This is a genomic window from Pseudomonas sp. NFACC24-1 (genome assembly GCF_900115235.1).
In the GTDB taxonomy this organism is placed as follows: Bacteria; Pseudomonadota; Gammaproteobacteria; order Pseudomonadales; family Pseudomonadaceae; genus Aquipseudomonas; species Aquipseudomonas fluorescens_AA.
On record NZ_FOVS01000030.1, the window covers coordinates 1 to 56,163 of the forward strand.

The following is a 56,163-nucleotide window of genomic DNA, read 5'->3' on the forward strand; positions in this document are numbered from 1 at the left end:
TATCCAGAAGCTTGGGCGTGGTGCCCGAGGAGATCAGTGCATGGAAGCCCGAGACCGCGCCGCAGGCAATGGTGATGAACAGGAACGGGAACAGCCCGCCCTTCCACACCGGCCCGGTGCCGTCGGTGAACTGGGTCAGCGCCGGCATTTTCAGCTCGGGCATGGTGACCAGGATGCCGATCGCCAGGGCGACGATGGTGCCGATCTTGAGGAAGGTCGACAGGTAGTCCCGCGGCGCCAGGATCAGCCACACCGGCAGCACCGCCGCGACGAAACCGTAGCCGATCAGCATCCAGGTGATCTGGATCCCGGTGAAGGTGAAAGCCTTGGCCCAGACCGGGTCGGCGGCGATTTGCCCGCCCAGCCAGATCGAACCCAGCAGCAACAGCACGCCGATGAGCGAGATCTCACCGATGCGGCCCGGGCGGATGTAGCGCATGTAAATGCCCATGAACATCGCGATCGGGATGGTTGCCATTACCGTGAAGATGCCCCACGGGCTCTCGGCCAGGGCCTTGACCACGATCAGCGCCAGCACCGCGAGGATGATGATCATGATCAGGAAGCAGCCGAACAGCGCGATGGTGCCGGGGATGCGGCCCATTTCCTCGCGCACCATGTCGCCCAGGGAGCGACCGTTGCGGCGGGTGGACAGGAACAGGACCATGAAGTCCTGCACCGCACCAGCCAGCACCACGCCGGCGATCAGCCAGAGCGTGCCGGGCAGGTAGCCCATCTGCGCCGCCAGCACCGGCCCGACCAGCGGCCCCGCACCGGCAATGGCCGCGAAGTGGTGGCCGAAGAGGATGTGCTTGTTGGTCGGGACGTAGTCCAGGCCATCGTTGTTGAGCACGGCGGGAGTGGCCCGGCGCGCATCGAGTTGCATCACGTTGTTGGCGATGAAGAGGCTGTAGTAGCGGTAGGCGACCAGGTAGATGGCCACGGCGGCGACGACGATCCACAAGGCGTTGATCGCCTCGCCTCGGCGCAAGGCCACGACGCCCAGGGCGCACGCGCCTACGACGGCCAGCAGGAGCCAGGGCAGATGGCGCAGCAGGCTATTATTGTTTTTCATTTTTATATTCCAGCCAGGGTGGACAAGAAAGATAGCCATTGGAGTTTAGCGCTAACCCGGGCAAAGGCCATACTCGACATTCGTCTGTCTGTTGCCGAACGGTGACGATGCCCCGTCAGTTGGGTCTATAGTCAATGAATCTTCAGAGGGATGCGTCATGAGCGAACGTCGCCGCTTCGTACGAGTTGATTTCCATGCCAGGACCGAGCTGAGCCAAGGCCCCTATATCTGGTCGGTGGAACTGCTGGACCTGTCCCTCAAGGGATTGCTGATCAAGAAACCCGAACCCTGGCTTGGCGACCCCGAACATTCCTTCATGGCCGATATCCATTTGAGTCCCGATGCCGAGATCAAAATGAAAATTCGCCTGGCCCATGATGACCATGGTCACCTAGGCTTCGTCTGCAAGCATATCGACCTGGCATCCATCGCACACCTGCGCCGATTGATAGAGCTGAACCTGGGCGACCATGACGAGCTGGAGCGGGAATTGGCGGCGTTGATCCATATCTGAATCAACGCCGATCCCTTGTGGCGAGGGGATTTATCCCCACTGGGCTGCGCAGCAGTCCCCAAACAAGCGACGACAATCGACCTGACACACCGAGTTGTTAGGTTTTAGGGCTGCTGCGCAGCCCAACGGGGATAAATCCCCTCGCCACAGATAAATCCATTCTCCACAAAGGGCCTTGTCAGCCTTTAGGGTTATTCGAACAGCGCATCCAACGCCTGTTCCAGACGGGTCACTGCGATAATCTGCAACCCCGGCGGCGCTTCCTTCGGCGCGTTGCCCTTGGGCACGATGGCGCGTTTGAAACCGTGCTTGGCCGCTTCCTTGAGCCGCTCCTGCCCGCTGGGCACCGGTCGCACTTCCCCCGACAACCCCACTTCGCCAAACACCAGCAAATCATGGGGCAGCGGCCGGTTGCGCAGACTGGACATGACCGCCGCCATCAACGCCAGGTCGGACGCGGTCTCCAGTACCTTGACCCCGCCCACGACGTTGAGGAACACGTCCTGGTCGTGAGTCGGAATCCCGCCGTGTCGATGCAACACTGCCAGCAGCATGGCCAGCCGATTCTGATCCAGGCCCAGGGTGACCCGCCGTGGGTTCGCCAAGTGGCTGTCATCCACCAGCGCCTGCACTTCCACCAACATCGGCCGGGTCCCTTCCCACGTCGCCATGACCACACTGCCCGGGACTTCTTCCTGGGCACGCGTCAGAAAGATCGCCGAAGGGTTCGAGACTTCTTTCAGGCCCCTGTCGGTCATGCCGAACACGCCCAATTCATTGACGGCACCAAAGCGGTTCTTCACCGCCCGGAGCAAACGCAGGCGGCCATCGGACTCGCCTTCGAAGTACAACACGGTATCGACCATGTGCTCCAACACCCGCGGTCCCGCCAACGCACCTTCCTTGGTGACGTGGCCCACCAGGAAAATCGCCGTGCCGCTCTGCTTGGCGTAGCGCACCAGCAACGCCGCGCTTTCACGCACCTGGGACACGCCGCCCGGGGCCGACTGCAGCTGTTCGGTGAAAATGGTCTGGATCGAGTCGATCACCATCACCTTGGGCTTTTCCACGCGCGCCGTGGCGATGATGGTTTCGATGCAGGTCTCGGTCATGACCCGCAACTGGTCCTGGGGCAAGCCCAGGCGCCGGGCGCGCATGGCGACCTGTTGCTGGGACTCTTCGCCAGTGACGTACAGCGCCGGCATGCGGGTGGCGAGGTTGCACAAGGTTTGCAGCAGGATGGTGGATTTGCCGATGCCCGGGTCTCCACCGATCAGCACCACCGAACCGTCCACCAGGCCGCCGCCCAGCACCCGGTCCAGTTCACCGGACGCGGTGGAAAATCGCGGGATTTCTTCAACGCTGACTTCGGCCAGGGTCTTGATCTGCGCCTGCTGACCGGCCCAGCCCGTGCGCCCGGTGGGGGCCGCCGCGCCGCCGCTTTCCACCATGGTTTCGGTCAGGGTGTTCCAGGCCCCGCATTCGCTGCATTGGCCGGCCCATTTGGGAAAGGTCGAGCCGCACTCGGTGCAGCCGTACATGCGCTTTGCCTTGGCCATCTGAACTCCGGGGTAAAAACCGCGATGATAGCCCAGGCAGCGGCTAGCGCGGGGCCGGCATTCTGATTTCGCCCTTGGACAGATCCATTGCGGTATTACCCAATGGGTCCTGGGCCTGCAGATCCGCCCCCTTGGCCTTCAAGGCGTCGAGCAACTCGCCACGCTTGAACAGCCCGGCATACATCGCGGCGGTCTGTCCGGCACCGTTGCGTTGGTCCGGGCTGCAATCGGTGGACAGCAAGCGACGGGCAATCTGCACTTCGCCCTTGAAAATGGCCCCCATCAGCGCCGTATTGCCGCGTTTGTCCTGGGCACAGGCATCGGCCCCCGCGGCCAGCAACCGCTCCACCGCCGGACCGTGGCCGTGATAAGCCGCCAGAATCAGCGCGGTGTAGCCCTTCTCATCCCGGGTATCCAGCGAATAACCGGCCTCGATAAACGTATCGAGCATCGGCACATCGCCGCGGCGAGCGGCGTCGAAATAATAGTTTTGCAGCTGTTCCTGGACCGCAGCCGGCTCAGTGGGCACTGGCTGATCGGCCAGTACGCTCAGTGACCAGGTCGCAAGCATCGACAAAAAGAATTTACCCATCATGACGTCTCCCCATGACTCAAGGCTGTGGGAGCGAGCTTGCTCGCGATGCAGACGCTGCGGTGCACAGCCAGACCGAGTCGCCTGCATCGCGAGCAAGCTCGCTCCCACAGGTGGATCAGTCGCTCAGTTTTTCCGCCAGAGCCTTGACCCGGGCCAAGTCACCTTTGGCGACACGGGCCACCCCAGTGCCGTATTCAGGATCGGCCTTGTAGAGGAACGACAGGATGATGTGCTTGCTCTCGTCATCAGTGGTCGCCAAAGAGCCACCAAAGCTTTCGATCAGGTCATCACGTTCTTTCTTGCTGAACGAACGATACAAATCACCGGCCTGCTTGAAGTTCTGCTCGCGCTGGATTTTCGCTTGCTGGGTGCTGCCACTCAGCGCGGCCTGGCTGTAGCGTGCCGCCTGCGGTTCTTCACGAGGCATCAGGCGACTCGGCTGGTAGTTCACGCCAGTGCTGGTGCTGCCTGGGTTCATCGCACCGTCCTGGTTACCATTGTTCACCGGCACCTTGGGGGCATTGATCGGCAATTGCAGGGCATTGGCGCCTAGGCGGTACATCTGCGTATCGGCATAGGAAAACACCCGTCCCTGGAGCAAACGGTCCTCGGAAGGCTCGATGCCTGGCACCAGATTCGCTGGCGCCATCGCCACCTGCTCGGTTTCCTGGAAAACATTCGCCGGATTGCGGTTCAAGACCATTTGCCCGACCTTGCGCTCAGGCACGCCGGGCCAGATCTTGGTCGCATCCAATGGGTCGAAGTCGAACTTGGCAAGGTCTTGTGGATTGAGCACCTGGACGTACAAGTCCCACTTCGGGAAGTCGCCCTTATTAATATGGCTCACCAGGTCATTGGTCATATGGCTGTAATCTTGACCCTGAACTTTCACAACTTCTTTCGGATCGAGATTTTTCAAGCCCTGCAAACTTTTCCAATGAAACTTCACGTAGTGAATTTCACCCTTGGCGTTAATCAGCTTGTAGGCATGTACACCGTTGCCGTCCATTTCGCGGTAACTGGCCGGTGTACCGGAGTTGGAATACAACTCGGTCAGGGTACGGGTCGACTCCGGAACATGGGAGAAGAAATCGAAACGGCGCGAATCATCGTCCAGGTTGGTCCGCGGGTCGGGTTTGAACGCGTGGACCATGTCCGGAAACTTGATGGCATCGCGAATGAAGAAAGTCGGGAAGTTGTTGCCCACCAAGTCCCAGTTACCGTCGGCGGTGTAGAACTTCGTGGCGAAGCCACGGGGGTCGCGCAGGGTTTCCGGCGAATGATTACCGTGCACCACGGCCGAAAAACGCACGAACACCGGGGTGACCTGGCCTGCGGCGAAGACCTTGGCCTTGGTCAGGTCGCTGAGATCGTCGGACACCGTGAATGTGCCATGGGCACCGGTACCACGGGCATGTACCACGCGCTCGGGGATGCGTTCACGATCGAAGCGCTGGAGCTTCTGGATCAACTGCACGTCTTGCAGCAGGGTCGGACCGTTGGGACCTGCCGTCTGCGAATTCTGGTTATCGCCGACCGCCGCACCGTTGTCCCGGGTCAGGGTGGCTGCGTTGACAGACAAGGATAGAAGGCTCGCGGTCAGCACAAAAAGAGCGCGGCGATGGGAATAAGCCCCGTGGCCGAGGGAAGTGTTCATAGGCATGTTCCTCTGATGTTATAGAGCGCATCCATGTGCGCCATCCAGAGGCTAGTGCCGGGAAAAGAAAAACCTAAATAGAAATGCCGTACCGTGCCGATAGAAAAAACGTTATAGGGCCCCCGACAGAAACCGCGTATCGCGCGCGATTGATGGCACTTTGTAAACTTTTCATCCGAGCCCCGGTCGATAACTGAAGCTTTGTAAGCAGGCGTTTCGAGCAGGACTCGTTGGGCTGATTTACACTGCCACTCATCTTTCATCCGTTACAAGGAATAACTCATGGGCGTGCTAAGCGAGTTCAAGGCCTTCGCGGTCAAAGGCAATGTCGTCGACATGGCCGTCGGGATCATCATCGGTGCCGCTTTCGGCAAAATCGTTTCGTCATTCGTGGGCGACGTGGTCATGCCGCCAATCGGCCTGCTGATCGGGGGCGTGGACTTCAGTGACCTGGCCATCACCCTCAAGGCCGCCCAGGGTGATGCGCCTGCCGTGGTACTGGCCTACGGTAAATTCATCCAGAGCACCATCGACTTCATCATCGTGGCGTTCGCCATTTTCATGGGCGTCAAGGCCATCAACCGCCTCAAGCGTGAAGAAGCCGTAGCCCCCAGCGCCCCTCCGGTTCCGACCAAGGAAGAGCTGCTGCTGAGTGAGATTCGCGACCTGCTCAAGGCTCAGAACGAGCGGCCCTGAGCCTACCAGTAGTTTTCCACCGCCACCTGGCCCGGACGACGGGTCAGGCTCAGTTGCAGGCCCCTGGCCTTGAGCAACTTGCGCGTGTCGTCGATCATTTGCGGGTTGCCACACAGCATCACCCGCGAATGCTCCGGTGTCAGCGCTACACCGGCCGCGTGCTCCAGGTCGCCGTTGTCGATCAACGTGGTGATGCGCCCATTGAGCGCCCCCGGATGCTGCTCACGGGTGACAGTCGCAATGAAACGAAACTTGTGAGCGTACTCGGCCAGGTAGTCGCGCTGGGGCAGCTCCTTGATCAGGTCCTGATACGCCAATTCCCGCGCCTCACGCACGCTGTACACCAGGATGATCCGCTCGAATTTTTCCCAGGCCTCGAAATCCTGGAGGATCGAAAGAAACGGCGCCACGCCCGTCCCCGTGGACAGCAACCACAAATCCCGGCCATCGACGAAGCGGTCCAGCGTCAGGTAGCCAAAGGCCTGGCGATCCACCAACAGTTCGTCACCCGGCTGCAAGCGGCTGAGTTCGCTGGTGAACTCGCCATCGGGCACCACGATGGAAAAGAATTCGAGGAACTCGTCGAAGGGCGACGACACCATGGAGTACGCCCGCCAGACGGTGGTGCCGTCCGCCTTGGCGACGCCCAGCCGGGCGAACTGACCCGCCCGGAAGCGAAAGCCGCGATCCCGGGTCGTGCGTAACGTAAACAAATGAGACGTCACTGGCTGGACATCGAGCAAGGTTTGGCGGGTGAACTTCTCTGCACTGTCGGTCATGAGCCACTCCCAGGGGACAAGACGTGCAGTGTCCCGCAAAGTGAGCGTCTTCACCACCGACGGCAGGTAATGGCACTTTAGTCATAGTCGTCGCCTTCGTTCTCTAAATCCTTCACCAAACTTGTACAAAGTTACAGGGACGTAAACCCAACCAAACAAAAGTTTATTTACCTAAACACTTATAAACGTAAGAAAATTAAAAAAAACCCACTACAAATTAGGAATAGTCCTACACTAAAAATTCGCATCATGGATTGGATCCGCATGGACGAATCAAACCCAGGAGAGAGCGATGGACAGGTGGAAGGACTTGTTACTGAGGAAGTTATCCTGTGAAAAAGACCTGCAGACGGCCTATCGTCTGGTACTGAATTTCTTTAACAATCAGGGATTTGAATATTGCGCATTTGCAGCCTATCTCGGAAGCCCCGACAAACACACCAGCAAGGTGAACCTGAATAACTACCCTTATGGATGGGACCGGCTTTATGAACAAAACGGTTATGCGTCTAGCGATCCATTAGTAGCACATTGCAATCAATCACCGCTCCCGATCCTGTGGGATGAGACTGTTTTCGCTCAGGCCCCCAAGTTATGGCGAGAACTTAATCGACAGGGACTCAAGTACGGCTGGACCCAGGCCGTTCATGACGACCAAGGGACACAGTGCAGTCTGTTCAGTCTTGCACGAACCCATTGTCCCATTGATATCGAGGAACACTATGGCAATCTCGGCTACGCCATCTTCGCCAGTCAAAAGCTGCATGCACTCGCCAGTAAAAAACTGTCTGACGCCATCGTAGTCAAGCAGAACTATCACTTGTCGCCGAGAGAAATCGAAGTACTGAGGTGGTCAGCCGAAGGCAAGACGGCTTCGGAAGTGGGCAGGATTCTCTGCCTTTCCGAACGAACCGTGAATTTCCATGTGTGCAGTTGCATGCGAAAACTGAACGTCAGCAATAAAATTTCAGCGGTGGCCAAGGCTGCCCAGATCCATGTGATCTGACCCGTGGCACGGCACTGCCGAGCTGAAAAACCCGCGAGTAATGTGCAACAAAAAAACGTACCATTTACGGTCCCTCTTGAATGATGCCGCTTTTTACGCGCGGCGCAGTTCATTCAGGCGGTCCCGCACAGACACCTACCTCCAGGCAGCGGGACATTCGTTGATTTCCAGAGTCCCCAGCCATGCCCCTGCTCGACAGTCCTTTCGCCCAACTCGATCTGATCCGCCAACCCGAACAGCAGAACGAACCGCTGCAAGCCTTCGATGCGGCCGATGAATACCTGCTCGCGTATCTGGCCGAACAACAACCGGCCGCGCAGACTCGGGTCCTGGTGCTCAATGACGGCTTCGGCGCCCTGGCTGCCAGCCTGGCCGGCAACGCCCTGGTGACCAGCAGCGGTGATTCTTTCCTGGCACTGCAGGCACTGGAGAAAAACCTGGTGCGCAATGGCCGGCCCTTCGATGCCGTACCAACATTGCCCGCCAGCGAAGCGTTGGCCGGCCCGTTCGATCGCGTCCTGATCAAAGTACCGAAAACCCTGGCCCTGCTGGAGGAACAACTGATTCGCCTGCAAGGCCAACTGGCGCCGGGCGCCCAGGTGATTGCCGGGGCCATGATCAAGCACCTGCCCCGGGCCGCCGGCGATTTGCTGGAGCGTTACATCGGCCCGGTGCAGGCCTCCCTGGCAGTGAAAAAAGCGCGGCTGTTGATCGCCACACCGCCCAGCGCCTCTTCCCCCAACAGTACGCCGGTCGTGTCACCCTACCCCACGCGCTACTGGCTGGACGAGCCGAAGATCGAACTGCTCAACCATGCCAACGTGTTCTGCCGCGAAGGCCTGGACATCGGCACGCGCGCGTTCCTGCCACATCTGCCGAAAAACCTCGGCACGGCCCGGGTCGCGGACCTGGGCTGCGGCAACGGTGTACTGGCCATCGCCAGTGCCCTGCAAAACCCCGAGGCCCGCTACACCCTGGTGGATGAGTCGTACATGGCCGTGCAATCGGCCGCCGAGAACTGGCGTGCGGCCCTCGGTGAACGTGAAGTGACGATCCGGCCCGGCGATGGCCTGGCCGGGCAAGAAGCGCAGTCACTGGACGTGGTGTTGTGCAACCCGCCCTTCCACCAGCAGCAAGTGGTGGGCGACTTCCTCGCCTGGCGGATGTTTCAGCAGGCTCGCGAAGCGTTGGTGGTGGGCGGCGCCCTGTACATCGTCGGCAACCGGCACCTGGGCTACCACAGCAAACTGGCGCGGTTGTTCCGAGGCGTCGAGCAAGTGGCCGCCACGCCGAAGTTCGTCATTCTCAAGGCTCGCAAATAGACCGTCCGCTGCGGGAACGAAGCTCGCTCCCGCAGGGAAATCAGTGGGTGGTCAGCCCCGCGGCATTCATGAACATCCGCATCAGGCTGGCGACGACGAACAACGCCAGCACACTGCCAGCCCAGATCAACGCCAGCCAGCCGAGCCGCTGCCAGAGAGGCTTGCGCTCGGCGGCCTCGATGTCTTTCAAGTCAGGTTTGGCCATGCTCGACGCCCTCAATGGTAGCCGTCGTCGTGGGTCACCTTGCCGCGGAACACGTAGTAGCTCCAGAAGGTGTACACGAGGATCAACGGAATGATGAACAGCGTGCCCACCAGCATGAAGCCTTGGCTCTGGGGCGGTGACGAGGCGTCCCAGATCGAGATGGACGGCGGCACGATGTTCGGCCACAGGCTGATGCCCAAGCCGCTGTAGCCGAGGAATATCAGCACCAGGGTCAGGATGAAGGGCGTGTAGTTGGCATTGCGGGCCACCGCGCGGAACAAACCGTACATGGTCACCAGCACCAGGATCGGCACCGGCAGGAACCAGAACAGGTTCGGCAATGTGAACCAGCGGGCCGCGATGTCCGCGTGGGCCAGCGGCGTCCAGATGCTGACGATACCGATCACGGCCAGCACCACGAACGCCAGCGGCCGGGCCAGGTCATGCATCTGCTCTTGCAACTTGCCTTCGGTCTTCATGATCAGCCAGGTGCAACCGAGCAACGCGTAGGCCGCGATCAACGCCAAGCCACAGAACACCGTGAATGGCGTGAACCAGTCCAGGGAACCGCCGGCGAACTGGCGATTGACCACTTCAAAGCCGTCGATGAACGCCCCCAGCGCCACGCCCTGGAAGAAAGTGGCCGTCAGCGAACCGCCAATGAACGCCTTGTCCCAGAGGTGGCGCTTCTCAGCCTTGGCCTTGAAGCGGAACTCGAAGGCCACGCCACGGAAGATCAGGCCGATGAGCATCAGGATCAACGGCAGGTACAGCGCCGAAAGCACCACCGAGTAGGCCAGCGGAAACGCCCCGAACAGCCCGGCACCGCCCAGCACCAGCCAGGTTTCGTTACCGTCCCAGACCGGTGCCACGGTGTTCATCATGACGTCACGGTCGCGCTCGCCCTTGACGAAGGGGAAGAGGATGCCAATCCCCAAGTCGAAACCGTCCATGATCACGTACATCATGATGCCGAAGATGATGACCACGGCCCAGATCAGCGGAAGATCAATACCCATGACTCAATTCCCCTTGTTCGAGCGGTCGTTGTGGTCCACATCGTCGCCGTCGTCGGCGGCCGACAATGGCCGGGCCGGCGTACGTTTCTGGCCTGGGCCACCATCGCTCGGCTCGGCTTCGTGGGCCTCCGGCCCCTTGCGCACCAGGCGCATCATGTAGCTCAAACCTGCGCCGAACAGCGCGAAATACACCACGACGAACAGCACCAGGGTGATGCTCATCTGCGCGAAGCTGTGGCCGGACGAAGCATCGGCCGTGCGCATCAAGCCATAGACCACCCAGGGCTGGCGGCCGATCTCCGTGGTAAACCAGCCGGCCAGGATCGCCACCAGGCCGGACGGTCCCATCCACAGCACCATGTAGAGGAACGGTCGGGATTGATAGATCCGATCCTTGCGCCGCAGCCACAGGCTGCACAACCCAGTGAAAATCATCAGCAACCCGAGGCCGACCATGACCCGGAACGACCAGAACACAATGGTCGAGTTCGGTCGGTCCTCAGGCGGGAACTCCTTGAGGGCCGGCACCTGCTTGTCCAGGCTGTGGGTCAGGATCAGGCTGCCCAGGTAAGGGATTTCCACGGCGTACTTGGTTTTTTCCGCTTGCATGTCGGGCCAGCCGAACAGGATCAGCGGGGTCGGTTCATTGCCGACGTTTTCCCAGTGGCCCTCGATAGCGGCGATTTTCGCCGGTTGGTGCTTGAGGGTGTTCAGGCCATGGAAGTCGCCGATGACCGCTTGTATCGGCGCCACCAGCAAGGCCATCCACATCGCCATCGACAGCATCCGACGGATGGCCGGGTTATCGCGGCCGCGCAGCAAATGCCAGGCCGCCGACGAGCCGACGAAGAACGCCGTGGCGACAAACGCCGCGGTGGACATATGCAGCAATCGATAAGGAAACGAGGGGTTGAACACCACCGCCACCCAATCCACCGGGATCACCCGGCCGTCGATGATTTCGTAGCCCTGGGGGGTCTGCATCCAGCTGTTGGAAGACAGGATCCAGAAGGTCGAGATCAGGGTGCCGATCGCCACCATAACCGTGGAAAAGAAATGCAGGCCGCGACCGACGCGGTTCCAGCCAAACAACATCACCCCCAGGAAACCCGCTTCGAGGAAGAACGCCGTGAGCACCTCGTAGGTCAGCAAGGGGCCGGTCACCGCACCGGCGAAGTCCGAAAAGCGGCTCCAGTTGGTCCCGAACTGATAGGCCATGACCAACCCGGACACCACCCCCATGCCGAAGTTGACGGCAAAGATTTTCGACCAGAAGTGGTACAGGTCGCGGTAGGTGTCATCGCGGGTCTTGAGCCACAGCCCCTCGAGCACCGCCAGGTAACTCGCCAGGCCGATGGTGATGGCCGGGAACAGGATGTGGAACGAGATCGTGAACGCGAACTGGATTCGGGCGAGATCAAGCGCCTCCAAACCGAACATAAGTCTTCCTCTGTCAGGTAAAACCGGCTGCGGGCGGGCTGGCACCAACCCCCAGGGATATGGAGTGCGATGCTTTTCAAATCGTTCTTTTTATAACCGTCACAACGCAGGACTCTGGCCGGATGGCCGCCAGCCCAACGCCCCGAAGGGTATTGATCTGGATCAAGCAATGCTCAAAGAGTAGTCGCAATATTGCCGATGGACGGCGTGGTCTTTTGTCGCGTGACAGGTTGTCTCAGGAGTTGACGCCAATGGATTTTTTTGTGGCGAGGGGATTTATCCCCGCTGGGCTGCGAAGCAGACCCACCCATTTCAGCCAGAATCCAATTGGCGAGCGCTACGCACTCGAACGGGGATAAATCCCCTCGCCACAACAAATCCCCTCTTCACAGGAATCGCGCGTCGCGCCAAACAGATGCTTGGCTAACTATTTTTTTCAGCGGGCGTAATTTCCAGTTACACCTCGGCGATAATCTCATGGCCTTCCTCACCGGACCCGTCATAGATGCCCAGCCAAGCGCCGCTGCTGCTCCGTCACCATCGTCCCTTCATCGCCTTCTGGCTGGCCCGGATATTCACCGCCAGCGGCTTCCAGATGCTCACCGTGGCCATCGGCTGGAACCTCTATCAACTGACCGGCAACGTCCTGGACCTGGGCCTGGTGGGGTTGGTGGAGTTTGCCCCGCGCGTGCTGTTCATGCTCCACACCGGGCATGTGGCGGACCGCTATGACCGGCGCAAGGTCGCGGCCATTTGCCAGTCATTGCAGGCCATGATTGCCCTGGCGCTGGCGGTTGGCAGCGCCACCGACAACGTCACGCGGGAGATGATCTTCATCCTCGCCTTCCTGCTGGGCGCCGCTCGCTCCTTCGAAATGCCGACCACCCAGGCGTTGCTGCCAAGCATCGTGCCGGCGGGCCTGTTTCCCCGCGCCGTGGCCGCCGCGCAATCGGCCCAGCAATCAGCCACCATCGTCGCTCCGGCACTCGGCGGCTTGCTCTACGCCTTCGGCAGCGTCTGGGTCTATGGGCCGACGGTGCTGCTCTACATCATCGCCTGCTGCCTGATGCTGAACCTGCCCGCCCGGCAGACGCCACTGAACAAAGGCAAAGCGACTCTGGATTCTTTGCTGGCCGGGATTCGCTTCATTCGCAGCCGCCCGGACATTCTCGGGGCGATCTCCCTGGACCTGTTCGCGGTGTTGCTCGGCGGCGCGACGGCGCTGCTGCCAGTGTTCGCCAAGGACATCCTGCTCACCGGCCCTTGGGGCTTGGGCCTGTTGCGTTCGGCACCGGCGGTCGGGGCCTTGCTGATGTCGTTGTGGCTGGCGCGGTTTGCCGTAGAACGCAAGGTCGGCCGGGTGATGTTCACTGCGGTGGGCGTGTTCGGCGTCGCCACCATTGCCTTCGGCCTCTCCACCTCGTTCTGGTTTTCCCTCGCAGTGCTGGTGGTGCTGGGCGCGGCAGACATGATCAGCATGGTGATCCGGGCCTCGTTCGTGCAACTGGAAACCCCGGATGAAATGCGCGGCCGGGTCAGCGCGGTGAACGGGCTGTTCATCGGCGCGTCGAACCAGCTGGGCGAGTTCGAATCCGGCCTCACCGCCCACTGGTTCGGCACGGTGCCGGCGGTGGTCATGGGCGGTGTCGGCACGCTGTTGGTGACCGGGACCTGGATCAAGCTGTTCCCGACCCTGGCCAACCGCGATCGGATGCACGAACCGGCGGACGAAGCGAAAGCCTAGTGGCCTGTGGGGCTAACTCGTGCAGGCCACTAGAGCAACTTGTCGAGGGTGATGGGGAAGTCCCGCACCCGCTTGCCGGTGGCGTGGTAAATCGCATTGGCCACCGCCGCGGCCACCCCGACGACGCCGATTTCGCCGACGCCCTTGGACCCGAGCGCATTGACGATCGCGTCCTGTTCCTCGACGAAAATCACCTCGATGTCACCAATGTCGGCGCTGACCGGCACGTGATACTCCGCCAGGTTGTGGTTCATGTGACGCCCCAGGGCGTGATCGGTCAGGGTTTCTTCGTGCAGGGCCATGCCAACGCCCCACACCACGCCACCGAGAATCTGGCTACGGGCGGTTTTCGGGTTGACGACCCGGCCGGCGGCGATGGCGCTGACCACTCGGTTGACCCTCACCGTTCCCAAGTCCTCATCCACCCACACTTCGACAAACACCGCCGAGTGAGTGGCCGTGGCGTAGGCCTGGCGTTTTGCATCCGGCTCGGCGGTGACCTGGGCCTGCAACGGCGTCTCGCCACTTTTTTGCGCCAACTCCGCTAACGCCACGCTCGCTTCGCCCAGCCGCAGTTGGCCATCGGCAAACGTCACTTGCTCAAGGGTCGCACCACCGAAGGCCGGACAGGCCTGGCGGGCCACGGCCAGGAGTTTTTCCTTCAGCGCTTCACAGGCCTGCTGCACGGCGCTGCCCACCGACGAGACGGTGAACGAACCGCCCTGCAGCGGCGCAGTGGGCAGCGACGAATCCCCCAGGACAAACGTGACGTCCTCAAGGGAAACGCCTGACGCCTCGGCGGCGATCTGGGTCATGACCGTGTAGGTCCCCGTGCCGATGTCCGTGGTGGCGCTGCTGACGGTCAGCTTGCCGCTCGTGTCCAACGAGGCTCGGGCGCTAGCCTTCTGCTGCATGGCTTCCCACACGCCGCCAGCCATGCCCCAGCCGACCAGTTGCCGGCCTTCACGCATGCTGCGTGGTTCCGGGTTGCGCTTGTCCCAGCCGAAACGACGGGCGCCTTGGGCATAACACTCACGCAGTTCCTTGCTGGAATACGGCTTGCCTTCGTTCTCGTTGCGTTCGGCGTAGTTGATCAAGCGCAACTGGATCGGATCGATCGCCAGGGCACAGGCCAGTTCATCCATGGCGCATTCCAGGCCGATCAGCCCGAGGGCGGCACCGGGCGCGCGCATGTCCAAGGGCGTGTAGACGTCCAGCGGCACCAACTTATAGGTCAACGCCACGTTGTCGCAGTGATAAAGCATGCCGCTCCACTCCACCACGTGTTCGGTGAAGTCCTCGAAGCGCGAGGTCTGGCCGATAGCGGTGTGCGCCACAGCCAGCAAGCGACCGTTGGCCGCCGCCCCCAGTTGCACCCGCTGGAGGGTTCGCGGCCGATAGCCAAAGGTGAACATCTGCTGGCGCGTCAGGCTGACCCGCACCGAGCGCTTGAGGGCCAGTGCCGCCATCACGGCCAACGGCAATTGATACTGCGGGCGCAGTCCGGAACCGAAGGCGCCGCCGACAAACGCGGCAAACACCCGCACCTGTTCTTTCTCCAGGCCGAAGACCTTTTGCACATAGGCTTGGCAGTTCTGCGTGCCTTGGGTCTTGTCGTGGATGTGCAGGCTGCCATCAGGTTGATACAGCACGGTGGAGGCGTGTGGCTCCATCGGGTTGTGGTGTTCGACCGGCGTGCAGTAGGACACATCCACGCTGAGCGCGGAGCTGGCGTACTCGCCCTGAAAATTCCCACGGGGCTTGGGCAGTTCGGCCGGTGCCGGATGGGCGTCGTTTTGCAAGGTGATCAGATCGGTCTGATGCGCCTCGGCGTCGTATTCGATTTCAACCAGCGAACCGGCATACCGGGCCAGCTCAAGGTTTTCCGCCACCACCAGGGCCAGCGGCTGGCCGCTATAGAGCACCTGGTCGTTGTACAACGGCCGGAACGGCGAGCCGTCTGCCGCATCGGCATCCTGGTAGGGCTCGTCGTAGCTGGCAATCCTCGGCCGGTTGGTATGGTCGATGACCGCGACTACGCCGGGCAGTGCCAGGGCTCGGGACGCATCGATGCGCACTACGCGACCACGGGCGACCGTACCGGAGACAACGCTGCCGTGCAGCAAGCCGTCCTCGGGGTATTCAGCGGCGTAACGGGCCTGGCCCGTCACTTTGAGCAGGCCGTCGACCCGGTCGAGGGGTTGCCCTATGGATTTGCTCGGAGCGTTCATCAGGCGTGTCCTCCCTGGGGTGCGCAACCCAATGCGGCGTCACTCAAGGCACGGACAATCGCCCGGCGCGCCAGTCTGACTTTGAAGCCGTTGTGCTCCAGCGGCTCGGCGTTTTGCAGCAGCGCGTCGGCCGCGGCGCTGAAGGTTTCGCGGCTGACGGTCTGCCCGGTCAGCCAGCTCTCTACAGCCCGGTCGCGCCAGGGTTTGTGCGCCACGCCCCCTAGGGCCAGGCGTGCCTGGCGGATCACCGGACCGTCCAGCTCCAGCGCCGCCGCCACTGAAACCAGCGCAAAGGCGTAGGAGGCGCGATCACGGATCTTCAGGTAGTGGCTATGGTCGGCAAAACCGGCGGCAGGCAATTCGATAGCGGTGATCAGCTCATCGTCGGCCAGTTGGTTATCCCGCTCCGGCGCATCGCCGGGCAGGCGATGGAAGTCGGCGAACTCGATGGTCCGCGCCCCACCCCGGCCCAGGACATGGACCACCGCTTCCAGGGCCGCCAAGGCCACGCACATGTCGGAGGGATGGGTGGCAACGCATTGATCGCTGGCACCGAAAATCGCGTGGATCCGGTTCAAACCGTTCCGGGCCGGGCAACCGCTGCCGGGTCGGCGTTTGTTGCACGGTACGCTCGCATCGTAGAAGTAATAGCAGCGGGTGCGTTGCAGCAAGTTGCCACCAGTGCTGGCCATGTTGCGCAGTTGCGGCGAGGCACCCGCCAGGATGGCTTGGGCCAGGAGTGGATAACGGCGCTCGATCCACGGGTGCCAGGCCAGGTCGGCATTGCTCACCAGCGCACCGATCATCACGCCGCCGGAAGGGGTTTCACTGAGGTCCGCCAGGGGCAACCCGGTGATGTCGATCAGGTGCTCGGGACGGGTGATGTTTTCCTTCATCAGGTCCAGCAGGTTGGTGCCGCCGGCGATGAAGCGGGAAACCGGGCTCGACAGATCGACGGCGGCCTGCACGGTGTCGGGCTTGCTGTATTGGAAGGGATTCATTGATCACCTCCCTGCTGGCAAAGTGGCAGAGCTTCTTCGATGGCATCGCGAATGTTGGTGTAGGCGCCGCAGCGGCACAGGTTGCCGCTCATCAGCTCGCTGATCTGCCCAGGGGTCTTCGCCCGCCCCTCGTTGGCCAAGCCCACCGCCGAGCAGATCTGCCCCGGCGTGCAATAACCGCACTGGAACGCGTCGTGCTTGATGAATGCTTGCTGCATGGGATGCAACTGGTCGTCGCTGGCCAGGCCCTCGACAGTGATCAGTTCGGCGCCGTCACACATGACGGCCAGCGTAAGACAAGCGTTGATCCGCTTGCCGTCGCGCAGCACCGTGCAGGCACCGCATTGGCCGTGGTCGCAGCCTTTCTTGCTGCCCACCAGGTCCAGTTGCTCGCGCAGCAGGTCCAGCAAGGTGGTCCAGGGCAACACCTGCAGTTCATGCACCTGGCCATTGAGAGTCAGACGGATCGGATGACGGACGAAGGACGCCTGCGTCGCTTCGGACAGGGTCGCGCTCATGGAACACCTCACGGTTGGTCGTACTCGCGGCGTTTTGGAAAACCGCCGTCATAAGGGGTACGACTTCAGGGTGGGGGTGAGCGTTCAAGGCAATTTCGACTCACTGGAAGAGCCTTGTAAACCGCAGGATGCACAGATTCGCCGGGCATGTGCGGTATATAAATACCGCATCGAGTGTAATGTATCGCCTTACACTCGTTTCCATGATTAAATCCTTCCAGCACAAAGGCCTCAGGATCTTCTATGAAACGGGTTCGACCCGTGGCATCCGGGCTGACCATGAGAAGCGCCTGGCCCGCATGCTCCAATTCATGGACAGGGCACAGGTCCCAAACGACTTGGATATCCCCGGCTGGCGACTGCATCCACTCAGGGGTGAACGGGTCCAATACTGGTCTCTGAGCGTTTCGGGAAACTGGCGAATCATTTTTCGCTTCATCGGGTCCGACATCGAACTGGTCGATTATCTGGACTACCACTGACAGGAGGCTGGAACATGCCCATGCACAATCCGCCACACCCTGGCCAAACGCTGTTGATGGATGTATTGCCCGAACTGGGTATCACCGTCACCGAACTGGCGCGGCACTTGGGTTTCGCACGGCCTCACCTCTCTCGGGTGTTACATGGCCATGCGCCTGTCAGTCCTGATCTGGCCGTACGCCTGGAGCGCGCCGGGATTGGCAAGGCGAGGGTCTGGCTGGGCGTCCAGACGGACTATGATTTGTGGCAAGCCGAGCAGCGCGAACAGCCCTTGATCGAACCCTTTCCACTGCACGCTTGATATCCGTCAGGCCAGCAACTCTGCCGCCACCACGCTCCTCACGCCCTTGCCACAGAGTTGCTCCACCAGCGTCAAGGCGAACGCCAGGGCAGCGGCCGAGCCTTGGGCGGTGATGCAGTTGCCGTCCACCACCACAGGCTGATCGACGAAGCTGCAACCGGACAACTGCTGGCTCACTGCGGGCAAGCAGGTCATGCGACGCTGGCGCAGGACACCAGACGCCTGTAGCGCCAGGGCCGGGGCTTCGGCGATGGCGGCGAAGAAACGCCCGGTAGCGGCCTGGTCCTTGAGCCGTTGTTGCAGCGGCTGATGAGCCGCCAGGTGCTGGGCGCCGATGATGCCGCCTGGCAGGACGACCAGGTCGAAATCCTGCGCGAGCACGTCCACCAGCATGCCATCGGCCGTCAGGCGCGTGCCGCGGGCGCAGGTGAGCATGCGCCTCCCTTCGATGCTCGCCACCACGGTTTCGATCTGCGCTCGACGCAGCACGTCGATCAAGGTGACCGTCTGCAAGTCGTCGACACCCTCGGCGACGGCTATCAGGGCTCGGGGGATCTTGGTTCCAGGCATCATGGGCGCTCTCCGCTGGGTGATGCTTATAGTGTAGGAGCTGCCGAAGGCTGCGATCTTTTGATATGCGCTTGAGATTCAAGCGTCGGGGGGAAAGATCGCAGCCTCGCTTCGCTCGACAGCTCCTACACAGTGCCTACAGGGGCCAGCGATTATTTGATGTACAGCTGGGTCGACATCCGGTTGCCCGGTGCGTTGATCGACTGGTTGCTGAAGCTGAAGGTGCCCTCTTGCTTGCCCTTCAGGTCGAAGATGTACAAATAGCCGACGACCTTGGTCCGCACGGAGCAGTCATTGAGATTGCCATTGCTGTACGCGCACACCGGCGAGCGGGTGCCGTCGACTTCAAAGCCGTCCAGGGTGACATGGGGTTGACGGCCATAGCCGACCTCCAGCACATAGACCTTGATCGTCGGGCCGTGATCGCAACGCGTCTGCGCCTGCCCCGGAACGATGTCCTCGAAGCCGCAGGCCGGCGACTCGACCTTGAGCACCTTGACCTCACTCAAGGGTGGCGCCGACGCGGCATGGGCGGCCTGGCCTGGCAACCACAGGCCCAGCGCGCAGCCCACGGCAGCTAGCAGCTTTTTATTCATCTTAAGCATAGAGACCTCCCGGAACCGCGCGCAGTATGGCCCACTTGGCGCGTTGGCAAAACATCGACGACGATCGCAGCCACAACGCTACGCTGCTGGTATGATGCGCGGCTTTTTCCGACCCGCAGAAAATTCCCGGGCGCCGCTGGCGACCTGTGCTTTGCTGTTGAGGTCGATACATTCACGGCGCCGGGCGCGCCACGGGGAGCAGACATGCTGGAAAGGCTGTTTCAACTCAAGGCACACAACACCAACGTGCGGACCGAGATCCTGGCGGGCGTCACGACCTTCCTGGCCATGGCCTACATCCTGTTCGTCAACCCGAGCATCCTTGGCGAAACCGGCATGGACAAAGGCGCGGTGTTCGTCGCCACCTGCCTGGCGGCGGCCATTGGCTCCACGGTCATGGGCCTGATCGCCAACTACCCGATCGCCCTCGCCCCGGGCATGGGCCTGAATGCCTTCTTCACCTACACCGTGGTCCTGCACATGGGCCATACCTGGCAAGTAGCGCTGGGCGCGGTGTTCATCTCCGCGGTGCTGTTCTTCCTGCTGTCGATCTTTCGCATCCGCGAGTGGATCATCAACAGCATCCCGCTGCCTCTGCGCTCGGCCATCGCCGCGGGCATCGGCCTGTTCCTGGCGCTGATCGCCCTGAACAATGCCGGCATCGTGGTGAAAAACCCGGCGACCATGGTCGGCCTCGGCGACTTGAAGCAACCGGCGCCGATCCTCGCGACCCTCGGTTTCGTCCTGATCGTCGCCCTCGAAGCGCTGAAAGTGCGCGGCGCGGTGCTGATCGGCATCCTGGCGGTCACCCTTGTCTCGATCCTGATGGGTTTCACCCCGTTCGGCGGCGTCATCTCCGCGCCACCGTCCCTGGCCCCGACCTTCCTGCAACTGGATATCAAGGGCGCCCTGGACATCGGCCTGGTGAGCGTGATCTTCGCCTTCCTGTTCGTCGACCTGTTCGACAACTCCGGCACCCTGATCGGCGTGGCCAAGCGCGCCGGGCTGATGGGCAAGGACGGCCACATGCCGAAGATGGGCCGTGCGCTGATCGCCGACAGCACCGCCGCCATGGCCGGTTCGCTGCTGGGCACCTCTACCACCACCAGTTACATCGAATCGGCAGCGGGCGTCAGCGCCGGCGGGCGCACCGGCCTGACCGCCATCGTGGTGGCGATCCTGTTCCTGCTGGCGCTGTTCTTCTCGCCACTGGCCGCCAGCGTCCCGCCTTTCGCCACTGCGCCGGCCTTGCTGTTCGTCGCCGTGCTGATGACCTCGGGCCTGGCGGAGATCGACTGGGATGACATCACCGTCGCCGCCCCGGTGGTGATCACCGCCCTGGCGATGCCATTCACTTATTCCATCGCCAACGGCATCGCTTTCGGCTTCATCGCCTGGACCGCCATCAAACTGGTGTCTGGCCGTGGCCGTGAGCTGAACCCGGCGCTGGTCATTCTGTCGATCCTGTTCGTGATCAAGTTGGGTTGGTTCAACGCATGACTTTTGATTCCCAGGCCTACGCCGCTCAGTTGCAGGACAAGGTCACCCGCTTGCGTGACCTGCTGGCTCCGTTCGAGGCACCGGAACCTGCGGTGTTCGATTCGCCCCTGAAAAACTTTCGCCTGCGGGCCGAGTTCCGCCTGTGGCGCGAGGCCGGTGAACGGCATTACGCGATGTTCTCCCAGGACGACAAGCGCACGCCGATCCTCATCGAGGAATTTCCCATCGCCAGCCTGCGCATCAACCAGTTGATGCCGCAACTCAAGGCCGCCTGGCAAGCCAGCGCGCCCCTGAGCCATAAGCTGTTCCAGGTGGAGTTCCTGACCACCCTGGCGGGCGACGCGATGATCACCCTGTGTTATCACCGCCCGCTGGACGAACACTGGCACGCTGCGGCCTCGAAACTGGCAACCGACCTGGGCGTGAGCATCATTGGCCGCTCCAAGGGCAAGCGGGAAGTGATCGGCCATGACTATGTGGTGGAGCAACTCGAAGTGGGCGGCCGCACTTTCAGCTATCGCCAGCCCGAAGGCGCCTTCACCCAGCCCAACGGCACGGTGAACCAGAAGATGCTCAACTGGGCATTCGAAGCCTTGGGCGAGCGCAACGACGATCTGCTGGAGTTGTACTGCGGCAACGGCAACTTCACCCTGCCCCTGGCCACCCGCGTGCGCAAGGTCCTGGCGACCGAAATCAGCAAGACCTCGGTGAACGCCGCGCTGAGCAATCTCAGCGAAAACGCTGTGGATAACGTCACGCTGGTGCGCCTCTCTGCCGAAGAGCTGACCGAAGCCCTGAACGAAGTCCGGCCGTTCCGCCGCCTGCAGGGCATCGACCTGAAAAGCTACGAATTCGGCAGCGTCTTCGTCGACCCGCCTCGCGCCGGCATGGACCCGGATACCTGCGAGCTGACCCGGCGCTTCGACAACATCCTGTACATCTCCTGCAACCCAGACACCCTCGCCGCGAACATCGCGCAACTGAACGACACCCACCGCATCGCGCGTTGCGCGTTGTTCGATCAATTTCCTTGGACCCATCACATGGAATCCGGGGTGTTGTTGACTCGGCGGTAAGCCCTTCCTTTTGAGGTGAAGGATTACCCTGTGGCGAGGGGATTTATCCCCGCGGGGCTGCGAAGCAGCCCCAAGCTCTTCAATCCTGCAAAAAGCTTGCGAGCGCTGCGCACTCGAGCGGGGATAAATCCCCTCGCCACAATGCCCCCCTTTAACCTCGGCAAGCCCCATTGTTCGATCATCGAACACTTATTGCCCGACGTCATCGGCTTTATTTGACCAAATTAACCATCTAGTACAATTTATCTCCACCGGCTGAACCCCCGCCGACACCAACAATAAAAATGTGGAGAAATTGCGATGCCTCCGATCGTTCTGGTGCTCAACGGCCCGAACCTGAACCTGCTCGGCACCCGCGAGCCGGCAACCTACGGCCATGAAACCCTGGCCGACATCTCGGCACTGTGTGGCCACGCCGCTGAAGAATTCGGCTTGGCGGTGGAGTTTCGCCAGACCAACCAGGAAAGCGAACTGCTGGACTGGATTCACGGCGCCCGGGGCCGGTGCGCCGGAATCGTCATCAACCCGGCGGCCTGGACCCACACCTCCGTGGCGATCCGCGACGCCCTGGTGGCCAGCGAAGTACCGGTCATCGAAGTCCACCTGTCCAACGTCCACGCCCGCGAAACATTCCGCCATCACTCCTTCGTCTCATCCGTCGCCATTGGCGTGATGTGCGGGTTTGGCAGCCATGGTTATCGCCTGGCCCTTGAACATTTCAGTCAGCGGTTGAAGGATTGATGTCCATGTCGAATATCACTGTGCTGGCCGGCCTGATCGGTGCGGGCATCCAGGCGTCCCGCACGCCTGCGCTACATGAGCAGGAAGGCGATGCCCAAGGCATGCGCTACCTCTATCGGCTGATCGACCTCGACGCGCTGAAACTCGACAGCGGCGCCCTGGCTGACTTGCTGGTGGCCGCCGAACGCATGGACTTCACCGGCCTGAACATCACCTTCCCCTGCAAGCAGGCGATCATCCCGCTGCTGGATGAGTTGTCGCCCGAGGCCCGCGGCATCGGCGCGGTCAATACGGTGGTGCTCAAGGATGGCAAGCGTATCGGCCACAACACCGACTGCCTGGGGTTCGCCGAAGGTTTTCGCCGTGGCCTGGGGGATGTGGCGCGCCAGCGCGTGGTCCAGATGGGTGCCGGGGGCGCTGGCGCGGCGGTGGCCCACGCGTTGCTGCTGGAGGGCGTGGAAACCCTGAGCATTTTTGACGTCGAGGTCAGCCGTGCCGAGGCACTGGTCAACAACTTGAACCAACACTTCGGCCCAGGCCGCGCTCGCGCCGGGCATGACCTGCCCAGCGCCATGGCCGAGGCCGACGGCCTGGTGAACACCACCCCCATGGGCATGGCGAAACTACCGGGCATGCCGGTGCCCGTCGAGCTGTTGCGGGGCGCCTTGTGGGTCGCGGAAATCGTCTACTTCCCTCTGGAAACCGAACTGCTGCGCAACGCCCGCGCCATCGGCTGCCGCACCCTGGATGGCGGCAATATGGCAGTGTTCCAGGCGGTGAAGGCGTTCGAACTGTTCAGTGGCGTGGCGCCGGATGCGCAGCGGATGCTGGCGCATTTTCAAAGCATGAATCACTAAAACCTGATGATTATCCCTGTGGGAGCGAGCTCGCTCGCGATGACGGTGTCTCAGTCACAATCGGTGTTGGCTGATCGACCGCTATCGCGAGCAAGCTCGCTCCCACACAAGCCCGCTCCCACATTCGGTTCGGTGTCAGGGCTGCAAGTAGCGCAACACCGACTCACAAACCATCTGCCGATGCCGCTGCTTGACCGCTTCATCCGACAGGTCGATCTGAAAGATTTCACCGAACGTCTGGCGGTTGGACACCCGGTAGAAACAGAACGAGCTGATCAGCAGGTGTATATCCAGCGGCTCGAGGCCGGCACGGAACACGCCCTCTTCGGCGCCGCGACGCAGGATCACCCCCAGGGAATCGAGGATAGTGTTGGTCATCGCCTTGATCGCGCCTGACTGCTTCACGTACTCGGCGTTGTGGATATTCTCGATGCAGACGATGCGTACGAAATCCACGTTGCGGTCGTGGTGGTCGAAGGTGAATTCCACCAGGCGCCGGATCGCGTCGATCGGGGCCAGTTCCGCCAGGTGCAAGCGGCTCTCGGTGGTGCGGATATCCCCGTAGAGTTTTTCCAGCACCTCGACGTACAACTGCTCCTTGCTGCCGAAGTAGTAGTAGATCATGCGCTTGGAAGTGTGGATGCGCTCGGCGATGGCATCGACCCGGGCGCCGGCCAGGCCTTGCTGGACGAACTCGACGATGGCTTCCTGAAGAATGTTTTCCCGGGTCTTTTCCGGGTTGTTCTTGCGACTCTTGCGCGGCGTGGCGACGGGTTCGTCGAGCGCTGCGGAAAGCTCTGGATTCATAGTCATTGCGGGGCTCACGGCCATCACTGCACAAGCTGGCGATTATGGGCCGCACCGTGCACTGAAGGAAGCCACGACACTGCCCATTACCGCCGCGTTTACGATTTCTCTACAACTTGGCGTGCCGCAAGCCACCGCTGCGGGACTTGGCCATGGCCGCCAGACGCACCGCGACGTTGGCGGCGCCATAACCGGCGTAACCGTTCTTGCGCTGGATGATCTCAAAGAAAAACCGCCCCTCGAACGGCTCGGTGTAAACGTGGAACAGCTCGCCACCCTGGGCGTCGCGATCGTACAGCACGTTGAAATAGGCCAGTTCGCTAAGGAACTCGTCGTCGAAATCGAAACGCGCCGCCAGGTCGTCGTAGTAATTGAGCGGGATGTCCAGCAACGGCACGCCCGCCTCTTTGGCACGACTGACCTGGGCGAAGATGTCGTCGCAATCGAAGGCGATGTGATGCACGCCGGAGCCGCGATAACTCGACAGCGCGTGGGAGATCGCGGTGTTGCGGTTCTCGGAAATGTTCAGCGGCAAGCGGATCGAACTGCAGCGGCTGCGCAGCGCACGGCTTTTCACCAGGCCATAGGGGTCGGGCAAGACGACTTCGTCGTCGGCCTCGAAATCCAGCAGGCTCTTGTAGAACAGCACCCAACTGTCGAGGCTGTCGGCCGGCAGCGCCATAGCCATGTGGTCGATACGCTTGAGCCCGGCCCCGATGACAGCCCCCGGCTGCAGGTTGAAATCGGTGCCGTAGACGTCGGCTTCCTGGTCCACCAGGTAGATCAGGCTGCCGTCCGGTGCACGCACCGCCGCCAGCTCCAGCTCATTGGGCCCCACCAGTCCGCGATAGGGCTGGCCCTTGTAGGCAATGGCCCGCGCCAAGGCGCTGGCACTGTTTTTCACGCGCACGGCGGTGGCGCACAACGAAGGCCCGTGGGCTTCGAAAAAACTGTGGGCGAAGGAGTACGGTTCGCTGTTGAGGATCAGGTTGATATCACCCTGGCGCAGCAGACTGACATTCTTCGAACGATGCTGGCCGGCCTTGACGAATCCCAGCCGCTCCAGCCAATGGGAGAGCTTGGCACCGAGGCTATCGTCCACGGCGAACTCGAGGAATTCGATGCCGTCATATTCGCTGGCCGGCGGGGTGGCGAACAGGATGTCGGCATTGCCAACGACGCTCGCCTCTTCGGCCAGGCGTTGGCGGGTCTTTTCTTCCAGGTACAGCAGCGAGCGCAGGCCGTCGGCGGCATTGGCCCGTGGCGGCGCGGCGCGGAAGCCGTCGTTGAAGATCTCCAGCGACAGCGGCCCGGTATAACCACTCTTGATGATCGGCGCCAGGAACCCAGGCAAGTCGAATTCGCCCTGCCCCGGGAAACAACGGAAATGCCGGCTCCACTCCAGGACATCCATGGCCAGGATCGGCGCATCGGCCATCTGCACGAAGAAGATCTTGTCGCCCGGGATCTCGGCGATCGCCCTCGGGTCGCCCTTGAGGGACAAGGTATGGAAGCTGTCTAGCAATACGCCAAGGCTGGGGTGATCGGCCTGACGCACGATGTTCCAGACCTGTTGATAAGTATTCACGTGGCGGCCCCAGGCCAGCGCTTCGTAACCGATACGCAAGCCCCGCGCACCGGCCCGTTCGGCCAGCAGGCGCAGGTCATCGATCAGGATCTGTTCATCGCCGACGCTGTCGGCCGAGGCGTTGCTGCACACCAGCACCAGGTCGGTGCCCAGTTCCTGCATCAAGTCGAACTTGCGCTCGGCCCGCTCCAGGTTGCGCGACAGACGATCGCGACGGCAGCCTTCGAAGTCACGAAACGGTTGGAACAAGGTGATGGCGATGCCCAGGTCGGCGCACATCTGCCTGATTTCCCGCGGGCTGCCATCGTAATAGAGAAGGTCGTTCTCGAAGATTTCCACCCCGTCAAAACCGGCGGCGGCAATGGCTTCGAGTTTTTCCGGCAAGGTACCGCTCAAGGATACGGTGGCAATGGAACGCTGCATGACTTCGGCTCCCGGGACAGGCATCGGCTACAAAAGGTGCGCCGCTTTTGAAAGAGTCAGCCGATTATTGAGCTGCCGGTTTCTTTCAGCAATTTAATATGTACCATCCGGTTAGTTTTTTGGGCGATTATCGAACAAAATGCCGATTGCCGAATTGACGATTTTTTGCTCACTGCGCACCATCGCTCCCCACATCGACGCAAGCCCTGATCGCCGACGTCGATGGACAGACCCAGACCGACCATAAGAATTTCAAAAACGGGTACACGCTATGATTCCTTCCCAAAGTTCCCGCCTGGCCCCTGGCCTGGGGGCCTCCACCGGCAGCGTCGGTGACAAGATCCGCGGCGCCATGGCCGTGGGCAAGACCCGTTGGGGCATGCTCGCCCTGGTGTTTTTCGCCACCACCCTGAACTACATCGACCGCGCCGCCCTGGGCGTCATGCAGCCGATCCTGGCCAAGGAAATGAGCTGGACGGCGATGGATTACGCCAACATCAACTTCTGGTTCCAGGTCGGTTATGCCGTCGGCTTCGTGCTACAGGGTCGGTTGATCGACCGGATCGGCGTCAAGCGCGTGTTCTTCTGCGCCGTGCTGCTCTGGAGCCTGGCGACCGGCGCCCATGGCCTGGCGACGTCGGCGGTGGGCTTCATGGTCTGCCGCTTCATCCTCGGCCTCACCGAAGCCGCCAACTACCCGGCCTGCGTGAAGACCACCCGACTGTGGTTCCCGGCGGGCGAACGGGCCGTGGCCACCGGTATTTTCAACGCCGGGACCAACGTTGGCGCGATGTTCACCCCGATGCTGCTGCCGCTGGTCCTGCACGTGTGGGGCTGGCAGGCCGCGTTCCTGTGCATGGCCGCCCTGGGTGGGATCTGGCTGCTGTTCTGGGGCCTGAAATACTTCAACCCCGAAGACCACCCCAGCGTCAAACAGTCGGAGCTGGACTACATCCAGGCCCAGGACGAACCGGACCAGGTCCGCGTACCGTTCTCACGCATCCTGCGCATGCGCGGTACCTGGGCGTTCGCCCTGGCCTACTCGATCACCGCGCCGGTGTTCTGGTTCTATCTCTATTGGTTGCCGCCGTTCCTGAACCAGCAATACAACCTGGGCATCAACGTGACCCAGATGGGCATCCCGCTGATCATCATCTACCTCACCGCCGACTTCGGCAGCGTGGGCGGCGGGATCCTGTCTTCGTTCCTGATCGGTCGCGGCCTCAATCCGATCAAGGCGCGCCTGGTGTCCATGCTGCTGTTCGCCTGCTGCATCATCGGCGTGATCATGGCCGCCGGCGCAAGCAACCTGTGGATGGCGGTGTTCGCCATTTCCCTGGCCATCGGCGCGCACCAGGCCTGGACCGCCAACATCTGGAGCCTGGTGATGGACTACACGCCCAAGCACATGATGAGTACGGTGTTCGGCTTCGGCGGCATGTGCGCGGCCATCGGCGGGATGTTCATGACCCAGTTGGTGGGCCACATCCTCACGATCACCAACAACAACTACACCGTGCTGTTCACCCTGATTCCAGCGATGTACTTCATTGCCCTGACCTGGCTGTACTTCATGGCGCCGCGCAAGGTGCCGACGCTGGAAAGCTGATGAGTTATTGAGGTTGGAACCCAACTTTGTGGCGAGGGGATTTATCCCCGCTGGGCTGCGCAGCAGACCTGAAATCAGGCAACTCGGTGTGTCAGGCCAATCGAGCTGATTGTTTTGGGGCTGCTGCGCAGCCCAACGGTGATAAATCCCCTCACCATAGGGTCCACCATGTCCCGGACCAAACAGGTCTATTTACTTACGCCGCTGTTGCCACGCCGCCGCCAACCCACTCAAGCAAATCAGGGCGATGCCCACCACGGTGGTCAGCGTCGGCGTATGGCTGAAGAACAACCAGCCCAGCAGGCCGGCAAACACGATCTGGCAATACCCGAACGGCGCGAGCAGCGCCGGGGCGGCAAAGCGGAAGGCCTGGGTCAGCATCAGGTGCGCGGTCATCCCGCAGGCCCCCAGCGCCAACATCATCATTCCGTGCATCAGGCTCGGCACTTGCCAGAAGAACGGCACCAGCGCGCTCATCACCAACGTGTTGCACAGACCGGCGAAGAAATTGCTGGTGGTCGGGCTGTCGATCTCGCTGAGCTTGCGCGTGAGCAGTTGGTAGAAACAGAAAAACAACGCCGAACAGAAAGGCAACAACACCGCCGGGGTGAACAGATCGCCACCGGGATGGACGATGATCAACACCCCGATAAAACCGAAGATCACCGCGATCCATTGACCGCGCGTCACGTGTTCGCCCAGCAACGGCACCGACAACGCAGTCACCAGCACGGGCGCGAGGAAGTTGACCGCCGTCGCCTCTGCCAGTGGGATGAACATCAATGCAGTGGTGAAAAACAGACTGGTGCCCAGCAGGCACAACGCCCGGGCCAACTGCCACAACGGGCGCTTGGTACGTAGCACCCGCAGCCCCGAGCGCGGCAGGAAGATACCTGCCATCAACAAGGTGTGCACCACGTAACGTGCCCATACCACCATGATGATCGGATAAAAACCCGACAGGTATTTGGACAACGCGTCATGACTGGAGAACAGGAACGTTGCGACCAGAATAAGCACGATGCCCTTGAAAGCCTGATTGACGCCGGAGAGCGGTGTGCTGACGGTCATGAGGGAAACCTGCGTTGCTTGATGTAGGGGCCGTGACGCACGTTGCAGTTGTTGGGCCAGCGAGCATGCCGATAAGTTCTGAATCCGAAGTGTAATGAAAATTCCGGCGCCAGGCAGGATTGGCTCACCGCTGAACCAAAACCCGTGTCCGTTGCCTGACAGCTCAAGCGTGGCGCGCACCTTGGGCGCCTAAAAGCTAGACTCACTGCCACAGCAGTCATTTCCAGCAGAGTCATTCAGAGGACTTCCCACATGTTATGGAAAAAAGGTCGCCGCAGTGACAACGTGGTGGACGCCCGTGGTGAAGGTGGGGGCGGTGGCGGAATGCGTTTCGGTGGCGGCAAGGGATTGAGCCTGACCGCCATTCTCCTGATCGTCGGCATTGGCTGGATCACTGGCCAAGACCCGATGCAGATTCTCGGGCAACTGGCCGGGCAGATGGACCAGTCCGCGCCTGCCACTTCACAAACCCGCCAGGCGCCACCGGCCAACGATGAACAGGCCGAATTCGTGCGCTCGATCCTCGGCGATACCGAAGACACCTGGGGCCAGGTTTTCCAACAGGCCGGACGCCAGTACCAGCAACCCAAACTGGTGTTGTTCAGCGGTCGAGTCAACTCGGCCTGCGGCCTGGCCTCCTCGGCGACAGGTCCGTTCTATTGCCCGGCGGACCGCCAGGTCTACCTGGACATGAGCTTCTTCAAGGAAATGTCCCAACGTTTCGCCGCCGCTGGCGATTTCGCCCAGGCCTACGTCATTGCCCACGAAGTCGGCCACCACGTGCAGACGCTGCTGGGAGTATCGGCGAAGATCCAGGAAGCCCGCCAGCAAGGCCGGCAGATGGAAGGCGACGGCGGCTTGTTGGTGCGCCAGGAATTGCAGGCCGATTGCCTGGCAGGCGTCTGGGCCAACCATGCGCAAAAACGCCTGAACTGGCTGGAGCCGGGGGACATCGAGGAGGCCTTGACCGCCGCCAACGCCATCGGCGACGACCGCTTGCAGCAACAAGGCCAGGGCCGCGTAGTGCCGGACTCCTTCACCCACGGCACTTCGGCGCAGCGGGTGCGCTGGTTCAAGACCGGCTTCGCCCAGGGCCAGGTCAGCCAGTGCGACACGTTCGCGGCGAAAAACCTGTAGATGAAGTGGCGCGCGTTGATCGGGCTGGTGCTGTGCTGCACCGTTGCCCAGGCCGAGGAACACGGCGTCAACGTGGTCGCCCAAGGGCGCCTGCAACTCAAGGGCGGCGCCATGACCGTCGCCGTCAGCCCGCCCCCGGCGTCCATCCAGCGCGTGCTGATCATCCTCCATGGTCGGCTGCGCAATGCCGAGACCTACCTGCACAGCGCCGAAAAAGCCGCCGAGCAGGCGGGTCAATTGGCCACGACCCTGATCATCGCCCCGCAGTTTCTCAACGAGCAGGACGTGGCCCGGCATCAATTGCCCAACGACCTTTTGCGCTGGCACGGCAACGACTGGATGGCCGGTGGTTTATCCACAGGGCCGAATCCGGTCAGTTCCTTCCAAGTGCTCGATGACATCGTTGCGCGGGTCAGTGACCGGCAGCAGTTTCCGGAAGTGAAGGAGATCGTCATCGCCGGCCATTCCGGCGGCGCCCAGGTGGTGCAGCGCTATGCCCTGCTCGCCCAAGGCCAATACCGGATCAAACCGCGGTTTGTCATCGCCAACCCGTCGTCCTATGCCTATTTCGATGCCCAACGGCCCATGGCCTTCGACCCGGCCAGTTGCCCAGGTTTCAATCGCTGGAAATACGGCCTGCAGGACCTGCCCGCCTATGCCGCCGGGCAGACGCCCACTCAGCTGGAAGCAAACTACGTTCAGCACGACATCGTCTATCTACTGGGGCAACAGGACATCGACCCGGAGCATCCGGCGCTGGACAAGGGCTGTGAAGCGCAAACCCAGGGCGCGTACCGGTTACTGCGCGGGCATTTCTTTTTCGACTACCTGACCCGGCGTCATCCAGTGGGATTGAACCAGCGGCTGATCGAGGTGCCGGGGGTTGGGCACGATGGGAGCGGGATGTTCAATTCGCCGGAGGGGCTGAAGGCGTTGTTCGGGCAGTAAGCTTTGTGTCGACTAGGAAGGCCCTTTCGCGAGCAAGCCCGCTCCCACAATAGATTTGTGTCGAACACAGATTCTGTAATCGACAACCCTCCTGTGGGAGCGGGCTTGCTCGCGAAGGCGGCGGGTCAGTCACCACCCATCTCAAGCCAAAAGCATCCGCCGCAACTCGACACAATCGCGTGCATGCCAATCCGTCAGCTCCGGCCATGGATTATCCGGCAGGTTCACCAACACCGTCCGCGCACCCGCTGCCCGGCCACAGTCCAGATCGAAGCGGTAGTCACCCACCATCACCAGCGTGTCCGGCGCCACGTTCCAGGCCTCGGCCAGTTTCAACAGGCCACCAGGATGTGGCTTGGGCGGTGCCTCGTCGCGGCCCAGGACATCCTCCACGGCGAAACAGTCCGCCAGGCCAATGGCCTCCAGGGTCACGTGGGCCAGTTCGCGGGCGTTGCGGGTCAGGATCCCCAGGCGATAGCCGCGCCCGGCCAGTTCTCGCACCAGCTCGACCGCCCCCGGCGCAGGCTTGGAGCCCAGCGCCAGGTCCCGTTCGTGTTCCAGCAACCAGGCATGCTTGGCCGCCGCTTCCTCGGCGGGCAACCCTGCCAGATGAGTGAGGATGTCATCTTCGGGCGGAATCGCCAGGGCCACGCGGATTGCCGCGAAGTCATGCACGGCAATGGTCAGCGTGCCATCCATGTCGAACACCCAGTGACGAACCTCGGACAGGCTCATGCCCAGTCCTTGCGGTGGCGAATCAAGCCTTCCTGGGTGACCGAGGCCACCAATTGCCCGGCGCGGTTGAACACGCTGCCCCGGGAGAATCCACGGGAATTGCCGGCCCACGGGCTATCCATGGCGTAGAGCAACCAGTCATCGGCGCGCAGGTCGGCATGGAACCACAAGGCGTGATCGAGGCTGGCGACCTGCATATCCTTGTGCCACACCGATTTGCCATGGGGCAGCAGCGAAGTGGTCAGCAGGCCGAAGTCCGAGGCGTAGGCCAGCAGGTATTTGTGCAAGGCCGGCGAGTCCGCCAGGGCGCCATCGGCACGGAACCACACGTATTTCACCGGGTCGGCCGGTTGCGGGTTGTAAGGGTCTTTTTCGGTGACCGGGCGCACCTCGATCGGCTTGGGGCATAGCAGTTTTTCGCGCATGTGCTCGGGCAGCAGGTGCGCGCGCTGCTGGGTCAGTTCCAGCTCGGACGGCAGGTTTTCCGGGCCGACGACTTGCGGCATGGTGCTCTGGTGTTCAAAGCCCTGTTCGTCGTACTGGAACGACGCACTGCAGGTGAAAATCGGGTTGCCCTTCTGGATCGCCGTCACCCGGCGGGTGCTGAAGCTGCCCCCGTCGCGCACCCGGTCCACCTGATAGACCACCGGCAGCGCGGCATCGCCCGGACGCAGGAAATAACCGTGCATCGAATGCACATGGCGCGCCTCTTCCACGGTCTGGCTGGCCGCCGACAACGACTGGCCCAGCACCTGGCCGCCGAACAACTGGCGAAACCCCAGATCCTGGCTGCGACCGCGAAACAGGTTCTCTTCGATCGGTTCCAGGGTCAGCAGGTCGACCAGATCTTCCAACACGTGGCTCATTCAGACTTTCCTCACACAGCGCAATGACCGCGCAGTCTACGCTGCGGCGGTGGATCGATGGTTGGCCCGGGCCATTTGGACGGGCATTGTAAACGTCCGTGTCGGCTAACCGTGAAGGGTCTGCAACCACTGCTCACGATTGATGCGATAGAGCACATGGTGACGCAATGGATGACCGACGGCGAGTGTCGGGTGCTCGAAATCATCCTCCGGGTCGTGCTGCATGCCAATGGCCTGCATGACCTTTTGCGAGGGCAGGTTATCGACGGCGGTGAACGCCACCACTTCGTCCAGCGTCAACTGGTCGAAGGCACAACGCAGGGCGGTCCACGCCGCTTCGCTGGCATACCCCAGGCCCCAATGCTCCCGGGCCAGGCGCCAGCCGATTTCGATGGCCGGCGTGAACGGCGCGTCGAACCCGACCACACCGAGCCCGGTAAAGCCAATGAAGGCCCCGGTGTCCTTGCGTTCCAGCGCCCACAAGCCAAAACCGTGCTCGGCGAAATGCCCCCGCACGCGGCCGATCAGGGCGGCGCTTTCCAGACGGCTCAGGCGCGCCGGGAAATAACGCATCACCTGCGGGTCGGCGCACATGGCGGCAAATTCCGGCAAGTCATCATCGCGCCACTGCCGCAAAAGCAGCCGTGCGCTTTCCAGTTCCAGTATCGGCTCCATTTTCATTCCTCTTCCATGCCCCTGAGTCTACATCGCTGGTAGGATCCGTCACTCAATCACCGCTGAAAACACCATGCCGCTGCCGCTGATCTATCACGAAGACTACAGCCCCGAATTCCCGGCGGAACACCGTTTCCCCATGGACAAGTTTCGCCTGCTGCGCGATCACCTGGTGGACAGCGGCCTGACTCGCGACGCGGACCTGTTGCGCCCATCGCTGTGTCCGCCGGACATCCTCGCCCTGGCCCACGACCGTGCCTATATCGAACGCTACATGGGCGGCGAGTTGTCCCGCGAAGACCAACGGCGACTTGGCCTGCCCTGGAGCGAGGCCCTGGCCCGCCGAACGGTGCGCGCCGTGGGCGGTTCGCTGCTGGCGGCCGAACAGGCCCTCGAACACGGACTGGCCTGTCACTTGGCCGGCGGCACCCATCACGCCCACTACGACCACCCGGCCGGGTTCTGCATTTTCAACGACCTGGCGGTGATCAGCCGTTATTTCCTGGCCAGCGGTCGGGTTTCGCGGGTGCTGATTTTCGATTGCGATGTGCATCAGGGCGACGGCACCGCCCGAATACTCCATGACACCCCGGACGCCGTGACAGTTTCCTTGCACTGCGAAAAGAATTTTCCCGCACGCAAGGCGCACAGCGATTGGGACATTCCCCTGCCGATGGGCATGGAGGACGCCGCCTACCTGAAGGTGGTGGACGACGCCCTCAACTACCTGCTGCCGCTCTACCAACCGGACCTGGTCCTGTATGACGCCGGTGTCGATGTGCACAAGGACGATGCCCTCGGCTATCTGAAACTGACCGACGAAGGCCTCGCCGCCCGGGACGAGAGCGTCATGCGCCATTGCCTGGGCCGCGACATCCCGGTGGTCGGCGTGATCGGCGGTGGCTACAGCAAGGATCGTCAGGCCCTGGCTCGCCGCCACGGGATCCTGCACCACAGCGCACAAAGGGTCTGGACGTCATCAGGTTGTCACTGAAACCTGGGCTTTACCCACAATGCCTGTGGAGCGGCCTGTGGATAACCTGAGCGAAACGGCCTACAGGCTATGTTGCCTATAGCTTGCGAACGCTTGGCTATTTTTTGATCACACCTCTCAAGAACACCGCATACAAGTGTGGGAGCGGGCTTGCTCGCGAAAGCGGTGTATCAGCTACATGGATATCCGACTGTCACACCGCCTTCGCGAGCAAGCCCGCTCCCACAGAGATCTGTGCTGATAGAATGCGCGGCTTATTCCCCAGCCTCACCAATTGCCATGACCCAAGCCACCCAATCCTACACACCAAACATCGCCATCATCGGCGGCGGCCCCGCTGGCCTGATGGCGGCCGAGGTGTTGAGCCAGGCCGGCCTGCGAGTCGACCTGTACGACGGCATGCCATCGGTGGGCAGGAAATTCCTGCTGGCCGGCGTGGGCGGCATGAACATCACCCACTCCGAAGCCTTCCCGGCTTTCCTGTCCCGCTACGCCGAACGCGCGCCAAACCTCGCGGCGCTGTTGCGGGCATTCGGGGCAGATGAGTTATGCACATGGATCCACGGGCTGGGCATCGACACCTTTGTCGGCAGCTCCGGGCGGGTATTTCCCACCGACATGAAGGCCGCCCCGCTGTTGCGCGCCTGGCTCAAGCGCCTGCGCGATGCTGGCGTGGTGATCCACACGCGTCATCGCTGGCTCGGCTGGACCCCGGATGGCAGCTTGCGCATTGCCTCCCCGGAAGGCGACAAAATCCTGCACCCCAAGGCCACCTTGCTGGCGTTGGGCGGCGGCAGTTGGTCGCGCCTGGGCTCCGACGGCGCCTGGATGCTACCGCTGGAACAACGCGGCGTAGCCCTGGCGCCACTGCAACCCAGCAACTGCGGGTTCGAGGTAGAGGCCTGGAGCGACCTGATGATCAGCAAATTCGCTGGCGCCCCCCTCAAGAACATCGCCATGGGCCTGAACGACGATGTACCACGCCTCGGCGAATGCGTGCTCACCGCTACCGGCCTCGAAGGCAGCCTGATCTATGCCCTGTCGGCACCGATTCGCGAAGCGATCAACCAGCATGGCAGTGCGACCATTCATCTGGACCTGCTGCCGGGCCGACCTGTGGATAAAATCCAGCAAGCCCTGAGCAAGCCTCGCGGTTCACGCTCGATGGCCAAGCACTTGCACAGCCAGCTGGGGATCGACGGGGTCAAGGCCGCGCTGCTGCGCGAACTCACGCCAGCCGATTGCTTTGCTGACCCGGCGCGGCTGGCCCAGGCCATCAAGGCCTTGCCGGTCACCCTCGTGAAGCCCCGCCCCTTGGACGAAGCCATCAGCAGTGCCGGTGGCGTGACGTTCCAAGCCCTGGACGAACGCCTGATGCTCAAGCAGATACCCGGCGTGTTCTGCGCCGGGGAAATGCTCGACTGGGAAGCGCCGACCGGCGGCTACCTGCTCACGGCCTGTTTTGCCAGTGGCCGGGCAGCGGGATTGGGGATGGTGGAATTCTTGAGGCAGTGATCGTTCCCACGCTCCGCGTGGGAATGCAGCCCGGGACGCTCCGCGTCCCAAAGCCGAACGCGGAGCGTCCGTAGAGGCGTTTCCACGCAGAGCATGGGAACGATCATCGGTCAGTAAACTATCAGGGTTTCTTCTTACGCGGCCCGGTATTGAACACCGGCACCTTGCGCACCGGCTTGACCGAAGGCTCCACAGGCGCAGCGTCGCCACTGTCCACCCACTTGCCCAGATTGCGCTTACCGCCACTCCCGGAGGCTTTCGGTTTCTTCGGCTTTTTCGGCTTCTTGATCACCTGGCCGCTGGCATCGGTGTCCGGCACGCGGTGCTCAGGCTCGAAGTCTTGTTCCATCTGGCGAGGCAACGTCTGACGGGTCAACATCTCGATGGCTGACAGCAAATTCACTTCATCGGCGCAGACAAGGGAAATTGCCTGCCCTGTAGCGCCCGCACGGCCGGTACGGCCGATACGGTGGATGTAGTCCTCGGCCACGATTGGCAGGTCGAAGTTCACCACCAACGGCAAATCCTCGATGTCCAAGCCACGGGCGGCGACGTCGGTGGCTACCAGGATCTGCACTTCGCTGGCCTTGAAGCGGTCCAGCGCACGTTGGCGGGTGGCCTGGGGCTTGTCGCCATGGATACCGTCGGCGTTGACGCCCAGGCCCTGGAGCTTCTCCACCAGCGCATCGACGCCGTTGCGGGTCTTGGCGAATACCAGCACCTGCTTCCACTTGTGCTTGCGCATCAGGTGCACGAACAATTCCGGCTTGCGCTTCTTGTCCACCGTCACCACCCATTGCTTGACGGTGTTGGCAGCCACGTTGCGCGGGCTCACTTCAATGCTTAGCGGATCATTGAGCATCTGCCCGGCCAGCAAACGGATCGCATCGGAAAAGGTCGCAGAGAACAGCAGGGTCTGGCGCTTCTTCGGCAGGGCCTTGTAGATATTCGCCAGTTCCTCGGAGAAGCCCAGGTCGAGCATGCGGTCGGCTTCGTCCAGCACCAACGTCTGCAGTTGATTGAACTTCAGCGCATTCTGGCGGAACAGATCGAGCAAACGACCCGGCGTGGCGACCAGCAGGTCGACGCCTTTGCGCAGCTTCATCATCTGCGGGTTGATGCTGACACCGCCGTACACGGCGTAGGTGCTCAGCGGCAGGTTTTGCGCGTACTGACGCACGCTTTCATGGACCTGCTCAGCCAATTCACGGGTCGGCACCAGGATCAGCGCCCGCACCGAGTTGGCCGCGACCTTCGGCCCTTCGGTGGTCAGCAACTGCAACAGCGGCACCGCAAAGCCGGCGGTCTTGCCGGTGCCGGTCTGGGCCGCGGCCATCAGGTCGCGACCGGCGAGCACTGCCGGCATGGCTTGGGCCTGAACCGGAGTCGGGGTCTGGTAGCCGAGCGTCTCGAGGGCGCGCAGCAAGGGTTCGATCAGGCCAAGGGTGGCGAAAGTCATGGAGATACCGTAGGAAAAATCAGCGCAAGGTGTGCAATGCGCGGCAGTTTACCCTAAATCAGGAGACGGCCGGCGCAGGCTTGGGTTTGCGCCACTGCGGCAAACCGATCAACACCACCGCACTGATGATCACCAACATCGCCAGGGCCTCCTCGATGCCGATGGTTTCACCGGCGAATACGATGCCCAGCAGCACCGCCACGGCCGGGTTGACGTAGGCATAGCTGGTGGCCGCCGCCGGACGCACATGCTTGAGCAGGTACATGTAGGCGTTGAAAGCGATGATCGAACCGAAGAAGGTCAGGTACGCCAGCGCGAACCAGCCTTCCAGCGGCGGCATGCTGTCCAGGTGTTCACCGCTGGCCACGCTGCCGATCAACAGCACCACACCGCCCACCAGCATTTCCACGGCACTGGCCATCGCCCCGGCCGGCAGCGGCAGGTGCTTGCTGAGCACCGAGCCGAAGGCCCAGGAGGCCGCGGCGAACACCAGCAAGGTCGCCCCCAACGGGCTGGACTGCAGATTGGAACCGAGGTTGAGCATGGCGATGCCGATCAACCCCAGCACAATCCCCGCCCATTCCAGACGGGTATTACGCGCGCCCCAGAAATATCCGCACAGCAAGGTAAACAAAGGCACCGTCGCCACCGCCAGCGCCGCGACCCCGGACGCCACGCCTGTGTGCTCGGCCACACTGACCGCACCGTTACCGAAACTGAGCAACAGCACGCCAATGATGGCCCCGGCCTTCCATTGTGCCCAGGTCGGCGCCGGCGCTCCGCGCCAGCGCAGGAAGCCGTACATCAACGAACCGGCCAGCACAAAACGAATCCCGGCCAGCAACAGCGGCGGCCAATGCTCCACACCGATGCGAATTACCAAGTAGGTCGAACCCCAGATGACGTACAAGGCAAAAAAGGCAGCGATCAATGGCAGGGGAAAACGGCGTGGGCCAGGCATGTTCAGCTCGAAGTCAGGACAATGAGAGACGCTATTCTAGAAAGGCGACAGGCGGAAATTAAGCTAAAAAACCTGTTTATCCAGGCCATACACTTTTCAAAACACGGCGATCAGCGCTATAAATCGCGCTTTCGAAAGTTGCGCCGACAGGAAGCCAAACCGTGGATAAATACGACCGCATGTTGCTCAGCGCGCTGTTGGAAAACGGTCGTGCGTCCTACGCCGAACTGGCCCGCAAAGTGAACCTGTCAGCCCCCGCCGTGGCCGAACGGGTCAGCAAACTGGAAGCCAGCGGTGTCATCACCGGTTATCAAGCCAAAGTCGACATGGCGAAGATCGGCCTGCCGGTGCAATGCGTCATCGAACTGCGAATGAACCAGCATGGCAACCAGAAGACCTACGACGAACTGTGCAAGATCCCACAACTGACCGAATGCCACCGGGTCACCGGGGATCCGTGCGTGATCATGCAAGCGGCGGTTGGCTCGATGCCCGAGCTGGAAGAGCTGATCAACCGCATTGCCACGTTCGGTTTCAGCAAGACTTCGATCGTGCTGTCCAGCGCCATTGAAAAGCGCGTGCCGTTGGGGCAGTTGGAAGGCAATGGGAAATAACCGTCAACCTTGACCAGATCGTTCCTACGCTCTGCGTGGGAATGCAGCCCGGGACGCTCCGCGTCCCATCAAGAGCCGAACGCAGAGCGTCCGTTGAGGCATTCCCACGCGGAGCATGGGAACGATCAACTGTGGAGCAAGCTCGCTCCCACAGTTGTCCGGCGGTGTACTTAAAAGCCGCGATGGCGCTTGAGATGCTCGTTGATCTTCGCCGCCGGCACTTTCTGCAAACTGCACAGCAAATCATGGGACAACTCCCGCAACCCATGCTTTTGCCGCAGTTGCGAAGCCAGGTGCGCGGTGAGGTTGGCGGCCATTTCGGCGTCGGCCATGGCCCGGTGAGCCTGGCCGGTGTGGGGCAAGCCGGCGAACGCATTGAGCGTGCCGAGCTTGTGGTTCGGCGCCGCCGGCATCAGGCGCCGGGCCAGCAACAGTGAGCAGGCAAAATTCTGCAAGCGGGTGCGTTTGATACGTCCCAGCTCGAAATCCCAGAACTTCTGGTCGAACGCGGCGTTGTGGGCCAGCAGTGGCGTGATGCCGACGAACTCGTTGACCTCGTTCATGACTTTTTCCGCCGAGGGTGCGCTGCGCAGCATGGCATTGCTGATGCCAGTCAGTTGCTCGATAAACGCAGGGACGCGCACACCGGCATTCATCAGGCTCTGGTAGCGGTCGACGATCCGGCCTTGCTCGAGCATCACCACCGCGATTTCAGTGGCCCGGCAACTGCTGCTCGGAGTGATCCCGGTGGTTTCAAAGTCGATGACTGCGATGCGTTCCAAACCTTTTGAACTCCGTGAAAATCAATTCTTGAGCAACAACGCGCCTTCAATGGGCACATAGCGACTGGCGGCGCGGATCAGCGAGTTGGCGGTCAGCCCCGGCACGCCATAGGCCACGGCTTGCACACCGTGCTTGTGGATGATGCGTTCGAGCAACATGTCGAAATCGCCATCGCCGGAGGCCAGCACCACTTCATCGACGTGGTCGGCGGCGTCCATGATGTCCAGCGTGATGCCCACGTCCCAATCGCCCTTGGCCGAGCCGTCGCTGCGCTGGATGTAGGGCTTGAGCTTCACCACGAAGCCCAGGTTGCGCAGGATCTGCTGGAATTGTTGCTGCTTGCTGTCACCGCGATCGATCGCATAGGCATAGGCCTCGACGATCTGCCCCTGTTTGCTGACATCGGCCCACAGCGCGGCGTAGTTGAAATGGCAACCGTAAGCCTGGCGCACGGTGTAGTAGAGGTTCTGGACATCGGCGAACACTGCAATTTTTTTCACCGCGTTTCCTCTTGGATGCACACGTACGCAGACCACCAGGGCCGAAAAGTCGCCCAGTATGCCAGCCAGAAGGATCGTTCGGCGAATAATCGGCCCGAGGCGCCAGGGCGCCCCGGACGAATGGCAGGTCAGACGAAAGAGTCGTCGTCGCCGAAGGAAGATGAATCGTCACTGTAGTCCGCGTCGCTGAACCCGCCCTGGTCGTTGCCGTAGGCGTCGTTGTCGGCCACGCGCGAGTCATCGCCCCAACCGTTGCCTGCGGTGTCGTTGACCGGTTGCGCCGGTTCTTCCTTGATGACCTCGACGATCTCCTGCGGTTGCTGATTGCTGTGGAACAGGCTGCTGATGCCTTGGGCCAGCATCACGCCGCCCGCCACGCCCGCGGCGGTTTTCAGGGCGCCGCCGAGGAAGCTGCCCGCAGCCGGGGCCTGTTGCTGCGGTGCGCCATAATTGCCGGGCGGCGCGCCGAAGCCCTGTTGGGGCGGGGCATTGAAGGACGGTTGCGCCGGTTCGCGCCAACCACCACCGCTGGAGGCCGGCGCGCTCGCCGGGCGTGAATCCTTAGGGCTGCCGCCGAAGATACTCGAGAGGAAACCGCCGCCACCGCTGGATGCCGGCGCTTGCTTGCGCGCTTGTTGCAGATCAGCCTGCAATTGCTCGACCTGCTGGGCCAGTTGCCTGTTCTGCTCATCGAGGCGCTTGATCGCGGCCTCCTGCACCAGAATCGCCTGGGCCATGAAATAGCCCGCCGCTGGCTGGCTCGCCAGGTGTTCCTTGATCCGCGCCTCGGCCTGGGCGTCGCGCGGGGCTGAATCCTTTTCGGCCTGTTGCAGCCGTGAAAACAGTCCATCGATCAGGGTTTGTTCTTCGTTGTTCATGGCGACCTCATTCGATTGCCGGGTAGAAACCATTCCGATCCCGAAGACCGGTGCCCATCAGTAATGGGGCTCGCCGGAAAGCTTTCAATGGTCTTTACCTGATGTTTACGTTTGCTTGTGCGGGCGCCTGATCGGTTAAAGTGTCGGACCGCTTTTTCAACTGCGATACCGACCCATGAATCCGTTTGACGTGCTGCGCGACTCTTTGTATTTCTTCAAGCGCCATCTGGGCCGGATCGCCCAGTTGTGCCTGCCACTGGTGATACTCGAGGCCCTGCTGCAGCAAGGGGTGGACAGCGCCCTCGGCCCCGACGGCTTTCCCGGCTACAGCGTGATCGTCGGGCTGCTGGTGTACCCCTTGTACACCGCCGCGCTGATCCTGTTTCTCGACGCCCGCAGCCGCGGCGAAGCACCACGCACCCGGGACCTGCTCGCAACGGCCCTCACGCTGTGGCCACGCTTTGCCTTGCTGACGGCCCTCAACACATTGTTGATCCTGGTGGGGCTGTCGTTGTACTTCCTGCCGGGCCTGTGGCTGATGGTGACCCTGGCCTTCGGCGAATACCTGCTGGTCCTCAGGGGCCTGGCCCCCCTGGCGGCGATGAAGGAAAGCCTGAACCTGTCCCGCGGCAACTTCTGGCGGATCCTGCTGTGCATTCTCGCGGTGATGGGCCCACTGTGGCTGCTCAAGGGCGCCAGCGTCTCGGTGTATCCGTCGCCACAGAACCCCGCGATCAGCTTGCTGATCGAAAGCGTCCACAGCTTCCTGCAACTGTTCACTACCGTGGTGCTGTTCCGCCTGTTCATGCTGATTGAAGCCAAGCCCGAGCGCCGCTGATCGCACACGAAGACAGCCCTGGGCTTGGGCTTGAGAACCGCTCTCGGTTATGCTCGGGAGCACTTTTGCGTTTCGCCCATAAGCCGAGCCATGATCCGTCTACTGCGCTACACCTTGCTGGCCCTGCTGTTGATCCTCAGCCTGGCCGCCCTGTCGATCTACGGCCTGACCTGGCGGCCACAGCCCCGGGAAACCGTGCCGGTCAGTTGCACCGCCAATGCAGCAGCGCTGGCACCCGGCCAGGCCTTGAAGGTGATGACCTGGAACGTCCAGTTCCTCGCGGGCAAGCGCTACGTGTTCTGGAACGACCTGGCCCAAGGCGACGATGAAAGCCCGACCCTGGAAGACATGGCCTTCAGCCTCGACGAAGTGGCCCGGGTCATCCGCGACGAGCAACCGGACATCGTGTTGCTCCAGGAACTGGACAAGGGCGCCAAGGCCAGCGATTACCAGGACCAGCTCAAGCTGCTGCAGGAACGCGTGGCCGACCTCTATCCATGCGGTACCAGCGCCTTCGACTGGAAAGCCGATTTCATCCCCGACCCGCACATCTTCGGCAGCGTCGGCCGGCAACTGGCGACCCTGAGTCGCTACCGCATCGACCATGCCGAACGGGTGCAACTGCCGGTGGCCGATGTCAACTTCATCAGCCGTCAGTTCCAGCCGAAAAATGCCTTGTTGGTGAGCTACCTGTCACTGAGCGACGGCAGCCAGTTGGCGGTGCTCAACACGCACCTGGAACGGGCCACAGAACCGGACGAAACCCTGCCCAGACAAATCACCGCCGTGACCAAGGCACTGGACAAATTCGAATCCGCAGGCACGCCCTGGCTGATCGGCGGCGACTTCAACCTGCTGCCCCTGGGCCAGTACCGACGCCTGCCGTCCGAGCAACGCACGCCCTACTCCGCCGACAGCCCGCTGCACCTGCTGTGGGACAAGTACCCGATGATTCCCACCAACAACGAAGCCAGCGGCATCGACCGCGAACACTGGCTGACCCATTACCCGAACGACCCCGGCCTCAACGGCCCGGACCGCACCGTCGACTACCTGTTCTACAGCCCGCGAATCAAACGGGTCGAAGCCCAGGTGCGACAGGACGATACCTTGCGTATCTCCGATCACTTGCCGGTGATTGCGCGTTTTTTGCTGCCAGCTGCGCCTTGATTTGAAGCTACCACCGGACAAATGTGGGAGCGAGCTTGCTCGCGATAACGATCTTTCAACCAGCACAGATGTCGGGATGTGCCGACGCCATCGCGAGCAAGCTCGCTCCCACAAAGGTTTTGTGTCGGCCCCAATTACTTACGCGGCTTGACCCGCGCGGTCGCCTCCGCCACCAGCGGATCATCCGGCCAGTAATGCTTGGGATAGCGCCCTTTCAAATCCTTCTTCACCTCGGCGTAGGTGCTGCGCCAGAAGTTCGCCAGGTCCTGGGTCACCTGTACCGGCCGGCGTGCCGGTGACAACAGGTGCAGCTTGACGACCTGGCGTCCGCCGGCGATGCGCGGGGTATCGGCCAGGCCGAAGAGTTCCTGCAGGCGCACCGCCAGGATCGGTGGATGCTCGCTGTAGTCCAGGCGGATCGACGAGCCCGAGGGCACGCTCAGATGGTGCGGCGCCAGTTCATCCAGGCGTTGCGGCAACGGCCAGGGCAACAGGTTGTGGACGATGCTCGACAGGTCCAGGTTGACGAAATGGCTGAGACGCGAGACGCGGCCCAGATACGGCATCAACCAGTGTTCGAGGGTGTTCAGCAGCGCTGCATCGCTGACGTCTGGCCATTCACTCTCGCCCTTGGCCTCCCATTCAAGTCGACGCAACAACGCCACCCGCGCCTGCCATTGCCGCAACTCCGGAGTCCAGGGCAGCAATTCCAGGCCCTTGCGCCGCACCAGGTTCACCAGGGCCTGGCTACGGGCCGACTCGTCCAGGCCGGTTAACGGTTCGCGGCTGAGCACCAGTTCGCCGACCTTGCGCTGGCGCTCGGCCCGCAGCACGCCTTCGCGCTCGTCCCAATCCAATTGATCCACCGTGTGCACTTGCTCGGCCAATACCGAGTCGAACAGTGCCGGGTCGAAATCCGTCGCCAGGTAGATCCGCTCTTCCCGCTGGCCCTGGCGACTGCCCAGGTCGGCGATCACCAGCCACGCCTGTTTCATAAGACTGTCGGCCTCGGCAAACAGCGCCGCCCGGCCGTTGGCCAGACGATATTCCGCGCCGCCGGGCCGACGCTGCTGGGCGACGCGGTCGGGGTAGGCCAACGCCAGCAACGCGCCGAGCCAGCGCGGATGATCGGGATCGGCCACGGCCTCTTCGGCCTTGCCCCGCAGATAGCCGCGATATTGCCGGGCCAGTTGCCGCGCCCGCTGCACCCCACCGTGGGCGCCGCGCGTCGCGCGTTCTTCGCCGGACAGCAAGGCCAGGCGACTGTGCAGGTCGGCGCCGGCACCGCGCAGAATATCCCGCTCGCCCAACAGTGCGGCGACGTTGCAGGCCATGTCCGCCAGCCCCAGCGCCTGACCGCGCAACAGCAGATGCGCAATACGCGGGTGGGCTGGCAGTTCGGCCATGGCCTGACCGTGGCGGGTCAGTTGCTCGCCCTCCAGCGCGCCGAGGCGTTGCAGCAGGTCCCGGGCCTGGGCATAGGCAGCGGCGGGCGGGACGTCGAGCCAGACCAATTGCTGCGGCGTCACGCCCCAGCGCCCCAGTTGCAGGGCCAACCCGGCCAGGTCCGCCGACAGAATCTCCGCGCTACCGTAAGCGGCCAATTGTTCATGCTGGTCTTCGGACCACAACCGGTAGCACACCCCCGACTCCAGGCGCCCGGCGCGACCGGCCCGCTGGGTGGCGCTGGCCCGGGAAATGCGCTGGGTGTCGAGCCGGGTCATGCCGCTGCCCGGGTCGAAACGCGGCACCCGGGCCAGTCCGGCGTCGATCACCACCCGCACGCCATTGATGGTCAGGCTGGTTTCGGCAATGTTGGTGGCCAGCACCACCTTGCGCTGGCCGGCAGGTGCCGGGTCGATGGCGGCGCGTTGAGCGGCGAGGTCCAGTTCGCCGTGCAGCGGGCAGAGCAACACGTTGCCGCCTTCGCCCAAGGCCTCGGCCAGTTGCTGATGGACCCGGCGGATCTCCGCCTGCCCGGGCAAGAACACCAGGACGCTGCCGGTTTCATCGTGCAGCGCTTCGAGCACGGTCTGCACCAGCCGTGGCTCGATGAACTCGCCGGGCTGGAACGGCCGCCCCCAGCGTACAGTCACCGGAAACATGCGGCCTTCGCTGCGCAGGATCGGCGCGTTGTCCAACAGCCCGGCCAGGCGTTCGCCTTCCAGGGTCGCGGACATCAGCAGGATCTTCAGCGGCTGCTCTTCGCGAAACAGTTCGCGGCCGTTGAGGCTCAAGGCCAGGGCCAGGTCGGCATCGAGGCTGCGTTCGTGGAATTCATCGAAAATCAGCAGCCCCACCCCTTCCAGCGCCGGGTCGTCCTGCAAACGGCGGGTGAGGATGCCTTCGGTGACCACTTCAATGCGAGTCTTGGGCCCGACCTTGCTGTCGAGACGAATCCGGTAGCCGACGGTTTCACCGACCTTTTCCCCCAGTTCGCTGGCCAGCCGCTCGGCCGCCGCCCGGGCCGCCAGGCGCCGGGGTTCGAGCATCAGGAGGGTCTGTCCGGCCAGCCAGGGCTCGTTCAGCAAGGCCAGGGGAACACGGGTGGTTTTACCGGCACCGGGCGGCGCTTCGAGCACGGCTTCGTGGCGTGATGCCAAGGCTTGGCGCAGGGCGGGTAAAACTTCATCAATCGGCAAAGAAATCATGCTGGCTCCAAAACAGAGGGCCGAGTATAACGGCGAACTGTTTAGCGTGGTCTGGACTCCAACCAGCAACGCCTCTACTACCTGTTCAGGAGATTGCTATGCGTATTCCCTTTCGCGTGATCGGTGGCGTGCTGGTCGCCTCCCTGCTGACTCAAATCAGCGCCTGTGGCTCGATCTTCTACCCGGACCGTCGCGGCCAGATCGACGGCAAGATCGACCCGGCCATCGCCGCCCTCGATGCCGTCGGCCTGCTGTTCTACATCATCCCCGGCCTGATCGCGTTCGCCGTGGACTTTGCCACCGGCGCCATCTATTTCGAACCGGGCCGCAGCGTCCAGATCGAGCCAGAGAAACTCAAGCCAGCCATCAACCCCGACGGCACGGTCAATAACCAAAAACTGCAGGCGATCCTGGAACGCGAACTGGGCCGCAGCTTCCCACTGGACGATCCTCGACTGATCCAGCACAAGGGCAGCGCGCAGCAACTGGCCACCCTCGGTCTGAAACCGGCCGCATGACCGACGCCACTGAAGGAACGACCGCGCCATGACCACCAGCACCGAACACGCTCGCCTGCTGCGCCTGGCCACCCGGGCGTCGGTGGCCGTGGCGCTCACACTGGTGATCGCCAAGGCGCTGGCCTGGTGGCTCAGCGGTTCGGTGAGCATGCTCGCCGGCCTGACCGACTCGGCCCTGGACGGCGTTACGTCGCTGCTCAATCTGCTGGCGGTGCATTACGCCCTGCGCCCCGCCGACGATGACCATCGCTATGGTCATGGCAAGGCCGAATCCCTGGCCGGCATGGCCCAGGCGCTGTTTATCGGCGCCAGTGCGATATTGATTGCCTTGCAGGCCTTCGAACGCCTGAAAACCCCGGTGCCGGTGGAGGCGCCCTGGCTCAGCGTCGGGGTGATCGTGTTTTCCCTGGGGCTGACCGTGGCGCTGCTGGCGTTGCAGCATCGGGTCATCCGCGCCACCGGCTCCAACGCCGTGCGCGCCGACTCGCTGCACTATCGCTCCGACCTGTTGCTCAACGGCAGCATCCTGATCGCGCTGGTACTGGCCGGGTTCGGTTGGTATCAACTCGACGCCTGGTTCGGCCTGGGGATCGCCGCGTATATCCTGTGGAGCGCCATCCAGATCGCCCGGGAAAGCTTCGCGGTGCTGATGGATGAAGAACTGCCACCGGACGTCAGCCAGCGCATGCTGGAACTGGCCTGCGCCGTGCCCGGCGTGCTGGGCGCCCATGACCTGCGTACACGGGTCTCCGGCAACCACTGGTTCGTGCAACTGCACCTGGAGTTGCCGGGGGACCTGACCCTGTCAGTGGCCCACGGCATCAGCGACCAGGCCGCCGATGCCATCCACCGCGCTTATCCGAAGGCCGAAGTGCTGGTGCATGCCGATCCGTCGGACGTGGTGAAGCACGCCAGCGCGTGATGCCGAACACAGAATGTGGCGAGGGGATTTATCCCCGCTGGGCTGCGCAGCAGCCCTGAAACCTCACCACTCGGTCTGCCAGACAGATCGAGTCGGCTGCTTTTTGGGACTGCTGCGCAGTCCAGCGGGGATAAATCCCCTCGCCACAGAAGCAGGTGTCCAACTCTGATTCAGCGATGAATACTCAGTACGTCACCTGATACCCACGGCTGCTCAAGCAACTGCCCTGGGCCTGGCGATAGGTCTGCACCACCTCCGGTGCCGGCGGGTAGGTGTAGTTGCGCGGATCGAACCCGCTCTGCTGCACCGCCCAGCGATAGCAGTCGTAGCCATCCTGATTGACCTGCTCGGGCGCCTGGCCGTTGGCCGGATAGGCCACCACATCGAAACTGTTGCCTTGGGGTTGCGGCTGCGGGTTGGCGACCGGCGCATCGACCACGACATAATCCTGGGTGTTGGCTTCGTAGATGTAATAGGCGCCGGCAGCGAGGAAGAACAGCGAACTGCCGATCCACACTTCCCGGGCGTAATCGGGCAGGTAACGGGTGCGGATGCCCCGCGGTGGCGCGACCACGACGTAACGCGGTCCTTGCGGGCGATACCAGTAGCCGCCCGAATAGAAATAGTCCTGGCCGCGATAGGGCACGCGGTAGTTGCGATCCGGGAAACGGTCGATCACATAACCCGGACGGTATTGCGGCCCCGGGCCCCACCCGTTGCCATGCCCATCCGGCCGACCGGGCCAATGCTGGCCGGGACGACCGTCATGGTCTGGTCGCGGACCTGCGTTCGGATAGCCATCGTTGCGCCGAGGGATATCGCGGTAATACCCCGGTTGCGGTTCGCGGGTCTGGGTCACGCTGTCGGGCCGGCCCTGGATGGGCAAGTTGTTGCCGGGCGGCGGCTGCGGCGGACGACCGTGAGCGTTAGGGTCCTGCGGTGGACGGTCGTAGCGTTGTCCACCCGGGTTCTGCGGCGTGACCTCGAACTGACGACTGTTGTCACCCCGAATGATTTCGTTGCTCTGCGGCCGCGGCTGGCCCGAGTAACCCTGGCCGTTGCCGCCGCGCCCGTCCTGCCCGCGACCGCCGTCCGGGCCGCCACGGTTTTGCTGATCGTCGGCCATTCCCTGCGCACTGACACTTGCCCACAACAGACCAACACCTGCCAAACGCCAGATGCGCGACTTCATGAAATTCCTCACAACGGTTCAGGGCCTGATGATAAGACTGGGAAAGCCCAGGCCGGTTCTGCGACAGATTATCAGCCACGAGGTTTATTTCGCAGGCATTAAAAAAGGGAGACCCGTCGGCCTCCCCTTGAGAATTTCGTCCGTGCTCGACGCTTATGACGTCGGCTCACCTCACGCCGTCTTCTGGACGGTGTGCAGCTCGGGGGTCTGCCAGTACCGGTGGGTACTGCGACCGCAGCCGGCCTGATTGGGCGGGCTGCACTGGACTGTTTGTCCGAGCAGTGATCTTGGTGGTAAGCATAAGCCTGGGGCGCCGACAGATGATTGCGAAGATTGCGGAAATAAACATCACTTGCGCAATTTTTAACCCCGGATAGATAATCCTCCGCAATTATCAAGATAAAGGCCCGACCGATGAGCAAACTCGACCGTTACGACCTGAGCATTCTGGCGGAATTGCAGCGCGATGCGCGCATCTCCAACCAGGAACTGGCCGAACGCATCGGCCTGTCGCCCTCCCCCTGCTCGCGGCGGGTCAAGCAGTTGGAGGATGACGGCTACATCACCCGCCAGGTCGCCCTGCTCGACCGCAAGCTACTGGGCCTGAGCCTGACGGCTTATGTGCTGATCGGCATGGACCGCCACACACCCGAGCGTTTCGAGAACTTCGAAGCCGCCATCCGCAACCTGCCGCAAGTGCTGGAGTGCAGCCTGGTCACCGGCATGGACGCGGACTACCAGCTCAAGGTGGTGGTGCCGGACATGGACCATTACCAGAAACTGCTGTTGGGGCACCTGACCCGGATCGATGGCGTCACCAGCGTGCGCTCCAGCTTTGTGCTGAACCAGGTGCTCAACAGCACCGAACTGCCGTTGACTCACCTGCGCAACTGAGAACGCCATTCAGATCGTTCCCACGCTCCGCGTGGTAACGCCTCTACGGACGCTCCGCGTTCGGCTCTTGGGGACGCAGAGCGTCCCGGGGCTGCATTCCCACGCGGAGCGTGGGAACGATCCAGAGTACTTGCCGGGCGATGAATAGCTGCGACACACCGCCGCAGGCCAATCCCCCGTCGTTCCCCCATGCCGTATACTCGCCGCGCCTTTTCAATCCCGCCCACGCCGGAGTTTCCTGATGGATCCTGCTGTTTTCGAAGAGTGGATGATGACCGGCCTGGTCAGCATCCTGATCATTTTCATGGGCTTCATCGTCTGGGACCTGGCGAAGAAGTCCAAGGCCGGGCGCTTCGGCTCGTTCATCCTGTTTTTCGTGTTGGGCCTCGGCGTGGCCGCGTTCATCATCAAGAGCGTAGTGATCGGCCTGATCGAATCAGGCGCGTTATAAGCGCGCCGGGACTTCTTTCCACTGGCCCTGATCGAGCCCTTCGATCGTCCAGTCACCGATCCTGACCCGCACCAGGCGCAGTGTCGGCAAGCCTACCGCGGCGGTCATGCGCCGTACCTGGCGGTTGCGCCCTTCGCGAATCACCAGCTCCAGCCAACTCGTGGGCACGCTTTTACGAAAACGCACCGGCGGGTTGCGCGGCCATAACTGCGGCTCGTCCAACTGGCGCGCCTCGGCCGGCAAGGTCATGCCGTCGTTCAATTCCACCCCATCGCACAAACGCTGCAACTGTTCGGCATTCGGTTCGCCTTCCACCTGCACCCAATAAGTCTTGGCCAGCTTGTGTTTGGGGTCGGCGATACGCGCCTGCAATTGCCCATCGTTGGTCAGCAACAACAAACCTTCGCTGTCGCGATCCAGCCGCCCGGCCGGGTAGATGCCCGGTACGTCGATAAAATCCTTGAGCGTCGCCCGCCCCTCACCGTCGCTGAATTGCGTCAGCACGTCGAAGGGTTTGTTGAACAGGATCAGCTTTGGCTCGGCTGGCGGAGCCTTGGCCACACGGCGCGGCGCGGCGACGGGAAGCTTCGCGCCAGGGCGACGGGAAGCAGGGCGTGGAGGACGGGGCATGGCGAATACAACATCTAACGGTCGGGGCCGACCATGCTAGTGGCCCGACCGTCAAATGACCACCATCCGATCAGCGGAACGGCGGCTCGTCGAAGCTGCGCAGTTTGCGCGAATGCAACGAGTTGAGTTCGGTGCGCAACAGGTCCAGTGCCTCGATGCCGATCTTCAGGTGCTGGTTGACCGCTCGCTCATAGAACGCGTTGGCCGAGCCCGGCAGCTTGATTTCGCTATGCAGTGGCTTGTCCGAAACGCACAGCAACGTGCCATAGGGCACTCGCAGGCGATAACCCTGGGCAGCGATGGTACCGCTCTCCATATCTACCGCCACGGCGCGAGACAGGTTGATCAGCGGACGTTCCTGGGCCCAGCGCAGTTCCCAGTTGCGATCGTCATAAGTCAGCACGGTGCCGGTGCGCAGGCGCTTTTTCAGCTCATCGCCCTTCTCGCCGGTGATGTTCGCTGCCGCCTGCTGAAGCGCCATCTGCACTTCGGCCAAGGCTGGAATCGGGATGTTCGGCGGCACCACCCGGTCGAGAATGCCATCGCGACGCATATAGGCGTGGGCCAGCACGTAGTCACCAATGGTCTGGGACTGCCGCAGCCCGCCGCAGTGGCCGATCATCAACCAGCAATGCGGGCGCAGCACAGCCAGGTGGTCGGTGATGTTCTTGGCGTTGGACGGGCCGACGCCGATGTTCACCAGCGTCACGCCATGGCCATCGTTGCTCTGCAGGTGATAAGCCGGCATCTGGTAACGGTGCCAGACCACGCCGGCAGCGATGGCCGACGCTTCGCCATGGTCCATGTTCTTGTCGATGATCACGTTGCCCGGCAGGACCATGCGCACAAAGCGCGGGTCGCTGCGCAACTGCTCCAGGCCATGGACGATGAACTGGTCGACATAGCGGTGGTAGTTGGTCAGCAGGATCCACGGCTGCACATGGCGCCAGTCGCTGCCGGTGTAATGCACCAATCGGCGCAGGGAGAAATCCACGCGGGCGGCGTCGAACAGCGCCAGGGGCAGCGGGTCGGTGTTTTCCCAGTCATAGAGGCCGTCGGCGATACCATCGGTGGCGGCCGACAGGTCGGTGCTGGGGAATACCCGCGCCAGTACGGCGGCGGTCACACCGGAGCCGGCCAGTTCGTCGCCCTGCTCCACCACGTACGGATATGGGATGTTCTGCTCGCTGACGCCCACTTCCACGGTGACGGTAAAGTCGTGCATCAGCGGGACCAGCTGCTCCAGCAGGTATTTACGGAACGCGGCGGGATGGGTGACGGTGACGCTGTAGGTGCCCGGCAACTGGACCTTGGCATAGGCCCGTGTGGTTTGCGGGACTTCGCCGTGGCAGTGATAGGTCAGGCGCAGGGCGGGATAGCGAAACAATGCACGCTGCTCGGCATCCGGTTCGATGCGGTCCTTGAGATAACGCATCAGCGCCTGGTTCAGCGCGGTGGTCGCACGCTCGTGCAGGGCCGCTAGACGATCCACGGCTTGTTCGGCGGTTTGAACGACAATAAACGCTTCGGTCACGATCAGCTTCCTGTGTTCTGACTTGCAGGCCTTCATCTTGCCTGCATCGCCGCCCGACGGGAACAGTGGCGTATTGAGTATTCTCGGCGTCATGAAAACCTGTGGGAGCGGGCTTGCCCGCGAAGGCGTCGGCACATCCAGCCTCTTCGGCGACTGACACACCGCTTTCGCGAGCAAGCCCGCTCCCACAGGACTTTGTGTTGGCCTTCTTGCCTAGAATCCGTGCGGGGTCGAGCGGGTAACGATGGCCTCGACATTCAAGCCCCGAGGCAGGGCACCGTACGCCCGGCCGGTCGAACCCAGGCGACTGGCGATGAAAGCATCGCTGACCCCACTGTTCCCCGCCTCCAGCAACAGCTTGGCTTGCAGGCCGACGGCGATGTCTTCGGTCAATTGCCGGGCGCGGTACTGGATGTCATCGGTGTCCTTGAACGCTGCCTGCAACTGGTGGATGTGGCCGGCCAGGCGCTTGTCGCCGTGGCCATCGCCCAGCTCGTTGAACAAGACCTCCAGCACACCCGGCTCCTTGGACAGGGCGCGCAACACATCGAGGCATTGCACATTGCCGGAGCCTTCCCACGTCGAGTTGACCGGTGCTTCACGGTACAGGCGCGGCAGGATGCTGTCTTCGACGTAGCCAGCGCCGCCCATGCATTCGGCGGCTTCGTTGATCATCGCGGGGGCGCGCTTGCAGATCCAGTACTTGCCCACCGCCGTCACCAGCCGGGCGAACTTGGCCTCGTGCTCGTCATTCAAATGGTCCAGCGCCCGGCCCATGCGCAGGCTCAGGGCCAGGGCGGCCTCGCTTTCCAACGCCAGGTCTGCCAGGACGTTCTGCATCAGCGGCTGTTCGCTCAACAGCTTGCCACCGACCTTGCGGTGCGCACAGTGATGGCTGGCCTGGGTCAATGCCTGGCGCATCAGGGCGCTGGAGCCGACCATGCAATCGAAGCGGGTCATGGCCACCATCTCGATGATCGTCGGCACGCCGCGGCCTTCTTCACCGACCATCCAGGCCAGTGCGCCACGGAACTCGACTTCGCTGGAGGCGTTGGAACAGTTACCCAGCTTGTTCTTCAAGCGCTGGATGTAGAACTGATTGCGCGTGTCGTCCGGGCGATGACGCGGCAGCAGGAAACAGGTCAGGCCCTTGTCGGTCTGGGCCAGGGTGAGGAAGGCGTCGCACATCGGTGCCGAACAGAACCACTTGTGTCCCACCAGCTCATAGGCCTGGCCCGGACCGCTGGCGCCCACCGGGTAGGCCTTGGTGGTGTTGGCCCGCACATCGGTGCCGCCCTGCTTTTCGGTCATCGCCATGCCCAGGGTCACACCGGCCTTGTGGGCCATGCCGACATTGCGCGGGTCGTACTCAGTGGCCAGCACCTTCGGCAGCCAGCGCTCGGCCAGATCCGGTTGCAGGCGCAGCGCCGGCACGCTGGCGAAGGTCATGGTCAACGGGCACCCCGTACCGGCTTCGGCCTGGCTGTGCAGATAGGTCATCGACGCCCGGGCGACATGTGCGCCGGGCTGTGGATGGGCCCAAGGCAAACTCGGCAGGCCATGCTCGACGGCGGTGCGCATCAACTGGTGATAAGCGGGATGGAATTCCACCAGATCGATGCGATGGCCGTAGCGGTCATGACTGGAAAAAACCGGTTTGTTCTGGTTGGCCAGGAAGCCCGCTTCCATCAACGGCCCGCCGGCCAGCGCCCCATACGCATCGATCCGCGCCTGCGCCCAGCCAGCCCCGAAGCGCTGCGACCACTGCTGCAACGGCAGGTCGATGCGGTACAGGTTGGCGCCATCCAGGGACGGCGGCTGATTGGTGACGTCGTGGGTTTCAGCGAACTGGTGCAGGTTCATGACAGGGCTCCTCGATCGGCCAGGGATTCAGTTAAGCACCGCCTCCAGGCCGAACAAAGTGTCATATACGCCTAAATATCGGCGCTTTCACCCTGCCTCGGGCAAAGCACCCGGCGCTGGAGCGTGGCCTGCAATGCCTCGAATTTCACCGGTTTGCTCAGGTAGTCGATCAACGCGCCCGAGGGACAGCGCTCCTGCCCCAGGTTCGGGCTGACCACCAGTACCGGCAGCTCTTCGCAGCCAGACAACGCGCGGATCTGGCAGCAGACCGACACACCGTCCAGCGGCGGCGACTGGCAATCGAGCAGCACCGCGTCAAAGCGCTCGCCGTGCAGCAGATCCAGCGCGGCGCGGCCACTGTCGGCGGTGCGCACCCGATAACCCAACTTGAGCAACATGCCACGCATGACCAACTGATCGATGTTGTTGTCATCCGCCAGCAGCACCGTGCAATCCTGGGGCTGGCGCGAGCCCTGGCGGCCACCGAAGGAAAACGGCGTCGGGACCGCCGCCGGCAAGGCCACGTCAAACTCCACGTCCAACTGGAACCGGCTGCCGCGACCGGGCTCGGAAGTGTGGGTCAGGCGCCCGCCCAGCAGCTCCACCAATTGCCGACAGATGGCCAGGCCCACGCCGAGACCGCCATATTCGCGGGTCATCGAGCCGTCGAGCTGGAAGAAGCGCTGGTACAAGGTCGCTTCCCCCAGGTCGGTAAAGCCGATCCCGGTGTCGATGACGGCAAAGGACAACACCAGCCGATCGAGCTCCGTCGGCCGACCGCTGACACGCAGCGCCAGGCCGCCCAACCGAGTGAACTTGATCGCGTTGTCCAGCAAGCATTCCAGGCATTGGGCCAGTTTGCCGCTGTCGCCGATCAACCGGTCCGCCAGGCCCGGGGACACGTCGACCTTGAAATCCAGGCCCTTGGCCGCGGCATTGGCACCGAACTGCACCTGCAGCGCATCGATCACCCCACGCAGGCTGAACGGTGCCGGATAGACCTTGAGCTTGCCGGCCTGCAACTCGGTGAGGGTGAGGATGCCATTGACCATGCGCATCATGTCCCGCGCCGAGCCGGCGGCAGTCTGTTGATACTGGGTCAGTTCCTCGTCCATTTCGACGGTTTCCATCAACTCCAGGGAACCGATCACGCCATTCATCGGCGTGCGCAGCTCATGGGTCAAGGTGGCGAGGAATTCATCCTTGAGCTTGTTGCCGTGGGCCAGTTGCTGGTTGAGTACTTCGAGTTTCTGCCCGGCGTCCAACAGGGTCTGGGCCTGCTGTTCGCGCATGGCATTGATGCGATCGGCCAAGGCCAGGGACAACAGCGCCACCTCGATGGCCGAGCCGATCTGGCTGGCGTACATGGTCAGGAAAACGTTCGGCAGGTAGCCCAGCACCATCAAGGTATTGATGATGCCCCCCAGCAGAAACGCCGACCAGGCAATGATGAAATAGCGCGCCACCCGCAGGCCACGCCACCAGGCGAACAACCCCGCGGCAAAGATCGCCACCGTGAACACCAGCGCCAACGCCGTCGCCAGGCGCAGGGCCAGGGCATAGCTGGTCATCAGCGACAGGCTGATGACCACGGCGCTGTAGCCGATCAGTGCCAGCAGCATGCGGTCCATCCAGCGGCCATGCTGGGCGGTTTGCAGGAAGCTGCGGGCGAACTGGCTGCCAAACAGACCCGCGCAGCCGATGAAGAACGGCGTCGCGGCGTTGGTCCACCAGGGGTTGTCCGGCCAGAAGTACTCCACGGCGGCACCGTTGACCGACAACTGGTACAGGCCGAACGAGGCGATGTAGAAAATGTAATAGAGGTAGCTGGTATCGCGCACGCTCAGGTAGATGAACAGGTTGTACACCAGCATCCCCAACAGCACGCCATAGATGATGCCCAGCACATACAGGCGCACCGGCTGTTGCTCGAGGTACGCGGTGCTCGACCACAGCGTCAACGGCGCCTGGATCGAACCCTGGCTTTGCAGGCGCAAATAGACGGTCTGTTGCTGTTCGGGTTTGAACGCCAGGCTGAACAGGTAATTGTTCTGGCGGATCTCGCGGCTGGCGAACGGCAACGCATCACCGGTCTGGCGAACCAGGTGATAGGCCCCCGCCGCGTCGGGCAGGTACAAGTCGAGGTGGTCCAGCGGCGGGTATGCCAGCTCCAGCAGCCAGGTGCGCTGGGCGTCCGGATTGTCGGGGCGATAGTGCAGGTCGATTTTCAACCAGAAGGCTGATCGCGAGTAACCGGCGTTCAGCGTGGCTTTGTCGTGGGGCTTGAAAGCACCCGCTGCGGACTGGGCCAGGACCTCATCCAGGGTAGCCGTGCCGCCGGCGTCCTCGAACACTTGCAAGGCATGGCCCAAGGGTAGGCTTTGGGTGAATTCATCGAATTCCAGGGCACTTGCCAAAGGGGACAAGCACAGCAGTAACATCA

53 protein-coding genes (1 of these 53 only partly in view) are annotated in these 56,163 nt (G+C 62.3%); 23 read left to right on the forward strand and 30 right to left on the reverse strand.

All coding sequences use genetic code 11. From position 1 onward, the window contains the following. Positions 1–1,075, reverse strand: a 1,075-nt coding sequence (locus BM317_RS23125) for a carbon starvation CstA family protein (RefSeq protein WP_305883215.1), incomplete at its 3' end; no start/stop codon positions are given. Positions 1,076–1,232: 157 nt separating this feature from the next. Between BM317_RS23125 and BM317_RS23130 the strand changes: the two genes are divergently transcribed. Then, positions 1,233–1,589: a PilZ domain-containing protein gene (locus BM317_RS23130; protein ID WP_092476428.1), complete on the forward strand. Its 357-nt coding sequence runs from the start codon at positions 1,233–1,235 to the stop codon at positions 1,587–1,589. 191 nt (positions 1,590–1,780) lie between these two features. Here BM317_RS23130 and radA read toward each other — a convergent pair whose 3' ends face one another. The 3 genes from radA to katB all read right to left on the reverse strand — a co-directional run bounded on the left by radA (position 1,781) and on the right by katB (position 5,400). Continuing rightward, a complete protein-coding gene (gene radA, locus BM317_RS23135) occupies positions 1,781–3,148 on the reverse strand; it encodes a DNA repair protein RadA (RefSeq protein WP_060740535.1) in 1,368 nt (455 codons plus the stop codon). A gap of 43 nt (positions 3,149–3,191) precedes the next feature. Continuing rightward, positions 3,192–3,719 carry an ankyrin repeat domain-containing protein gene (locus BM317_RS23140; RefSeq protein WP_256574220.1) on the reverse strand — a complete coding sequence of 176 codons (528 nt, stop codon included), beginning with the start codon at positions 3,717–3,719 and terminating at the stop codon, positions 3,192–3,194. A 139-nt stretch (positions 3,720–3,858) separates the two neighbouring features. Beyond that, on the reverse strand, positions 3,859–5,400 hold the full coding sequence (gene katB / locus BM317_RS23145) for a catalase KatB (protein ID WP_092174060.1): 1,542 nt from the start codon (positions 5,398–5,400) through the stop codon (positions 3,859–3,861). A 282-nt stretch (positions 5,401–5,682) separates the two neighbouring features. Here katB and mscL point away from each other — a divergent pair, with 282 nt between their 5' ends. Further along, the gene (gene mscL, locus BM317_RS23150) at positions 5,683–6,096 is read left to right on the forward strand and encodes a large-conductance mechanosensitive channel protein MscL (protein ID WP_003205779.1); all 414 of its coding nucleotides are present in this window, start codon (positions 5,683–5,685) and stop codon (positions 6,094–6,096) included. A gap of 2 nt (positions 6,097–6,098) precedes the next feature. Here mscL and BM317_RS23155 read toward each other — a convergent pair whose 3' ends face one another. After that, the gene (locus BM317_RS23155) at positions 6,099–6,875 is read right to left on the reverse strand and encodes a ferredoxin--NADP reductase (RefSeq protein ID WP_092174055.1); all 777 of its coding nucleotides are present in this window, start codon (positions 6,873–6,875) and stop codon (positions 6,099–6,101) included. 292 nt (positions 6,876–7,167) lie between these two features. Here BM317_RS23155 and BM317_RS23160 point away from each other — a divergent pair, with 292 nt between their 5' ends. Further along, complete coding sequence (locus BM317_RS23160) at positions 7,168–7,881, forward strand: autoinducer binding domain-containing protein (RefSeq protein WP_092174051.1); 714 nt, start codon at positions 7,168–7,170, stop codon at positions 7,879–7,881. 182 nt (positions 7,882–8,063) lie between these two features. Then, positions 8,064–9,203: a methyltransferase gene (locus tag BM317_RS23165; protein ID WP_092476430.1), complete on the forward strand. Its 1,140-nt coding sequence runs from the start codon at positions 8,064–8,066 to the stop codon at positions 9,201–9,203. A gap of 40 nt (positions 9,204–9,243) precedes the next feature. On the opposite strand, the gene BM317_RS23170 is transcribed toward BM317_RS23165, so the two are convergent. The 3 genes from BM317_RS23170 to BM317_RS23180 are packed head-to-tail and all read right to left on the reverse strand — an operon-like array spanning position 9,244 to position 11,867. Further along, the gene (locus tag BM317_RS23170) at positions 9,244–9,408 is read right to left on the reverse strand and encodes a DUF2474 domain-containing protein (RefSeq protein ID WP_092174042.1); all 165 of its coding nucleotides are present in this window, start codon (positions 9,406–9,408) and stop codon (positions 9,244–9,246) included. 11 nt (positions 9,409–9,419) lie between these two features. Further along, entirely contained in the window at positions 9,420–10,427 is a 1,008-nt protein-coding gene (gene cydB, locus BM317_RS23175) for a cytochrome d ubiquinol oxidase subunit II (protein ID WP_053125566.1), read from the reverse strand. Between the two features lie 3 nt (positions 10,428–10,430). Beyond that, positions 10,431–11,867, reverse strand: coding sequence for a cytochrome ubiquinol oxidase subunit I (locus tag BM317_RS23180; RefSeq protein ID WP_092476431.1), 1,437 nt, complete (start codon positions 11,865–11,867; stop codon positions 10,431–10,433). A gap of 505 nt (positions 11,868–12,372) precedes the next feature. Here BM317_RS23180 and BM317_RS23185 point away from each other — a divergent pair. After that, a complete protein-coding gene (locus BM317_RS23185) occupies positions 12,373–13,611 on the forward strand; it encodes an MFS transporter (RefSeq protein ID WP_092476433.1) in 1,239 nt (412 codons plus the stop codon). A gap of 29 nt (positions 13,612–13,640) precedes the next feature. Here BM317_RS23185 and BM317_RS23190 read toward each other — a convergent pair whose 3' ends face one another. From BM317_RS23190 to BM317_RS23200, 3 genes are read right to left on the reverse strand one after another with little or no spacing between them, the layout of a single operon-like run. Then, positions 13,641–15,842 (reverse strand): xanthine dehydrogenase family protein molybdopterin-binding subunit, encoded by a 2,202-nt coding sequence (locus BM317_RS23190; protein WP_092476435.1) that lies wholly within the window; start codon positions 15,840–15,842, stop codon positions 13,641–13,643. Beyond that, positions 15,842–16,843: an FAD binding domain-containing protein gene (locus BM317_RS23195; protein WP_092174031.1), complete on the reverse strand. Its 1,002-nt coding sequence runs from the start codon at positions 16,841–16,843 to the stop codon at positions 15,842–15,844. Before BM317_RS23195 ends, BM317_RS23190 begins: the two co-directional genes overlap by 1 nt. Next, on the reverse strand, positions 16,840–17,361 hold the full coding sequence (locus BM317_RS23200) for a (2Fe-2S)-binding protein (RefSeq protein ID WP_092174027.1): 522 nt from the start codon (positions 17,359–17,361) through the stop codon (positions 16,840–16,842). The genes BM317_RS23195 and BM317_RS23200 overlap by 4 nt, the downstream gene beginning before the upstream one ends. A gap of 203 nt (positions 17,362–17,564) precedes the next feature. On the opposite strand from BM317_RS23200, the gene BM317_RS23205 reads away from it, so the two are divergent. Both BM317_RS23205 and BM317_RS23210 read left to right on the forward strand, forming a co-directional pair. Further along, complete coding sequence (locus BM317_RS23205; RefSeq protein ID WP_092174077.1) at positions 17,565–17,843, forward strand: type II toxin-antitoxin system RelE/ParE family toxin; 279 nt, start codon at positions 17,565–17,567, stop codon at positions 17,841–17,843. Between the two features lie 14 nt (positions 17,844–17,857). Next, a complete protein-coding gene (locus BM317_RS23210; protein ID WP_025215593.1) occupies positions 17,858–18,145 on the forward strand; it encodes a HigA family addiction module antitoxin in 288 nt (95 codons plus the stop codon). A 6-nt stretch (positions 18,146–18,151) separates the two neighbouring features. Here the strand turns inward: BM317_RS23210 and BM317_RS23215 are convergent, their stop codons facing one another. Continuing rightward, positions 18,152–18,718: a DJ-1 family glyoxalase III gene (locus BM317_RS23215; protein WP_092174023.1), complete on the reverse strand. Its 567-nt coding sequence runs from the start codon at positions 18,716–18,718 to the stop codon at positions 18,152–18,154. Positions 18,719–18,867: 149 nt separating this feature from the next. After that, a complete protein-coding gene (locus BM317_RS23220; protein WP_092174019.1) occupies positions 18,868–19,320 on the reverse strand; it encodes a DUF4879 domain-containing protein in 453 nt (150 codons plus the stop codon). Between the two features lie 204 nt (positions 19,321–19,524). On the opposite strand from BM317_RS23220, the gene BM317_RS23225 reads away from it, so the two are divergent. The 4 genes from BM317_RS23225 to BM317_RS23240 all read left to right on the forward strand — a co-directional run bounded on the left by BM317_RS23225 (position 19,525) and on the right by BM317_RS23240 (position 23,494). Continuing rightward, entirely contained in the window at positions 19,525–20,820 is a 1,296-nt protein-coding gene (locus BM317_RS23225; protein ID WP_092174016.1) for an NCS2 family permease, read from the forward strand. Then, entirely contained in the window at positions 20,817–21,896 is a 1,080-nt protein-coding gene (trmA, locus tag BM317_RS23230) for a tRNA (uridine(54)-C5)-methyltransferase TrmA (RefSeq protein ID WP_092476437.1), read from the forward strand. The genes BM317_RS23225 and trmA overlap by 4 nt, the downstream gene beginning before the upstream one ends. 300 nt (positions 21,897–22,196) lie before the next feature. Continuing rightward, positions 22,197–22,637 (forward strand): type II 3-dehydroquinate dehydratase, encoded by a 441-nt coding sequence (aroQ, locus tag BM317_RS23235; RefSeq protein ID WP_092476439.1) that lies wholly within the window; start codon positions 22,197–22,199, stop codon positions 22,635–22,637. Continuing rightward, the gene (locus BM317_RS23240; RefSeq protein ID WP_092174009.1) at positions 22,637–23,494 is read left to right on the forward strand and encodes a shikimate dehydrogenase; all 858 of its coding nucleotides are present in this window, start codon (positions 22,637–22,639) and stop codon (positions 23,492–23,494) included. The genes aroQ and BM317_RS23240 overlap by 1 nt, the downstream gene beginning before the upstream one ends. A 135-nt stretch (positions 23,495–23,629) precedes the next feature. Here the strand turns inward: BM317_RS23240 and BM317_RS23245 are convergent, their stop codons facing one another. Both BM317_RS23245 and quiC read right to left on the reverse strand, forming a co-directional pair. Continuing rightward, the gene (locus tag BM317_RS23245) at positions 23,630–24,307 is read right to left on the reverse strand and encodes a TetR/AcrR family transcriptional regulator (protein WP_092476441.1); all 678 of its coding nucleotides are present in this window, start codon (positions 24,305–24,307) and stop codon (positions 23,630–23,632) included. A gap of 103 nt (positions 24,308–24,410) precedes the next feature. Continuing rightward, entirely contained in the window at positions 24,411–26,312 is a 1,902-nt protein-coding gene (quiC, locus tag BM317_RS23250) for a 3-dehydroshikimate dehydratase QuiC (RefSeq protein ID WP_092174000.1), read from the reverse strand. A 271-nt stretch (positions 26,313–26,583) separates the two neighbouring features. Here quiC and BM317_RS23255 point away from each other — a divergent pair, with 271 nt between their 5' ends. Beyond that, on the forward strand, positions 26,584–27,921 hold the full coding sequence (locus BM317_RS23255; RefSeq protein ID WP_092173996.1) for an MFS transporter: 1,338 nt from the start codon (positions 26,584–26,586) through the stop codon (positions 27,919–27,921). Positions 27,922–28,113: 192 nt separating this feature from the next. On the opposite strand, the gene BM317_RS23260 is transcribed toward BM317_RS23255, so the two are convergent. After that, a complete protein-coding gene (locus tag BM317_RS23260) occupies positions 28,114–28,992 on the reverse strand; it encodes a DMT family transporter (RefSeq protein WP_092173992.1) in 879 nt (292 codons plus the stop codon). A 252-nt stretch (positions 28,993–29,244) separates the two neighbouring features. On the opposite strand from BM317_RS23260, the gene BM317_RS23265 reads away from it, so the two are divergent. Together BM317_RS23265 and BM317_RS23270 are read left to right on the forward strand one after the other, a co-directional pair. After that, positions 29,245–30,129 (forward strand): KPN_02809 family neutral zinc metallopeptidase, encoded by an 885-nt coding sequence (locus BM317_RS23265; protein WP_092173988.1) that lies wholly within the window; start codon positions 29,245–29,247, stop codon positions 30,127–30,129. Beyond that, positions 30,130–31,077, forward strand: a complete 948-nt coding sequence (locus BM317_RS23270) for an alpha/beta fold hydrolase (RefSeq protein WP_092476443.1) — start codon at positions 30,130–30,132, stop codon at positions 31,075–31,077. It abuts the gene before it with no gap. 141 nt (positions 31,078–31,218) lie between these two features. Here BM317_RS23270 and BM317_RS23275 read toward each other — a convergent pair whose 3' ends face one another. The 3 genes from BM317_RS23275 to BM317_RS23285 all read right to left on the reverse strand — a co-directional run bounded on the left by BM317_RS23275 (position 31,219) and on the right by BM317_RS23285 (position 33,353). Continuing rightward, positions 31,219–31,812, reverse strand: coding sequence for an HAD family hydrolase (locus BM317_RS23275; protein WP_092173979.1), 594 nt, complete (start codon positions 31,810–31,812; stop codon positions 31,219–31,221). After that, the gene (gene tesB / locus BM317_RS23280) at positions 31,809–32,678 is read right to left on the reverse strand and encodes an acyl-CoA thioesterase II (protein ID WP_072411434.1); all 870 of its coding nucleotides are present in this window, start codon (positions 32,676–32,678) and stop codon (positions 31,809–31,811) included. The genes BM317_RS23275 and tesB overlap by 4 nt, the downstream gene beginning before the upstream one ends. Positions 32,679–32,783: 105 nt before the next feature. Continuing rightward, the gene (locus tag BM317_RS23285; RefSeq protein ID WP_092476473.1) at positions 32,784–33,353 is read right to left on the reverse strand and encodes a GNAT family N-acetyltransferase; all 570 of its coding nucleotides are present in this window, start codon (positions 33,351–33,353) and stop codon (positions 32,784–32,786) included. A 73-nt stretch (positions 33,354–33,426) separates the two neighbouring features. On the opposite strand from BM317_RS23285, the gene BM317_RS23290 reads away from it, so the two are divergent. Continuing rightward, positions 33,427–34,347, forward strand: a complete 921-nt coding sequence (locus tag BM317_RS23290) for a histone deacetylase family protein (RefSeq protein ID WP_092476446.1) — start codon at positions 33,427–33,429, stop codon at positions 34,345–34,347. Between the two features lie 279 nt (positions 34,348–34,626). Further along, positions 34,627–35,862, forward strand: a complete 1,236-nt coding sequence (locus BM317_RS23295) for a TIGR03862 family flavoprotein (RefSeq protein WP_092476448.1) — start codon at positions 34,627–34,629, stop codon at positions 35,860–35,862. Positions 35,863–35,983: 121 nt separating this feature from the next. Here the strand turns inward: BM317_RS23295 and BM317_RS23305 are convergent, their stop codons facing one another. Both BM317_RS23305 and yedA read right to left on the reverse strand, forming a co-directional pair. Beyond that, entirely contained in the window at positions 35,984–37,321 is a 1,338-nt protein-coding gene (locus BM317_RS23305) for an RNA helicase RhlE1 (protein WP_092173962.1), read from the reverse strand. A 58-nt stretch (positions 37,322–37,379) separates the two neighbouring features. Then, positions 37,380–38,282, reverse strand: a complete 903-nt coding sequence (yedA, locus tag BM317_RS23310) for a drug/metabolite exporter YedA (RefSeq protein ID WP_060740508.1) — start codon at positions 38,280–38,282, stop codon at positions 37,380–37,382. Positions 38,283–38,443: 161 nt separating this feature from the next. Between yedA and BM317_RS23315 the strand changes: the two genes are divergently transcribed. Next, positions 38,444–38,896: an Lrp/AsnC family transcriptional regulator gene (locus tag BM317_RS23315; RefSeq protein ID WP_092476452.1), complete on the forward strand. Its 453-nt coding sequence runs from the start codon at positions 38,444–38,446 to the stop codon at positions 38,894–38,896. Between the two features lie 170 nt (positions 38,897–39,066). On the opposite strand, the gene BM317_RS23320 is transcribed toward BM317_RS23315, so the two are convergent. From BM317_RS23320 to BM317_RS23330, 3 genes are all read right to left on the reverse strand, one after another. Then, the gene (locus tag BM317_RS23320) at positions 39,067–39,678 is read right to left on the reverse strand and encodes a 3'-5' exonuclease (protein ID WP_057451857.1); all 612 of its coding nucleotides are present in this window, start codon (positions 39,676–39,678) and stop codon (positions 39,067–39,069) included. A gap of 21 nt (positions 39,679–39,699) precedes the next feature. Continuing rightward, entirely contained in the window at positions 39,700–40,179 is a 480-nt protein-coding gene (locus BM317_RS23325) for a LabA-like NYN domain-containing protein (protein WP_092173954.1), read from the reverse strand. 128 nt (positions 40,180–40,307) lie between these two features. Then, positions 40,308–41,057, reverse strand: coding sequence for a DUF2076 domain-containing protein (locus BM317_RS23330; protein WP_092476453.1), 750 nt, complete (start codon positions 41,055–41,057; stop codon positions 40,308–40,310). A 175-nt stretch (positions 41,058–41,232) separates the two neighbouring features. Here BM317_RS23330 and BM317_RS23335 point away from each other — a divergent pair, with 175 nt between their 5' ends. Both BM317_RS23335 and BM317_RS23340 read left to right on the forward strand, forming a co-directional pair. Next, positions 41,233–41,895, forward strand: coding sequence for a YciC family protein (locus BM317_RS23335; RefSeq protein ID WP_092476455.1), 663 nt, complete (start codon positions 41,233–41,235; stop codon positions 41,893–41,895). 90 nt (positions 41,896–41,985) lie between these two features. After that, positions 41,986–43,065: an endonuclease/exonuclease/phosphatase family protein gene (locus BM317_RS23340; RefSeq protein WP_092173942.1), complete on the forward strand. Its 1,080-nt coding sequence runs from the start codon at positions 41,986–41,988 to the stop codon at positions 43,063–43,065. Between the two features lie 134 nt (positions 43,066–43,199). Here the strand turns inward: BM317_RS23340 and hrpB are convergent, their stop codons facing one another. Next, positions 43,200–45,716 (reverse strand): ATP-dependent helicase HrpB, encoded by a 2,517-nt coding sequence (hrpB, locus tag BM317_RS23345; protein ID WP_092476457.1) that lies wholly within the window; start codon positions 45,714–45,716, stop codon positions 43,200–43,202. A 98-nt stretch (positions 45,717–45,814) separates the two neighbouring features. Here hrpB and BM317_RS23350 point away from each other — a divergent pair, with 98 nt between their 5' ends. Both BM317_RS23350 and BM317_RS23355 read left to right on the forward strand, forming a co-directional pair. Continuing rightward, positions 45,815–46,234 (forward strand): hypothetical protein, encoded by a 420-nt coding sequence (locus BM317_RS23350; protein WP_060740501.1) that lies wholly within the window; start codon positions 45,815–45,817, stop codon positions 46,232–46,234. 28 nt (positions 46,235–46,262) lie between these two features. Next, positions 46,263–47,156, forward strand: a complete 894-nt coding sequence (locus BM317_RS23355; RefSeq protein WP_092476459.1) for a cation diffusion facilitator family transporter — start codon at positions 46,263–46,265, stop codon at positions 47,154–47,156. Between the two features lie 184 nt (positions 47,157–47,340). On the opposite strand, the gene BM317_RS23360 is transcribed toward BM317_RS23355, so the two are convergent. Next, on the reverse strand, positions 47,341–48,348 hold the full coding sequence (locus BM317_RS23360; RefSeq protein WP_092476460.1) for a DUF6515 family protein: 1,008 nt from the start codon (positions 48,346–48,348) through the stop codon (positions 47,341–47,343). 414 nt (positions 48,349–48,762) lie between these two features. Between BM317_RS23360 and BM317_RS23370 the strand changes: the two genes are divergently transcribed. Both BM317_RS23370 and BM317_RS23375 read left to right on the forward strand, forming a co-directional pair. Continuing rightward, positions 48,763–49,242: an Lrp/AsnC family transcriptional regulator gene (locus BM317_RS23370; RefSeq protein WP_003205850.1), complete on the forward strand. Its 480-nt coding sequence runs from the start codon at positions 48,763–48,765 to the stop codon at positions 49,240–49,242. Positions 49,243–49,483: 241 nt separating this feature from the next. Beyond that, entirely contained in the window at positions 49,484–49,693 is a 210-nt protein-coding gene (locus BM317_RS23375; protein ID WP_003228500.1) for a DUF2788 domain-containing protein, read from the forward strand. Here the strand turns inward: BM317_RS23375 and BM317_RS23380 are convergent. The 4 genes from BM317_RS23380 to BM317_RS23395 all read right to left on the reverse strand — a co-directional run. After that, positions 49,688–50,254, reverse strand: coding sequence for a pseudouridine synthase (locus BM317_RS23380; protein ID WP_170866278.1), 567 nt, complete (start codon positions 50,252–50,254; stop codon positions 49,688–49,690). The two genes, BM317_RS23375 and BM317_RS23380, sit on opposite strands and share 6 nt — an antisense overlap. A 139-nt stretch (positions 50,255–50,393) precedes the next feature. Continuing rightward, complete coding sequence (amn, locus tag BM317_RS23385; protein WP_170866279.1) at positions 50,394–51,893, reverse strand: AMP nucleosidase; 1,500 nt, start codon at positions 51,891–51,893, stop codon at positions 50,394–50,396. Positions 51,894–52,070: 177 nt separating this feature from the next. After that, positions 52,071–53,720 (reverse strand): acyl-CoA dehydrogenase family protein, encoded by a 1,650-nt coding sequence (locus BM317_RS23390; protein ID WP_092173918.1) that lies wholly within the window; start codon positions 53,718–53,720, stop codon positions 52,071–52,073. Between the two features lie 71 nt (positions 53,721–53,791). Further along, positions 53,792–56,163 carry the 3' portion of a hybrid sensor histidine kinase/response regulator gene (locus BM317_RS23395; RefSeq protein ID WP_092173913.1) on the reverse strand. The gene runs 13 nt beyond the window's last position, so only the last 2,372 of its 2,385 coding nucleotides appear in the window; its start codon lies beyond the right edge, outside the window — the gene reads right to left on this strand; its stop codon occupies positions 53,792–53,794.

What these genes read in the sequence shown, in the direction of transcription:
- BM317_RS23130 (WP_092476428.1), top strand. Translation starts at nt 1,233, where the DNA reads ATGAGCGAACGTCGCCGCTTCGTACGAGTTGATTTCCATGCCAGGACC.
- radA (WP_060740535.1), bottom strand. Translation starts at nt 3,148, where the DNA reads ATGGCCAAGGCAAAGCGCATGTACGGCTGCACCGAGTGCGGCTCGACC.
- BM317_RS23140 (WP_256574220.1), bottom strand. Translation starts at nt 3,719, where the DNA reads ATGCTTGCGACCTGGTCACTGAGCGTACTGGCCGATCAGCCAGTGCCC.
- katB (WP_092174060.1), bottom strand. Translation starts at nt 5,400, where the DNA reads ATGAACACTTCCCTCGGCCACGGGGCTTATTCCCATCGCCGCGCTCTT.
- mscL (WP_003205779.1), top strand. Translation starts at nt 5,683, where the DNA reads ATGGGCGTGCTAAGCGAGTTCAAGGCCTTCGCGGTCAAAGGCAATGTC.
- BM317_RS23155 (WP_092174055.1), bottom strand. Translation starts at nt 6,875, where the DNA reads ATGACCGACAGTGCAGAGAAGTTCACCCGCCAAACCTTGCTCGATGTC.
- BM317_RS23160 (WP_092174051.1), top strand. Translation starts at nt 7,168, where the DNA reads ATGGACAGGTGGAAGGACTTGTTACTGAGGAAGTTATCCTGTGAAAAA.
- BM317_RS23165 (WP_092476430.1), top strand. Translation starts at nt 8,064, where the DNA reads ATGCCCCTGCTCGACAGTCCTTTCGCCCAACTCGATCTGATCCGCCAA.
- BM317_RS23170 (WP_092174042.1), bottom strand. Translation starts at nt 9,408, where the DNA reads ATGGCCAAACCTGACTTGAAAGACATCGAGGCCGCCGAGCGCAAGCCT.
- cydB (WP_053125566.1), bottom strand. Translation starts at nt 10,427, where the DNA reads ATGGGTATTGATCTTCCGCTGATCTGGGCCGTGGTCATCATCTTCGGC.
- BM317_RS23180 (WP_092476431.1), bottom strand. Translation starts at nt 11,867, where the DNA reads ATGTTCGGTTTGGAGGCGCTTGATCTCGCCCGAATCCAGTTCGCGTTC.
- BM317_RS23185 (WP_092476433.1), top strand. Translation starts at nt 12,373, where the DNA reads ATGCCCAGCCAAGCGCCGCTGCTGCTCCGTCACCATCGTCCCTTCATC.
- BM317_RS23190 (WP_092476435.1), bottom strand. Translation starts at nt 15,842, where the DNA reads ATGAACGCTCCGAGCAAATCCATAGGGCAACCCCTCGACCGGGTCGAC.
- BM317_RS23195 (WP_092174031.1), bottom strand. Translation starts at nt 16,843, where the DNA reads ATGAATCCCTTCCAATACAGCAAGCCCGACACCGTGCAGGCCGCCGTC.
- BM317_RS23200 (WP_092174027.1), bottom strand. Translation starts at nt 17,361, where the DNA reads ATGAGCGCGACCCTGTCCGAAGCGACGCAGGCGTCCTTCGTCCGTCAT.
- BM317_RS23205 (WP_092174077.1), top strand. Translation starts at nt 17,565, where the DNA reads ATGATTAAATCCTTCCAGCACAAAGGCCTCAGGATCTTCTATGAAACG.
- BM317_RS23210 (WP_025215593.1), top strand. Translation starts at nt 17,858, where the DNA reads ATGCCCATGCACAATCCGCCACACCCTGGCCAAACGCTGTTGATGGAT.
- BM317_RS23215 (WP_092174023.1), bottom strand. Translation starts at nt 18,718, where the DNA reads ATGATGCCTGGAACCAAGATCCCCCGAGCCCTGATAGCCGTCGCCGAG.
- BM317_RS23220 (WP_092174019.1), bottom strand. Translation starts at nt 19,320, where the DNA reads ATGCTTAAGATGAATAAAAAGCTGCTAGCTGCCGTGGGCTGCGCGCTG.
- BM317_RS23225 (WP_092174016.1), top strand. Translation starts at nt 19,525, where the DNA reads ATGCTGGAAAGGCTGTTTCAACTCAAGGCACACAACACCAACGTGCGG.
- trmA (WP_092476437.1), top strand. Translation starts at nt 20,817, where the DNA reads ATGACTTTTGATTCCCAGGCCTACGCCGCTCAGTTGCAGGACAAGGTC.
- aroQ (WP_092476439.1), top strand. Translation starts at nt 22,197, where the DNA reads ATGCCTCCGATCGTTCTGGTGCTCAACGGCCCGAACCTGAACCTGCTC.
- BM317_RS23240 (WP_092174009.1), top strand. Translation starts at nt 22,637, where the DNA reads ATGTCCATGTCGAATATCACTGTGCTGGCCGGCCTGATCGGTGCGGGC.
- BM317_RS23245 (WP_092476441.1), bottom strand. Translation starts at nt 24,307, where the DNA reads ATGACTATGAATCCAGAGCTTTCCGCAGCGCTCGACGAACCCGTCGCC.
- quiC (WP_092174000.1), bottom strand. Translation starts at nt 26,312, where the DNA reads ATGCAGCGTTCCATTGCCACCGTATCCTTGAGCGGTACCTTGCCGGAA.
- BM317_RS23255 (WP_092173996.1), top strand. Translation starts at nt 26,584, where the DNA reads ATGATTCCTTCCCAAAGTTCCCGCCTGGCCCCTGGCCTGGGGGCCTCC.
- BM317_RS23260 (WP_092173992.1), bottom strand. Translation starts at nt 28,992, where the DNA reads ATGACCGTCAGCACACCGCTCTCCGGCGTCAATCAGGCTTTCAAGGGC.
- BM317_RS23265 (WP_092173988.1), top strand. Translation starts at nt 29,245, where the DNA reads ATGTTATGGAAAAAAGGTCGCCGCAGTGACAACGTGGTGGACGCCCGT.
- BM317_RS23270 (WP_092476443.1), top strand. Translation starts at nt 30,130, where the DNA reads ATGAAGTGGCGCGCGTTGATCGGGCTGGTGCTGTGCTGCACCGTTGCC.
- BM317_RS23275 (WP_092173979.1), bottom strand. Translation starts at nt 31,812, where the DNA reads ATGAGCCTGTCCGAGGTTCGTCACTGGGTGTTCGACATGGATGGCACG.
- tesB (WP_072411434.1), bottom strand. Translation starts at nt 32,678, where the DNA reads ATGAGCCACGTGTTGGAAGATCTGGTCGACCTGCTGACCCTGGAACCG.
- BM317_RS23285 (WP_092476473.1), bottom strand. Translation starts at nt 33,353, where the DNA reads ATGGAGCCGATACTGGAACTGGAAAGCGCACGGCTGCTTTTGCGGCAG.
- BM317_RS23290 (WP_092476446.1), top strand. Translation starts at nt 33,427, where the DNA reads ATGCCGCTGCCGCTGATCTATCACGAAGACTACAGCCCCGAATTCCCG.
- BM317_RS23295 (WP_092476448.1), top strand. Translation starts at nt 34,627, where the DNA reads ATGACCCAAGCCACCCAATCCTACACACCAAACATCGCCATCATCGGC.
- BM317_RS23305 (WP_092173962.1), bottom strand. Translation starts at nt 37,321, where the DNA reads ATGACTTTCGCCACCCTTGGCCTGATCGAACCCTTGCTGCGCGCCCTC.
- yedA (WP_060740508.1), bottom strand. Translation starts at nt 38,282, where the DNA reads ATGCCTGGCCCACGCCGTTTTCCCCTGCCATTGATCGCTGCCTTTTTT.
- BM317_RS23330 (WP_092476453.1), bottom strand. Translation starts at nt 41,057, where the DNA reads ATGAACAACGAAGAACAAACCCTGATCGATGGACTGTTTTCACGGCTG.
- BM317_RS23335 (WP_092476455.1), top strand. Translation starts at nt 41,233, where the DNA reads ATGAATCCGTTTGACGTGCTGCGCGACTCTTTGTATTTCTTCAAGCGC.
- BM317_RS23340 (WP_092173942.1), top strand. Translation starts at nt 41,986, where the DNA reads ATGATCCGTCTACTGCGCTACACCTTGCTGGCCCTGCTGTTGATCCTC.
- hrpB (WP_092476457.1), bottom strand. Translation starts at nt 45,716, where the DNA reads ATGATTTCTTTGCCGATTGATGAAGTTTTACCCGCCCTGCGCCAAGCC.
- BM317_RS23350 (WP_060740501.1), top strand. Translation starts at nt 45,815, where the DNA reads ATGCGTATTCCCTTTCGCGTGATCGGTGGCGTGCTGGTCGCCTCCCTG.
- BM317_RS23355 (WP_092476459.1), top strand. Translation starts at nt 46,263, where the DNA reads ATGACCACCAGCACCGAACACGCTCGCCTGCTGCGCCTGGCCACCCGG.
- BM317_RS23360 (WP_092476460.1), bottom strand. Translation starts at nt 48,348, where the DNA reads ATGAAGTCGCGCATCTGGCGTTTGGCAGGTGTTGGTCTGTTGTGGGCA.
- BM317_RS23370 (WP_003205850.1), top strand. Translation starts at nt 48,763, where the DNA reads ATGAGCAAACTCGACCGTTACGACCTGAGCATTCTGGCGGAATTGCAG.
- BM317_RS23375 (WP_003228500.1), top strand. Translation starts at nt 49,484, where the DNA reads ATGGATCCTGCTGTTTTCGAAGAGTGGATGATGACCGGCCTGGTCAGC.
- amn (WP_170866279.1), bottom strand. Translation starts at nt 51,893, where the DNA reads ATGAAGGCCTGCAAGTCAGAACACAGGAAGCTGATCGTGACCGAAGCG.
- BM317_RS23390 (WP_092173918.1), bottom strand. Translation starts at nt 53,720, where the DNA reads ATGAACCTGCACCAGTTCGCTGAAACCCACGACGTCACCAATCAGCCG.